Here is a 54,524-nt window from a genome sequence, read left to right on the forward strand (position 1 = left end):
AATCCCCGTCGCCGTGATGACCACGATGAGCACCGCCGGAGAGAGAAGGATCGACATCGCGACCACCGGCCTTCCCATCCCCGACATCCATCGCACGCACACCGCGACCATCGAATCCACAGCACTCGAGTAGCGCGCGAACGCGCGACTCCCACTCCCGTACGTCTTGACAACCTCGATGCCGTCACCCAGTTCGACTGTTGCAGAGGTCAATGTCGCCATGGCGCGGTTCCACGAGTCGACGTTCGTTCGATACGCATTGCGCATCGATGGTGCGGCAAGGGCGAGACACACTCCGATGTAGCCGACCAGGACAAGACTGAACTTCCAGTCGATCACCACCAGATAGACCAGAGCCACTACCGGCGACAGGATGGCAGGCACCACGTCGGCAGGAAGATGAGCGACGAGGAGATGCATCCGTTTGACGTCGTCGGTCATCGCTTGTTTCACTTCACCGGTTCCGCCGTTTGCGAACCACCCCAGAGGAACTCGGGACAGGTGCCGCGCGATACGCGAGCGGATCGAGTACTTGAAGTGTGCGTCGGCGGTGTGACACACCGTCAGAGCCGCGTTGTAGACCACGAAACCGAGAACTGTGCCCGCTGCGCCGATCGCGGCCCACCACCAGACCACGTTCAACGACGTGCCGGTCAAGAGCACTCGTGCGATCTCGACCACCGCAATGTAGGGCAGAAAGCGCAGCGGCACCGACAGCGCAGACAGACCCGCCCCCAGGAGGAGTCGATCTCTCACCGGCGCGATCATCCTGCCCAAAGCGTCGCGGTCGACGAGTCCGCGCGAATCATCCGAGGCTGCAGCCTCGTTCACTTTCATGTCGTCACTCACTCTTCGACGATGATCGTGCCGGTCATGTTCGGATGTGGTGTGCACGTGTACGTGAAGGTTCCGGCTTTGTCGAAGGTCTGGCTGTAGGTTCCACTTCCTTGCAGGTCACTCTTGGTCCCGAGTTCCGCGAACACGACATCGTGTGGCATACCTTGATCCTCGAAAATCCACGTGACGGTCTGTCCCGTGTGCACGGTGACGGAGTTCGGCGTGTACGCAAGGTTCTTCACCGAGATCTCGACCGGCGTCTGCTCGGTGGATCCCGTCGAATCGCTACCGCACGACGTCAGGGTAAACACGGCTGCAACAGCGATCAAAGTGGTCAACCCGGTGCGAACTGACATTCTGCTCTCCTCATCGAACGTAGTGGAGGTCGGCAGTCATCCCGGCCTCGAAGTGGTACGCGTTGTGACAATGGAACATCCACCGTCCTGGATTGTCGGCGTCGAAGTCGATCGCCAATTGTGTACGCGGAAGCGAAATCACGGTGTCTCGACGAAGCCCGCCGTACGAGGGAACCGAGAAGGTGTGCCCGTGGGTGTGCATCGGGTGCCACATGTCGGTGTTGTTGTTCATGACGATTCGTATTCGCTCGCCCTGCTTCATGATCAACCGACCTGCGTCGGCGCCCGCCATTCCCCAGACGTATCGATCGCCGGCTTGAATGAGATCCACCGAATACTCACGATCCGGCACCTGATGCTCCAGCGCGCCGAACGGGCGAAGCACCGATTCCAGAAGGAGTCGGCCGCCGGAACCTGACAGCACTGCAGGAGAAGTCAGGTCGACGCTCGCGACCGAATCCGGTGTCCGAAGCAGGCACGCAGCGCCACCTGTCTTGCCTTCCACCTTCGCGGCTATGGGCCACGAACCAGACTGCACCGTCACCAGCACGTCGTATCGCTGCGCGGGCGCGATCAGAATCTCGTCTCCGACCGCGTAGGAGACGTCCTGCCCGTCAGCACTGACAACGGTCAACTCGTGCCCGGCTACGGAGAATCGGTACGGAGTCTCGGCCCCGGCATTGATCACCCGCAGACGGAGTCGCGTCCCGGCCGGCACACTGACGACGAACGGATCTTCTGCCGGTCGTCCGTTGATCAGGTGCAATGGATAGGTGATGTGCGTTGCCATGCCGCCGAGCGCTGTCGAACTCCCGTGGCCGTCCTCGAGAAGTTGTGCAGCAGAATCGATCTCTGCTTCGTCGATTTCCGGCGGCGGCCCTCCGTGTCCGTGGTGTCCTCCCGGAACTTCCGGAGACAGTGCACGTAGAACTGCATCCGGGGTTGTTCCCAGCCCGTCCAGCCAGTCGTCGATCACGATGACGACATCTTCGTCGGCTCCGGTCCGGTCGTTCGGGTCCTCGACCACGAGTGCACCGAAGAGCCCTCGATCAGCCTGCAACCCCGAATGGGAGTGATACCAGTAGGTTCCGTGGTCGGGAGCCACGAAGTCGTAGGTGAACTCGGCACCTGGTTGGATTCGTTCCTGGGTGATCGGCGGGACACCGTCCATGTCGTTGCGGATCGCAATGCCGTGCCAGTGCACTGACGTCTCCGACGAAAGGTCGTTCTGCAACCGCAGGTTCAGCCGGTCTCCCTTGGAGATTCGGATCTCCGGGCCAACTGCTTCTGCTCCGTACGACCACGTGTCGACGTGCCTGCCGCCCAGATTCACCCGAGCCGGTGCGGCTGTCAGATTCCGCTCAACTGTACGTCCGCTACGAAACCGCGATTGCTCGGCAGCACGAACTTCATCGTCGAACGGCGAAATTTCGGAACTGACTTCATTCGCCGCACCACGGCTGCACGCACTCAGCGCCACAGAGCCCAGTGCCGCAGACCCGAACGTCACAGCTCCCCATCTCAGCGCCAGGCGCCGACTCAACGCACTCGAACTCATGCCGTCAGCGCCGTGAATTCCTGATAGCGTTTCGCAGCAACAGATTCGGTACCGGTGCCGGCCAGATTGCCGCCAGCCATGGCGTCCATGTCCTCGATCATCCAGAAGGTGGCAAAGGGGTGAGTAGCGAGCCACATGTCCCCGTTGACCTTGGCCACCCGGTTCTCCTGCGCCGCCGAAAGACTCGAGAACCCGGGGACGCTGGCAACCTTGCCGAATTCGTACACACCCTCGTCGAAGACGGCAACGATCCGAGCGTCCTGCGCCGGAATCGCCTCATCGGACAGGGGTGCATACGGTAGGCCTCCCGCGGCATTCGCTCGCTGCGATTCGGGACGCCCGAATCCGCTCTCCGCCAACAGCAACGAGGGCGGTGCTTGCTCGGTGGTGGTGGCAAGAATGCCAGAGCTGCTCATCAGCACCGACACGGTGTTCGCTTCGCCACGGGAGCGAGCAGAGACGTCAGAGATCTTGCCCTCCAAAGCGCCTGTCAACTTGTCGGCAACCGACTGACGATCGAAGGCCCGACCGAAGAAGGCAAGATTCTCACGCCACGGAGTGGTCACGGCAGGGACCGGGACTGTGGGAACCGTCGACGCGATGGAGTCGTAGTAGCTCCGATCGCCCATCGACGTGAAGATGACCAGTCCCGGATCCTGGGCGAGGACCTGCTCGATCGGCGGCGCACCGAGCGGCGGCACCGTGACCACCTCGGTACCTGCCGAGGCCAGGATGTCCTGGCCGATCTCCGATCCCCAGGACGTGAAGACCACGTCGGGCGTGATGCCGACGGCAAGGAGACCGAGTGCGGCGTATTCGTCCAAGGAAACGATTCGCCCGAGGTCGTCCGGAACCGACGTCTCACCGAATTCGTGGGTCACGGCATGCGTTCCCTCGGCAAGTTCCGTCGTCTGTCCCGCCTCACTCGAGCTACAGGCGGCCGCAGTCAGGGCAACGACACTGACCAGCAGCGAAGCACCCAGCTTCGATAGATAACCGGGTCGCGTTTTCAACTTCATGGTGTCCTTCAGCTTCGAAAAATCGGGGGTTCGCTACAAATCGGAGCACTGCTCGGATTTGGCAAGTAAACCTCACCTAAGTTCATCCGTCAATCGGTTGCGCCCAGTGCATGCCCCGATCCGACGCCGCTAAGCTCGGTCGGACCATGACTGCGCCATCACCTGACAAGAAGCCCACCGCGACATCACAGCGCCGCCGGAGCTACAACACCGGGATCACTGCGGACGCCGTGCTGACCGTGGCACTCGGGCTCAGTCGCGAGCACGGAGTCGAGGGGTGGTCGCTGCGGCAGTTGCTCGGCGAACTCGATACGTCGTTCTCCGTCGTCTATCGACTCGTCGGAGATCGCGATGCGCTCTCGGCGGCGGTGGTCGACAGTGCGATTTCGGCCGTGAGCGTGCCGTCCGCAGAGAGAGATTGGCGCCAATGGCTGACACATCTGCTCGTGCAAATGCGAGAAGCGCTGGTCGAGTGTCCGGGTGCAGCGCAGTGGCTGTTGATGAACGGCGTTGCCACCGAGCGCAGCCGGGAACTCATGGAGGCCGGATTGGCATCGCTGACCGACGCCGGGTTCGGAGCGGAAGCCGCCCAGGCTTACACCGTCGCCTTCACCTCTACAACCACACTGATAGCCATGCACGACGCCCGGCGCATTCCCAGCGGGGAGCCTTCACCCGATCACGGCGCAATGCTGGATCAGCTGAGCAAGGACGGGCCCACCGATCCGCGTTCATCGATGGAGGCACTCATCGGGAAATTCGCCGGCCCACCGGATACTGCGGAAGCGACACGGGCAGAACACTATCGCTACACACTCGACCGTGTCCTCGACGGCCTCGAGGCGCGGCTGGACGCAATCAAAGAGTCGCGGAAATGACCCGCGGGGCCGCTGTCGCACGTGTGCGACAGCGGCCCCTCGAATGATCTGGATTCTGGGTACGACTAACGGAACAGGTTCGCGACGAATGGAATCGTGTCAGCCTGCGATTCGACCAAGGCGCCGCTGTGATCGGTGTTGTAGGTCTTGAACGTGACCGGCTCACCATTGGCGACCAAGGCTGCAACCAGCGAAAGCGCCGACGGCGCAGGGACATCCACGTCGAGCAGTCCCTGCCCGATGAAGATAGGGCGATCGTATCCGCTCGTCGGCACACCCATGTAATCGTTCAACAGACCCTGGAAGTTCGGAATCTGACTGAGCGGGCGGGAGAAGATGTCACCGAGGACCAGATCCTTGGATGCCTCGTCCAGGTCTGCGGCGCAGAGCTTTTCGGCCGAGTCGACCTTTTCCCGTCCCAGTTCGTTGAGATACGAGTTCAGGTCGATCTCGGGGTGCGCTTCCCGCAGGCCCGCGAGGATGTAGAGCGCGTACGAGGTCAATCCGCCACCGAGTGCGATGGGCGGGAAGCCCGGACCTGCAGGCAGGAGGGTCAACTCGATGTTGGCCGGCACTCCGGTGCCCACGCCGCCGCGGTAGTCGAGCGAATCCCCTCCGTACTCGGTGGCGTAGCGGGCCGTCGTGATGGCCGCACCGCCGCCCTGCGACTGCCCGACCACCGCCCAACGATTCGAGATGGAGGAGTCGACAACCCGGGCTGCCTTGACCGAGTCGACTACGCTGTGCGCCTCCACCTTTCCGTCGAGGTACGGCATCAGCCCTGGTGTTCCCAGTCCGACGTAGTCGGTGGCGACGACGGCATAGCCCTCCGAGAGCCAGCGTCCCAGGTACGGGTAGTCACGTTCGGGCAGGCCGGGACCCACCAGCGAAGGGGCACAGGAATCGTCGAGTCCGGTGGTGCCGTGCGCCCACGCGATGACGGGCCAACCGCCTTCCGGAGCGGGACCGGCCGGGACGTAGTACACGCCACTGCTGAGCGCGGGTCCGCCATTGGAACCGATGGTCCAGTACGTGAACCGCTTGGCGTCGGCGGTACCCGGAATCCACAGATCTTTCGGCAGCGGCTCACTGGACACCACCGTGCCCGTGGCCTGCGACGCACTCGGCGCCTGCGCGGACGCGACGGGCGCGGCCACTGCGGAGCCGATGGTTGCAGCGCAGAGCGCAGCGATGGATATGCGGGCAAACGATTTCGACTGGAATTTCACGTCTGACGACTCCGGTTCTTGCGGTGGGCGACCTCGTTGGACGTTATCGTAGATTTTGTTTAACCGATCGGTCAAGCAAAATCTTGCGGCTCGACAACACGAACATGTCGAGATCCCGGCCCCGACTCCGACCTAGCATCGAACCGGCACGAAACAACCGCAGGAGGATGGATCCATGGCACACGTACAGCGTTTCGACCACATCGGCATCACCGTCGCGAACCTCGAATCGGCAACGGCGTTCTTCGTCGGACTGGGGCTCGAACTGGAGGGCACCGGATCCGTGGAGGGTGAGTTCGTGGAAACCGTCTGCGGTATCCCTGGAGCCAAGTGTGAAATCGCGATGCTGCGCCCTCCTGGCGAAGGGTCACGGCTGGAGCTCTCGTCCTTCGTCACGCCCGACCACGTGCCCGGATCACCTGCTCCGATGGCCAACGAGATCGGGCTGCGCAATGTTTCCTTCGAGGTAGGCGACCTGCAGGCGGCGGTCGACGCGGTGGCTGCGGACGGTTACAGGCTCATCGGCGGGATCGGCGAGTACGAGAACAGTGTGCGCATGGCCTACGTCCGAGGACCGGAAGGGATCATCGTGTCTCTGTTCGAGCAGATCGGCTGAGGCGTCACGACTACCGGACCGTCAAATCGCCCTCCAGGAGCTGACCAGAGCGCCCATCGCAGCCGCGAATTCGGCAAATGCCGCGTCAATTCTGACGCGGTCACCGGTGGTCACGAGATCGAGCGTCAACCCCCGAATCTGCGCCAACACGATCGTCGCGTAACGATCAGCGCGATCGGGCGGACATCCATGTGCGAGCGCAGCTTCCGTCAAACCACCCAACCAGTCCCCCACCACATGATCGAGAAACTCGCGATACCGCTCCGGATGCAGCAACGCCTGTCCGTAGATCTCGAACATCAACCGAAAGTTCGGCAACGATTCCGCTGACGTACGCCGATTCCAGTAACTCGTCATCATCTCGACGATGTCGGTCCCGGGAGAAATGTCGAGAGAAGAGCTGTCTCGCAGGGTGGCGACTACTTCAGTGAGCAGTTGTTCCTTCGAACCGAAATGATGGATGAGTGTCGCATGGCTGATCCCCAGGTCCTTGGCCAACGGCCGCATGGACAGTTCACCGACGCCGTTCGCCGTGACGTACGCGGTTACCTGCTCGAGCAATTCGGCACGGCGATGCTGGTAACGCAGTTTCCGGCCGTCGATCGGCGTGCTGTCCTCCACCTGCAGGAGCCTACGGAGGATGGGAAACACAGCAGCACTGGGTCACACGGTGACGTGGTGGCGATCCGATCGACTGATCGTGACAGCGGCGACGACAACACCGATCACCACGCCGATCAACGTGTCCGCGACGCGAGCCACTGCCGCTTCGGTTCCGATCGGAGCGCTGAAACCGATGAGGAGGAGTGCCATCGGGGTGACGGCCAGCGACGTCAGCGCATAGTTCTTGATCACGAGCAGCTCCGCAGCAGTCTGCAGAATCACGACCACGGCAACGGCTTGCCAGTAACCGAGCGTCAACGCGATGAGCCCAGCGGCCACGACGGCGCCACCTACATTTCCCACCAACCGCTGAATCCCGCGCTGGACGGTCTGCTTGTAGTTCAGTCCCTGCATCGCGGCGATGGCACCCATCGACGCCCACAGCGGATGCTCCAGCCCGGCTCCCGCCGCGAGCCAACCAGCCAGGGCCGACGCTGCCACGATGCGGAGAGCATTCATCCGCACCGGGCGCGAATAGAGCCGATTCAGTCCCTCGAGGAAATAGCCTTCGGGCGCGGCCAGGGTCTGTGCCGGCGCAAGGTCGTGTTCGATCATGCTGGAGCGCTTGAGCTTCCGCAGCTCCTTCTCGTGCCGAGCGATGCTGCGAATCAGGGTGGCGTCGCCGTGCAACTGCCACTGCTGTACTGCCGCTTCTGCCTCGTCGAGCACCGCGACCAATTCGCGGCCGTGATCGACGGTCGACTTGATCCGGCCACTCGACGCTATGACCAAGCGGGCGTTGGCAATCGATCCGAGCGCCGGTTCCACTCCGCCTGTGCCGGACTGTTCGAGACGCCCCACCGCAGAGACTGCACGAGCCACGGCCAGGCGCGCAGGGCCCATCGGCAAGACGAGCGCTGGAAGCATCGCGGCCACCCAACCGACCAGAACTCCGAGCGCACCGGCAGTCACCAGTCTCGCCAGATCATCGACACTGGAGGCATATCCGGCTGCACCGGTCGCCGCGAAGACGAGGATGACCGGCCCTGGTCCGGTGATCCGGAAGCCCGACATGAAGCAGTACGACGCACCGGCCAGCAGCGAGAGGATGCCGATCTGCAACCAGGTCGGAACGCCCACAACACCCATGGCGCCGCCGAAAGCGATGGAAACCACCAATGCGGCACCGACCATCGCCAGCTTGCCGGCCAACCGGGGATACGGCTCGTACCTACCGAAGGCGGCACACAGCGCACCCAAGGCCGCGAAGCCGGCCAACTCCCGATGCCCGAGCAGTCCGCCGACCACGAGCACTACGGCGGTGGCGAGTCCGACCCTGATCGCGGGCGCGATGGTCGCGTCCGCGGACCCGATGCGAAAAGCCGCTCGCCACGTCGCCCCGGAGACGGTGTGTGCAATGGCCTCACTCGAATGAGTGAGACGGCTGGGCATCCTGGCTGCGGTTTCGGTTCGGGTCACCGAACCAGCATACATTTATTTCACTAGTAAATTACTTGTGAAGTAATGTGAATTCTGTCGCTAAGATGGGTCCATGGGCGTGGCAAACAGATCCGAAGACGACTTCATCGACAGAGTCCGTCGCGAATGGAAGCGCGCCTACCCCGACTTCGACACCGCCCCCGTCGAGGTGATGGGCCGGATCGCCCGCATCAACGCGCAATCTCTTCACCAACTCGACCGCGCACTGGCGTCCAGCGGGGTCTCTCGCACCGAATTCGACGTGATGAGCGCGCTCGCTCGCAGCGACCGTCCCCTGCGGGCGAGCGAAGTCACCGCCGTCACGATGGTCAGCGGCGCCGCCACCACAAAACATGCGGATCGCCTGGCCAAACTGGGCTACGTCGAGCGTCAGCGTTTCGAACACGACGGGCGAGTGGTTCTGCTTCAACTCACCGATGCCGGCCGAGCCTTGGTCGAGGCAGAGTTTCCCCGACGCGTCGAGCGAGACCGTCAAGTACTGACCGGACTCGACGAGGACGAACGTGCCCAGTTGACGGCACTGCTCAAAAGAATCTCGCTCAACATCGACTCGGGAATCTGGGACTGACCTACTTCGGCAGCGGTACGTTCTGCAAGCGCACCTGACCGCGCGCCACCTCTTTGCCCGATTCCGGATCGGTGATGACCACCGACCACAACTGCTGAACGCGGCCCTGCTGTATCGGCACAGCCACGACGTCCACGCGCCCACCCGTACGGGCCCGGAGGAAATCCGTTCCGTTGTGCACTCCGACGGCGAATTCGCCGCGATCTGCCACTGCAGTGCTGGCTCCGATGCTCGCGGCCGACTCGACAGCAGTCGTGTAGACGCCGCCGTGGACTACACCCCACGGCGTGTGATGCGCCTCGGACAGATCGATGTGCCCGACGACCTTCGTGCCGGAGACCTCGTCCAGTTGCAATCCGGCAGCGCTGACAAATCCGCTTGCTGCCTCGAGATTCAATTCCGTCATGACGACCCCTCATCTGCTCCGTTGGATTTCTCGACCCACCTTCCGCCCTCGAATACATGCCGTCAAGTGCTAAGTTGGAATTACCAACCAACATTTTCGACAAACAGGGGACCCAGAGACGATGGCGACAAGAGGACGCAACTGCTCCATCGCCAACGCCTTGGAGGTCGTCGGCGAGAAATGGTCACTTCTGGTGCTCAGAGAAATCGTCCTCGGGCGACGACGGTTCGACGAGATCGCCGCGGGCACGGGCGTCAGCCGTGACATCCTCGCTGCGCGTCTGCGGACCCTTGTCGACGCCGACGTCCTCACGAAGCGTCGCTACGAAGACCATCCACCGCGCTACGAATACGTCGCCACCGAATCAGGGAAGGCGCTTTACCCGATCCTGATGGCACTCATGGAATGGGGAGACACCTTTGCGACGACGGGTCCGCCGCCAACCGTCGTCGAACATCGTTGCGGTGAGATCCTGCACGCCCAAGTTGTGTGTGCACACTGCAAAGAACCGCTGGCCGCGAGAGACGCGCACATAGTCGAACTCTCGCCACCTGCTCGATAGCGTCAGCGTCCGGGCGGAAACCCGCCTGTTGCGATCGGACCCCACGAGTCGACGGTGACGCGGATCAGACTCTTGCCCTGCTTGCGCATGGCTTCGCGGTACTCGTCCCAGTCGGGATGATCACCGGCGATGGATCGGTAGTAGTCGACCAGCGGTTCCACCGAGTCCGGAAGATCGATCAACTCCGCAGTTCCGTTCACCTGGACGTACGGCCCGTTCCACTCGTCGGAGTGGATACACAGAGACACCGCCGGCGTGCGGCGGACATTCGCCGCCTTGGCCCGTTCCGGGTACGTGGAGATGACGATCCGCCCCTCGTCGTCGACTCCACACGTCACCGAAGAGATCTGCAGCTCGCCCGATTTCTTCACCGTCACGAATGTGGCCCGATGGCGCGGCCTGACGAATTCGAGGAGTTCTGCAAACGACACACGATCTGCGCTGGCGATCTTGGACATGACCTCAGCCTAATTCGATTTACGAGCTGACGCTCAGGGCATCTCGATGGTCTGAGCACGCGCGATTTCGTCGATTGCACGAATGATGTACGCGCTCTGAGCCTTCTTCACTCCGGTCGACAAGCTCCCGATTACCAGAACCGCCGAACGCAGGTACGCGCCGTGCCCGATGCGGAACGAATCGTCCTCCAGATCCGAAATCCCGAGCGCCCCGGTATAGACCGCAGCGAGCGCCTGCACGTCCAGATCCGGCAGCCACACGATCGTGGACTTGGCGCAGGCAGTCAGCGCATCCTGCACGTCCTCACTGGACAAGCCGTCGGGATGCGTGTCCTCGAGCAATTCGCGCACGATCGCCGCGTGAACCGAACTGACCTGCTCGAAAGAGAGCCCGCGCAGTTCTTCGACGGCACCGCGCAGTCCGTCACGATTTGCCGCCCGCACCGCGGCGAGTGCGTCGGCTGTGGCGTCGGCGATGTCACGGGCCACCTTCGGCCAATGCGTCGGCCAGCTCTGTTCGGGCGTCCGCTGTTCTGGCGTCCGCTCTTCTGGCGTCCGCTGTTCTGGCGTCCGCTGTTCTGACGTCATCGTGATGTCTCCTCGGTCTTCGCGTTCACGCGGAAGCCTGCCACAGCCCACCGACAGGCGAGACGATCCTTCAGCGCAACCGATCCAACAGAGACATTGCGTTATGCGGCGCAAAGCCTTTCATGTCGTTGTCGAAGTAGACGTACACGTCGAGGCCCTCGTCCGCCCAGGCCTGAAAGCGCTTGGACCACTTGCTCAGAGCTTTGTCGGTGTACCCACTCGCATACAACTCTTTGTCCCCGTGCATCCGCACGTAGACGAAGTCGGTAGTCGGAGTGGTGATGCGGGGGTACCTGCCGGCGGTGTCAGCGACGACGAAACCGATGGAGTGCTCGCGCATCAGGTCGACGGCTTCGTCGGTTTCGAAACTGGCGTGCCGCGCCTCCACGGCGTAACGAATCGGCGCGTCCCTCTCCGTCTGGGCGAACACTCTGTCGTCGGTGAGCTTGTCGTCGTGCTGAGCTGCCAGATCGGCTGCAGCCTGCGTGGTGCGGGGAAGACCGTCGAAGAAGTCGACCAACCGCTGCGGTTCGAACTGCAGCGTCGGAGGTAGTTGCCACAGAATCGGCCCGAGCTTGGGTCCGAGGGCGAGTGTCCCGGCGGCGAAGAAATTGGCGAGTCCGTCACGGGCGTCGAGCAGCCGTTTCATGTGCGTGATGTACCGGCCGCCCTTGATCGCGAACACGAAATTTTCGGGAGTTTCACTGCGCCATTTGGTGTAGCTTTCCGGCTTCTGCAGCGCATAGAACGAGCCGTTGATCTCGATCGAAGTCAATCTCTCTGCGGCATAAGACAATTCTTTGCGGTGAGCAAGACCTTTCGGATAGAAATCTCCGCGCCACGCGGGATACGTCCACCCGGAGATACCTACCCGAATATCTGCCATCGCCTCAGACTAAGCGGCAGTCGAGAGTTTTTACACTCCCGCGCTGAGCGCCACGGATACCGGTACGACGGTCAGGCACACCACCGCGGCGACGAACAACGCGATCACGAGGCGACGGTCCCACTTTCCGCGTGCACCACTGGCAGCCAGCATGAAGATCACAAAACCTACACACACGGACACGATAGTCACGATCACCGGAGTTCCAACCATGCCGTGATTGTCCCCTACCCATTGCCACCGAGCGCCCTACGGGTACACGATCGAAGTACCCATCCCGAGCTAGGAGTGGAAATGCCGAAATACCTCTGGCAAGTGACGTACTCACCCTCCGGCGCCGCCGGCCTACAGCAGGAGGGAGGCACTGCACGGCGCGACGCGATAACCCGAATGGTCGAAAGCATTGGCGGCACAGTCGAATCCTGCCACTTCGCACTGGGCGGTCACGACATGTTCGTGATCGGCAACCTGCCGGACGATGTCGCAGCCGCCGCATTGAGCATCCGCACGGCTGCAGCAGGTGCAGCACGCTCGGAGTCGATCACACTACTCACGCCGGAGCAGATCGACGAGGCAGTCAAGCGACCGACCGACTACCGAGCGCCGGGCAAATGACGGCGGAAGGAATAGATCCCGGCAGCGGCCGAGTTGCACCCGCTGTGACGGAGACTACGCAAACACCTGACCTGGGCACCTACGGAATCTGGCGCGGAGCGGCTGGTTTGCCGCCCGAGCTGGGAACAGCGATCGAGAAACTCGGTTTCGGCACCATCTGGATCGGCGGCTCACCGCGGGCCGATCTACGAATCGCCGAGAAACTTCTCGACGCGACCGAGCACATCACCGTGGCGACAGGAATCGTCAACATCTGGTCCTCGCCTGCGGCTGAGGTGGCGGAGTCCTATCACCGACTCGAAGCCGCACATCCGGGGCGATTCCTCCTCGGTGTTGGTGTCGGACATCCGGAGGCGACCGGCGACTACACCAAGCCGTACGCCTCGCTGGTGTCGTACCTCGACGAACTCGACGCGGCCCAGGTCCCGGAATCGCGGCGCGTTCTCGCCGCACTGGGACCGAAGGTGTTGAGACTGTCCGCAGATCGCGCCGCCGGCGCGCATCCGTACCTGACCACCCCCGAACACACGGCCGAAGCTCGCGAAATCCTCGGACCCTCGAAGATCCTGGCCCCGGAGCACAAGGTTGTTCTGGAAACCGATCCGGAGAAGGCCAGAGCAATCGGTCGCCCCGCCGTTGCCAATCCGTATCTGTACCTACGCAACTACACGAGCAATCTCGAGCGCCTCGGTTTTGCACCCGAAGAGTTGGCGAACGAGGGAAACGATCGCGTCATCGACGCTCTGGTTGCGCGCGGTACCGCGAAGTCCATCGCGGATCGGCTACGCGAGCATGTCGCGGCGGGCGCCGATCACGTTGCGATCCAAGCACTTCCCGCCGAGGGTGATCCACTCGCGACCTACGAAGCACTGGCCGCCGAACTTTTCGGCTGACGGGAAACCCTTGACTTGGATAAGTCATGTCCGAGTATACTTGGACACGACTTATCCAAGTAAAGGAGAAAATCATGAAAATCGTCATTTTCGGAAGCGGACTCATCGGAAGCCAGGTCGCCGCCAAGCTCGCTGATGCCAGGCACGACGTGAAGGCACTCGGTCGCGGCGACGGGATCGACATCACCACCGGCGCAGGTATCGCCGAGGCAGTCGAGGGGGCCGACGTCGTCGTGGATCTGACCAATTCCCCTTCGTGGTCGGACGAGGACGTCTTGGCCTTCTTCCGTGACGGAACCAGCCATATCCTCGCTGCGGAAGAGAAGGCGGGAGTCGGTCACCACGTCATCCTGTCCATCGTCGGCGCCGATCGACTGCCCGATTCCGGGTACATGCGAGCCAAGGTCGCCCAGGAAGACCTGGTCAAGGCCGGCCCGACTCCCTACACGATCGTCCGCTCCACCCAATTCTTCGAGTTCGTCGCCGGAATCGCCGACGCCGGAACCACTGACGGCACGGTCCATGCGACGCCGGCACATCTGCAACCCATTGCATCGCGGGACGTCGTTTCTCACGTCGCCGAGGTAGTGACCGGTGCGCCGCGTAACGGCACGGTCGAGATCGCCGGGCCCGAACCGCTGGGTATCGACGAACTGGTCCGGCGCCTGTTCCTCGTCACCGGCGACAAGCGTTCGGTGATCTCCGATCCCGAGGCCGGCTACTTCGGCGCGAAACTCGACAACTCGGCACTCACCCCGACACCCGGCGCCGATGCATGGATTGCGCCGACAACGTACGACGCGTGGCTTGCCGAGAAGGCCTGACATCGACTGCTGAACCGATGTCCGACCCGCACCACTTTCCGCGGCGTCGATAGAGTCCAATCATGAAGCTTTCCGGAGGCGTGGAGTGGTCACTCCACTGCTGTGTGGTTCTCAGCCAGGCCGAGGCGCCGGTACCCGCAGCCAGACTCGCCGAACTTCACGGGGTGTCGAAGACATACCTGGCGAAGCATCTGCGAGCGCTCGCGCACGCCGGTCTGGTCAATCCGACCGAGGGCCGTGACGGCGGGTACGTCCTCACCCGAGCTCCCGAGAAGATCACCGTTCTCGACGTCGTGCAGGCCGTCGACGGCACCGAACCTGCTTTCCGGTGCACGGAGATTCGACAGCAAGGAATCCTCGCCGCCCCACCGGAACAGTGCCGTTCCGCCTGCGGAATTGCCAAAGTGATGGCCGACGCCGAAAAAGCTTGGCGCGCATCGCTGTCAGGGGTCACTATTGCAGATCTTGCTGCAACCCTGGATCTTCCGGCCCTCAGAAAGATCCTGACCGCGCCGATCACGCCCTAGAGCAGTCCTCACCTCACGAGGCATCAATCCATCGTTCAACTATCGGGTACCTTGTTCGGGGATCAAATCTTGACGAAGAATCTTCCGGGAATTTTCGCAAGATCTCGGAGGGGGTTTCATGGGAGTCAGTGGCACTGCGGGGTTGGGGCAGAACATTCGTCAAACAACTGGACTGTTGAGTCGCTGGTGGTCTCTTGCCTACGACGGCGAATGGTTCCCGAGGTTCCTGGCTGCTCGATCGATGTTGGGGACAGCCAGGGTGGTCGTCACCTTTTGGTGTGCTGTGTTCGTGGCACTCGCCGTACTGGCTCAATTCGTGAAGGGCGGCGCAACCGAACTCCCTGAACGGCTCGCGGCGGGCACAGCATGCATGATCGCGCTCTACTGCATGGTTCGTTGGTCACTCGGACGATCCTGGCCGAGCCACCGCCAATCCGTTCGATTCATTGCGCTCACCAACATCTGTTTGTCCTTGATACTGCTCGCCGGAATCCATGCGAGTTTCCTGGCATTGACCGGCGCCGTTCTGTTCGTGGTCGTCGCGAACTATTCGTCGGTATTCCACAGCCCCCGGATAGTCACTGCACAGATCATCGGCGCGCTGTTCGTCGTTGCCCTACTGACAATTCGAGCTGTAACCGATCCGGATACCGACTCTTCGCTGTCGGTGTCCACCGGATTCGTCATCGGGTGTGTCATCGCCTCAGCCGCGATGACCGTGCATTTCCTCGTCTTGTACTTGACCGACGATGCACGACACTCTTGGCGCGATCCACTTACCGCTGCTCTGAACCGACGTGGGCTGCACAACGTCAGGCAACAGCTGTTCGGTGTCGGCGAACTCCAGGGACACGTCGTTCTCGCGGTGGTGATCGACGTCGATTCGTTCAAGAGCGTCAACGACAAACTCGGTCACGCAGAAGGTGATCGAATGCTGGTGACAGTGGGCCGACGACTGAACTCGGCCGTCGGAGAGACCGGACTGGTCGCGCGGACCGGCGGCGACGAGTTCGTGATTCTCATGCCTGTCGAGCCACGTCGCATCGAACAAACCGTGGTCGACATCCACAACTCGATCTCGAAGCCTGCCGGCAGACAGACGATCTCGGTGAGTGTCGGAGCCAGCGTGTGGCTGTCCTCGACAATCCCGGACGCATCAGGAACCATCGATCGAATACTTGCCGACGCCGACAACGCTATGTATCGAGCCAAGCGACGAGGTGGAGACCAAGTAGCCTGGGCGGTAACGCATCTGAGCTGAATCGGCACGTTTGACTGCCGATCGAAATCAGAGCGCCGCTTCGCTGTCGTTCGCCGGATCCAATTGATCCTGGGTTGCCGCCCAACTCGCCAGGAGTTTGAGTGCATCAGCCGTGGGCGTCCCGGGCGCGGCGGTGTAGACCAGCAGTGTCAGACCGGGATTGGACGGCAGTTCCATCGCCTCGAAGTTCAGCTCCAGGTCGCCGACGACGGGGTGACGAACCTTCTTGACACCCGTCCGATGAAAGCGCACATTGTGTTTCGCCCACCGGGTGCGGAATACCTCACTGCGAGTGGCAAGTTCACCGATGAGCTCGGTCAGCGCCTTGTCGTGGGGGTTGCGTCCCGCTTCCGAGCGGAGCATCGCGGCGATGTCGTCTGCCGCGCGCTCCCAATCTACGAAGAAGTCCTGCGACGCCGGGTCCAGGTACACGAAGCGGGCGTTGTTCGCCGGCCTACGCGGATCAGCCAAGACTGGCGAATACAACGCGCGCGCCATGCGATTGGCCGCCAGCATGTCGTGCCTGGCATTGCGTACCCACGCCGGCGCGTCCGTGATGGCGTCGAGTATCTGCTGAATCGCCGGGCTCACGCCCTTGGGGGCGGGCCGCTTTCTACTCGGCGCGCCTGCACTGGCGGCTTTCGCGAGGTCGTACAAATGGGCAGTTTCGGCTTCGTCGAGTTGCAATGCTCGGGAAAGGCTTTCGAGCACCGAGTCCGATGCTCCCGCCAGATTTCCGCGTTCCATGCGCACGTAGTAGTCGATGCTCACACCGGCGAGCAGAGCGACTTCCTCACGGCGCAACCCCTTGACGCGGCGGTTTCCGCCGTAGGCCGGCAGCCCTGCCTGCTCGGGTGTGATGCGAGCACGACGGGAGCTGAGGAATTCGCGAATCTCGGCTCGGTTGTCCATGCAGTTCACGTTACTCGAGCGGCGATGGCCGAGGGAGGTACTGCCGTTACCTGGAACAACAGACACTCCCGCGCCCGCGAGGCGCGGCGTTGACTGATTGCAGTCGACCGGTTCACGCAGAAACGTCGACTTCTATGCACGCGACACCAGAAGCAAAAGGGGACACCATGCGAGCAACCATCATGTACGGCGCCGGAGACGTTCGAGTCGAGACCGTGCCCGATCCGGTACTGCAGCAGCCGACGGACGCGATCGTGCGGGTCGTCAGGGCCTGCGTTTGCGGCTCTGACCTGCACCCTTACCACAACATGCCGGCGACGCCCGGTGGTTCCCCGATGGGCCACGAATTCGTCGGAGTAGTGGAAGAGACCGGTCGCGAGGTGTCCACGTTGAAGAAGGGCGACTTCGTCATCGCCCCCTTCGCCTGGTCGGACGGAACATGCGACTTCTGCCGCGAAGGCTTGCAGACCTCCTGCCGACACGGCGGATTCTGGGCCGGAAACGGGATCGGAGGCGGTCAGGCGGAGGCCATCCGAGTGCCGTTGGCAGACGGCACCCTGGTCAAGGCGCCGGTCGGTGAGGATTCCGAACTCCTGCCGTCACTGCTGACGCTCTCCGACGTCTTCGGCACCGGCTATCACGCGGCGGTCAAGGGTGGCGTCAACGAACGCACGACGGTCACAGTTATCGGCGATGGAGCAGTGGGGTTGATGGCAGTGCTCTCCGCCAAACGCCTCGGTGCCGAGCGCATCATCCTGATGGGGCGCCACAAGGCCCGTACGGACCTCGGTGTCGATTTCGGAGCCACCGATGTAGTTGCTGAACGTGGTGACGAGGGCGTCGAGAAGGTCCGCGAACTGACCGGCGGCGACGGCACTCACGTCGTCCTCGAAGCGGTAGGCCACATGCCTGCCTACGAGCAGTCGCTCGGAGTTGTCCGACCGGGCGGCGTCATCAGCCGAGTCGGAGTACCCCAATACGAAGAAGCTCCAATCGGTTTCGGGTCGCTCTTCGGACCGAACATCACGCTCACCGGTGGACCGGCCCCGGTGCGCGCGTACATCGAAGAGCTGATGCCGGATGTACTCGACGGAAAGATCGAGCCGGGCAAGGTCTTCGACCGCACCGTCGGGCTCGACGACGTTGCGGAAGGCTACCGCGCCATGGATTCCCGTGAATCGTTGAAGGTCCTCGTCCGCCCGTAATCCACCATTTGCGAAGGTCCACCACTTGCGAAGAAGAAGCGCGTGACCCACACTGCCACCCGTCCCGTTGCCGGTCGCATCAATTCCACCGCGATCTTGGCGATCATTCTGATTAGCTATTTCATGATCCTGCTCGACAATTCGATCATCTTCACCGGGCTGCCCAGCATCCAAAGCAGCATGGGTTACTCGGCAACCGGGCTGTCCTGGGTCCAGGACGCCTACACCCTGGTGTTCGGCGGGCTTCTCCTGCTGGGTGCTCGTCTCGGGGACATCTTCGGCCGTCGTCGCGTATTCGTGGCCGGTCTCGCGATTTTCGCCATTGCGTCGTTTCTCGTCGGGGTCGCGTCGAACGGTTGGTGGCTCATCGCAGCGCGTGCTCTCCAAGGCGTCGGAGCCGCAGTGGTGGCCCCGGCGTCGCTGTCACTGCTGACGGCCAGCTTTCCGCCCGGCCCGGGGCGAACGCGTGCTGTTGCCTGGTACGGCGCTGCGGCGGGAATAGGCGCCAGCCTCGGACTCGTGATCGGCGGCGCCCTTGCCGACTGGGTGTCCTGGCGCGCGGGCTTTTTCATCAACGTTCCGATCGGCATCGCGATGATCGTGCTCGCTCCCCGGTTCATTCCGGAAACCCAGCCGAGCACCGGACGTTTCGATGTGGCCGGTGCTGTTCTCGCGACACTCGGCATGACCGCGCTCGTCTTCGGCATCGTCAACTCGGCCGACGCGGGGTGGACCTCACCGATCACTGTTTCGACACTGGCGGCTGGGGCGATACTACTGATCCTGCTCTTCCTCAACGAAGCGAGAGCGGAGCAGCCGATCATGCCACTGCGGTTGTTCCGTAGCCGGGAGCGATCCGGCGCTTATGCCGCCCGAATGCTCTATCTGGGTGCCATGATCGGATTCTTCTACTTCACGACTCAGCTACTCCAAGGCGTCATGGGCTTCAGCGCGTTCCAAGCAGGCATCGCGTTCTTCCCGATGACGATCGTCAATTTTGCTGTGGCGATGCTTATTCCGCGGCTGACACCGCGATTCGGAAATTCCACAATTCTGTCGGTTGGCATTGCCGTCACCCTAACCGGGATGGCGTGGCTCAGTCTGGTCCATCCCGGCAGCACGTACCTCACGGCGATAGCACTTCCGATGATCTTGATCGGCGCCGGTCAGGGGTTGTCTTTCGCCCCTCTAACTTCTGCCGGGATCTCCGGGATAGAGGCCGAGGATGCCGGTGCCGCATCAGGATTGGTCAACACTGCACACCAACTGGGCAGCGCTCTCGGACTCGGCGTACTCGTCGCGGTCTCGTCAGGAGCCGGACCCTCTGCCGACAACGCTGCAACGGCACTCACCGATCACGTGTCAACGGCTCTCACTGCAGGAACCGCCCTGCTCGCCGCTTGTCTCGTCATCGCCCTCGCACTGATCGTCCCGTCCACGAGAACGCGAAGTACCACAAAGCAATTCGAACCGGAGAAGGGAATTCGAGATGGCGCACTCGTGAACCGAGGCTGAACTGATCACGATCGGCGGCGCCGAGGAATCGCAGATCTCCTCGCACCGCCGCGACGGCACCGCAAGGCCATACATCACGATTTGGGTTGTCCATGCCGAGAACCAACTGTACGTTCACTCGGACTACGGATTCCGCTGACGCAGAACTGAACCGCCCCTTTCGATTCCGAGGAGACCTCATGGAAATCTTGAAGCCCCAGCCCACCAGCAAGGCACCCGGCGACTGGTTCACCGGCGACGTCTGGTGGGACGTCATCTATGCCGGCCAGGAGCCGTCGAGGATGCGCGCCAACATGGTTCGCTTTGCACCGTGTGCGCGAACCGACTGGCATTCCCATGTCCTCGGGCAGACCCTCCACATCGTCTCCGGGACCGCGCTGGTTCAAGCTCGCGGCGGCGAGATCGTCGAAGTTCACCCGGGCGAGACCGTCTATACCCCGGCGGGAGAGGAACACTGGCACGGCGCGGCACCCGACCGTTTCATGAGCCACCTTGCACTGTGGGAAGGACCCGGCGACGGAAGCACCGAAACGACATGGGGCGACAAAGTCACCGATGAGGAATACAACGGTCCCCGCGCCAACCTCCGCTGAGACCGGATCCCCCTCAGATACGTCGCATCACGGAAACGACCTTGCCCAGGATGGCCGCGCGATCGCCGTCGATGACGCTGTATGCGGGATTGCGGGGTTCGAGGTACACGTGACCGTCGCGGCGCCGGAGCACCTTCACGGTGGCCTCGCCGTCGATCATCGCGGCGACGATCTCGCCGGAGTGTGCCTCGTCCTGGCGGCGCACCACGACGACGTCGCCGTCGCAGATGGCTGCGTCGACCATCGATTCACCACGCACCCGAAGCCCGAATACCGTGCCGGAACCGACGAGCTCGCGAGGAAGCGCCAGCACCTCGTCGGTGTGCTCCTCCGCGAGGATCGGCGCGCCGGCGGCAATGTCACCGACCACCGGAACCGTCACGGTGTTCGACGACGACTGTTCCTTCGCGCCTGCGAGGAACGGCCGCACGTCCAACTGCCGAGCCATGGCTGCTCCCCTACGGAGGAAGCCCTTCTCTTCGAGACTCTTGAGGTGCTTGGACACTGTCGACGTCGAGCGCAGACCAACCGCGTCTCCGATCTGCCGCGTGCTCGGCGTGCACCCGTTGGCAGCCACGAGGTCCCGGATGGTCATCAGGATCTGCTGCTGGCGGAGCGGCAGGGAGGAGGGGTCGAGGCCACCGAACATGTCGAGATCGTCGTAATCGGTCACGACGAGAATCGTAGTGATGGGTCCCGACATCCAGGCCTGGCGGCCGGAGTCTGCCAGAAACGGCACAAGCAGTTTGTTTATCGTGCAGCACATGGCACGCTGGGTTGATGGAGCCCCTCGAACCGATGCGCCCGGTGGGCGTCACCGAGGACACTCATACCTCGACGCCGATCTGGAAGTCGGCGCCGGTCACTCTGGGAACGGTGGGCGTATTTGCCTACGCCTTGATGTCCACGAGAACCGGCGTCGTCGAAGTTGCACTTGGCGCGGTGATCGCGATCGCCGGCGTCGCCCTCTACTTCATTTCAGTAATGCGCACGATCAGAGAAAACTCGGACAGCCGCGTACCCCTGCTCGGAACCCCACCCGTCTCGCCCCGTGACGTCGACCTGCTCGCCGGGGCCGGGATGCCCTTGATCATGGGCGGATCGTTGCTGGCCATACGAGCAGCGGGATGGACCTGGCCCTACCTCTACCTCGGACTGCTGGCCGTGATCATGGTCGCTGCCTATGTTCTTCCCGTCGTGCTGCACAACCGACGATTGCGGAAGCGAACTCACCGATCACGAACCCCGTGACGCGATCGGGTACGCCGACGCAACATCGCCAGCCCATTCGCCGACGTTCGAGTGGTGCGACCGGCTCGCCTCAGTGAAGTCGGCTAGGCACTGGCGACCTTGCTGACAGGTTCGACCGGAATGTCGACCTTGCTGAACTGCAGCACACCGTCTTCGATCTCGGCGTCGTGCATCAGCTTGCGGTCGCGGTAGTAATTGTTGACCACTTTCCACGCACCGCGGGCACCCTGACGCGGCATTTCTCCGTCGCCGCGCTGGATGTAGCCCGAGGTCAGAGCTCCGCCCATGAGAGATTCTTCGGCGAAGTCCTCAGGTTCGGCGTGAACCTCGAAAGTCGTGTAGTCGCGCTTACGCATGATCTCGAGTACGCGGCACAGATAGGACGCGGCCAGATCGGCCTTGAGCGTCCAGGATGCGTTGGTGTATCCGAGAATCATCAGGAAGTTCGGGATGTCGGAGTAGAGAACACTCTTGTAGGCGACTGTCTCGTTGAGCTTGACCGGCTCGCCGTCGATGCTCATGGTCGCCCCGCCCAGGATCTGTACGTTCAACCCCGTCGCCGAGACGATGATGTCGGCCTCGAGTTCGCGGCCCGACTCGGTCACGATGCCCTTCTCGGTGAAAGTCGCGATACGGTCCGTGACGATGTCGGCCTTGCCGCTCTTGAGCACCTTGAACAGGTCCCCGTTGGGAACCACGCACAGGCGCTGATCCCACGGGTTGTAGTTGGGGGTGAAGTGACGCAGGTCCACGTTCTTGCCGAGTTGCAAGCGGATCTGGGTGAGGAACAGCTTCTTGGCCAGCTTTGGATTGGTACGTGAGAGCTGAAAGCTGGCGCGTTGCAGTGCGATATTGCGGGCTCGACCGATCTTGTAAGCAATCTGGTCGGGAACGCGTGCGAGCTTGAGACCCTTGGCAACAGGGTCCTCGGACGGTAGCGCCTGGATCCACGTGGGCGAGCGCTGCAGCATGGTGACGTGGCCGGCCGTGGGAGCCATCGACGGGATCAGTGTGATCGCGGTGGCACCGGACCCGATCACCACTACCTTCTTGCCGCTGTAATCGAGATCTTCCGGCCAGTGCTGCGGGTGCACGATCTGACCGCGGAAATCGTCCTCACCGGGGAAGGTGGGGCGGTAACCCTTGTCGTAGTTGTAGTAACCACAGGCGCCGACGAGGACGTTCGCGGTCCACGTCTCGGTCGCACCCGTCGCCTCGATCAAGACGGTCACGGTCCACTGAGCCCTCGCGCGATCGAAGTCCATGGCCACGACCTTGCGGCCGAAGTTGATGTGGTCGGTGACGCCGTATTCCTTCGCGGTTTCCTCGACGTAGTCACGAATACTGGCGCCGTCCGCGAGCACCTTGGTGCCGATCCACGGACGGAAACCGAATCCGAAGGTGAGCATGTCGGAGTCCGAACGGATGCCGGGGTACTTGAACAGGTCCCAGGTGCCACCGATGTTCTCGCGGCGCTCGAGGATCGCGTAAGTGCTTCCGGTCTGCTCACGAATGAGGTGGCAAGCCGCGCCGATTCCGGACAAGCCAGCGCCGATGATCAGTACGTCGACATGCTGTGTCATGAGGAAACTCGTTTCGTAGGTCGTCGCGAAGCTACATCTGGCGTCGGCAGTGGCCGAGAATCATCAACCGGTCCAGGCCGGATTCCCTAAGGTCAGCGCCAATCAACAGGGTATGTGCAACCGACGGTAACAGTCAATATCTCGACCAGGCTCGAGACAGAACGTCACGAATGGCGGCGCGCCTGCCGCATGGCAATTCGATCGAGACGGCTGAACGCCTCACGCCACCGAGGTGTCGTTCACACCGCCGACGAAATGCCCGACGGCTCGCCTACTCGAGATAGCCATCCCCAAACATTCATCGCTCCAACATAATTCGATAACCAAACGTGCGAGCTTCTCCAGGCGGACGGGCAACTGAGATATCGCCGTTACCCTCGTGCGCATCAGATGGAGAGGTCACTGCGACCGCTGGCGCACTGACGAGACCACTCTGAAACCAACGGTGTTGGTTTCGCGGCAAAGAGAACAGACCGGATTGGGCCTCCACCGGCGGTGTAGTCCCTATGACACACTCCAGCACAGTCACCGTGTACACCACTCGTCGCGATCGAGGATTCGCCCATGCAATCGCTGCCGGAATCAGCGACAGGGCTGATTCCGGGCCACACACCGCAGACATGAGTCTGTTGGAGAACCACACCAGCGAGCACGGTAGAGCGCTTGTTCTTCTACCACTCGGGGGCGTCGATTGGCAGGTGAAGGAGCTCTCCGCGCTCGAAGGATCGGTCCTGATCGGCGATCTCAGTGGCGGCCACTCCCTCATTCGAGGGCTCGCGGCGGGCGCCCACACCGCGCTCAACTCGCAACTACCGTTCGCATCGCTACTCGATGAGCTGCAGGCCGCGCTCAACCCCAACTCCGCTCAGCCTGCGCACGACACTTCCTCTCTCGTACAACGCATCCGGTTGCGCGCCGAAGAATTCGCACGAATCAGCAGTCTCACCGATCGCGAATTCGAAATCATGGGACTTCTCTACGGCGGTTCCAATGTCGACTCGATTGCTCGAACCGCCCACATTGCACCAACCACGGTTCGCGCCCACATCCGAAGCATCTTGCAGAAGCTGGGGGTGCACTCCCAGCTGGAGGCCTGCGGGATGCTCCGCCGCTCTGGTCACGACACACGCAGATACCCGTTGGAGCTTCGGATCGGACGCTTCTAGCAGGAAGCACCCACAGACACACTCATTGAGATGGGTGCTCACTCTGATCGAACTCGACCTTCGCAAAGATCGTCAATTTTGACGATTCGACGACGTGCCCGGACGTCGAATATTAGGTCCTACACGACGCCGAAGACACGAGTGAACATCGAAAGGTGCATTCAATCAATGGAATACACACGCACAGTGCCGCGACATCTCGTCCACAGACATGCGGTTGCCGAGGTTTTCCTGACGGACTACCGGATCGAATCGAACTCGGCGTACCAGGTTGCTGTGCAACTGCCGCTCTCGCACCGAATATTCGACGCATCGAGCGAGCAACACGATCCGCTCGGGGTGGCAGAAGCATTCCGGCAGGCAGTGGTGCTTCTGTGCCACACCCGATACGACATTCCACTGCACTACAAGTTCCTCATGGAAACATTCAGCTTCGAGATGTTGGATGCACTCGACGTGCAACCAGTCGCGGAGCCGTTGAGTTTCTCGATGACAGTGGACAACCTCACCCATCGCGACGGAGCGGTCTCGGGCGTCGAAATGACGGGGGTCCTCCGAGAGGGCGCCCGGCACGTCGCCGGATGCAAAGCTGTTGCGCGAGGAGTCAGCCCCGAGGGATACCGTCGCATTCGGCAAGGACGAGAAGACTACCGCCCGAGTCGGCGCATCCTTCCCACCGGAACCGCGGTGGTCGGTTCGGAGCGGGTCGGACGTTTAACCGATGGAGATGTGCTCATCAGCACTGATGCTGCTGGGCACACGATGTTCTGCACTCCCGATCCGCGCAACCACTCCCTTTTCGACCACCCCGTCGACCACATCCCGGGAATGATTCTTTTCGAGGCCGCTCGACAGGCGGTGCGGTACCGCACCGGCGCCCCAGCAACACGTATCGCCTCACTCTCGGCGACCTTTCCGAGGTTCACCGAATGGGAAACGCCGTGCGAGGTGTCAACGACTCCACTCGACGCGTCGGGCCGTGTGCACCGAGTTCGGTTCACTCAAGAACTGGAAACCACCGCGGAACTTGAACTTACAGTTGCGGACCAACTATGACAGGACACGGACACGCCCTTCTCGTAGCGTCGTTTACGTCAAACGCTCGGAGGTTCCCACTCTCTCGGTGCAAGCGCGGCCAGTTGCATGACATGCGCCAACTTGTCCTCGCGGACAATCGTGGGCAACACCAAGTTCCACATCTGACTCAACCGCTCGTACAGATCGGTTCTGCCCGTCAGCATTTCCGAGAGAATCTGCACTCCGGTGAACGACCCCACGACGAATCGAGCCAACGCGTCGATGTCGGTGCCCGGGACGATATCGCCGGCTTCCGCCGCTTGGGTTGCCACCTGCTTGATGGCCTCGATCCAATCGAGGTACGGCTGTTCGATGGGACCTTGAATACTGCCGATCTCCATCGTCAACCGCATGCCACCTCGCGCGATGGGCTCCGTCACAAGCTGCCGAGCCATCTCCTGCGAAACGAGCACAAGGGTTTCGACCGCAATGTCGGAATGCGCAGCAACCCGTCGGGTCCCCTCCATCGCCATACCGTGCTGGGCAGCGATGACCGCGTGCGCAAGCTCCTCCTTCGACGCGAAATGAAAATACATCGCGCCCTTGGACACACCCCCGTGTTGCAAGATCGTGCCCAGACTGGCGGAGTACCCGAACTTCTCAAAACTCTTCGCAGCACCCAAAATGACAGCCTGGCGCGTGAGGACCGCACGCTCCTGCATGATCTACCCAGCTCTCGTTGCCGACGGAATGAATCTCAACGATACGTCGAAAGACCCGGCAGCAACGCTCCCGACACGGACACACCATGACGACTCTGGTCCTCGGGGCCACTGGTTTCATCGGCTCGGCGGTGATGAACCAGCTGGTTTCCCGGGACGGAAACGCTGCGATCGGTTTCGTTCGCACGGACGGCGCGGCCAAACAACTCAGCCGCAACGGAATTGCCGCCACTATCGGCGACATCAACGAAAGCGTCTCTCTACGAGTTGCAATGAGCCAGGCGTCGACCGTCATCTGCTGCGTGTCGTACGTGGGCGACGACGAACAACAGTGTGTTCACGTCAACGAACACGGCATACGTAACGTTGCGTCGATCGCCACCGCCGTCGGCGTCGAACGGCTGCTCTACGTCAGCACCGCCGCGGTGTACGGGCCAGGCCCGTTTCGAGACCTGCCGGTCAACGGCGCACCTCTCAAACCCCTCTCACCTGCCAGTCGCACACGCGCTCTCGCCGAGAAGTTCGTGCGCGACGCCGGCGGCCTCGTCGTCCGGCCCCATCTCGTGTACGGACCCGGCGACAGATGGTTTCTGCCGACACTGACGCGAATTGTCTCTCGACTCGACTCGATCATCGACGACGGCAACGCGGTACTGTCAGTAGTCGACGTAGACCTACTCGCCCGATCTATCCACGAGCTGTCGATAGAACACCAATTTCGCTACGGCTCAACACTTCACGTCAACGAGCCTGCCCCACGGACAGTTATCGACCTTCTCGAGCATCATGCGCGGGAGACCAATTGGACTGTGCCCCAGAGCTCTATCCCCCGCGCCGACGCAGTGAAAGCTGCTGCCCAGCTGGGTCTCGACATGCACAAGATAGACATGATCAGCCTCGATCACTGGTTCCGGTCGAGACTGTACTGATGACACAAAGGTTGCTCTCGCCAAAACAACTGCCTCCCAGACTTTTCAGTTCTCATTCGGGATCATCCTGCGCAATGAGCAGGACCTATTGCGCTGTCACTACAGACGAACAGTGCGAGCTCTGATGGATGAAAACAATGACTGCACAATGACGGCAGTGGTCGCGCCCGACACCGATTCTCTCGGGCAGATGGCGATCCACAGTTCCACTAACGGTGTCAGCTCCCGAAGTTCATGTCAGGGGTTGATGTGGGCGCACCAGCGCTGGGCAGTGAGACCACCCAGGATGCTTGTTGCACCGCGTACGTGGTGTACGGGAACATCGCCAGGTAGGGCTCGAGTCCTGGGTAGTCCGATACCCACATGCTCGTCGGTTCATCGACGCTGCCGCAAGACGCCAGGACGACGTAGGAGCCTTCCGGGATATCGTTGATCGTCTGAACTGTTGTGCCGGTGGGAATCACGCCGCTCTCGTAGATCGTCTGTCCTGGACCGATCGTCACTTCGATCGGTGGCAGCACTCCGCCGGGCGCGTTCCCGAGCGAGGTGCTGCATTGCAGAGCTCCACCCGAATTATTGGTGATGGTGTTGCTCACGGTCGAGCCGGAAGCACTGTAAGCGAAGGTGACGTCGGCAGCTGTGGAAGCTGAGGCCAGTGAGGGAGCAGCCATTGCCAACGGAAGAGCTGCAGCACCGACGAGGGCCGCTCGCGTGATCGAATGCATCGAATCTCCTTCTCGTTCAGCATGAAAGGTCGTCAGTTGATCTTGACATGAAACGAGACCAATTGGACGGATTCAACGAAGATTGATGTCTAACCTAACGACCACAGTTGATGGCAATCTCAGAATGACCTGGAATGTCGACAAATTGAATACCCGTTTCTTCTTCGAGAACTGCCCACCGATCCTCCCATTCGCGAGGCCGAAATCAACCTGAAACTCAGGACATTCCGGTATCCCGCAGGGTGATGTTCAGCCGCCCGGACGGCAAACCGATGTCGGGGCTTGCACTTCCGGCGATAACTTTCGGCACTCCGTGATACGCGAACCGAGACTCTCCACCGAACACGAACAGATCACCCGAATGGAGTTCGACGTCGGTGTACGGCTTGTTTCGATTCTCGGAATTACCGAACCGAAAGATACAACTCTGGCCGACGCTCAGTGAGACGACGGGAGCGTCGCAACGCTCGTCCTTGTCCTGGTGCATGCCCATCCGAGCGCCCTCCTCGTAGAAATTGATCAGGGCAGTGTCCGGCGTGTATCTCTCCCCCGCAGTCGGGTCACCGTAGGTAGAGGCGACTGCGGTGCGGCCGAGGTCGACGAGCCAGTCAGGTACCGCTGCAACGGGCGCGCCGTTCACGTCGTCGGCGGTGCGGGTGTATTTGTACGGCTGCCAATGCCAACCGAGACAGACCGTCTGCACCGACATCTTGTGCCCACCAGGGACAACAGCCGAACGCATCGGAACAGGGGCGGTCGCCCACCGTCGGCACTCAGCCACCAGTCTGCGCTGTTGTTCGATGCTGAGCCAATCCGGAACGAGAATCGCCCCCGGTGCCACCTCCATACGTGGCCGAGGAATCAGAGCGTTCATGGATTCCACGCTAATCGGTTTCGAAGCATTGACACCCTTCGCATGGGCTCGTATCGTAATCAACAGATTGGTTGATAAAGGAGATGGTTGACAAGTGATCGTGGATCCAGGGGCAGACGAGCGTCTCGACAAGGCGTTCATGGCACTCGCCGACCCGGTACGACGGCGGATCATCGCCCGTCTGAGCACCGGCCCCCACACGGTCAACGAGTTGGCCGAGCCATTCGAGATCACGAAACAGGCAGTCTCCAAACATATTCAGGTACTCGAAGCCGCGGGTCTGGTCACTCGCAGCCGCGAAGCCCAGCGGCGGCCGGTACATCTCAACGCCGCAACTCTTGAGGCTTTGACCGCCTGGATCGACCGCTATCGACTGATCCACGAACAACAGTTCCGCAAGCTCGATCACCTACTCAGCACCACACAGAAGGAGACTTAGCCATGGCTACCACCATTCCCGTCACCATCACGGCTCCTGAGGGCGTGCCGTACATCGACATCACCCGTGAGTTCGACGCACCCGTCAGTGCCGTCTTCGCAGCTCATTCGAATCCCGAACTGGTCAAGCAGTGGCTAGGCCCCAACGGATACGAGATGGAGATCGACGAATACGAGTTCGTCAGCGGTGGTCGATACAAGTACGTCCATCGCAACCCCGAGGGCGAAGAGTTCCGGTTCAACGGTGTGTTTCACGTTGTTCGCGAAAACGACTTTGCCATCCAGACCTTCGAATACGAGGGATTCCCCGACATCGTCAGCATCGAATCGATCACGTTCGAGGATCTGGGCAACGGACGCACCCGCCTCTCCGGTCATTCCGTATATCCGAGCCTCGAAGCGCGAGACGGAATGATCGAGAGCAATATGGAGCTCGGTGTCACCGAAGGTTACGAACGCCTGGACAAGATCGTCGCGCAACTCTGACCACCTGTTTGCCCGAACCTCCCCAGCGAAAGGCAGTTTCATGGACTGGACCCTCGAAGTAGTCATCGTCCCCGTCAGTGACCTCGACCGCTCCATCGAGTTCTACCGTGACAAGGTCGGTTTCGATCTCGACCACCACACCGTCAACGAACACATGACGGTCGCCCAGCTCACTCCGCGTGGTTCGGGCTGCTCGATCGTCATCGGCAACCTGCCGTCGCAAACCGAGATGGCCCCTGGTTCGTTGAAGGGATTGCAGTTGGTCGTGGCCGACGCTGCGGCGGCTCGCCAAGAGCTCATCGACCGCGGCGTCGATGCCAGTGAGGTCACCGTCTTCGACGAGCGTGACGGGGGCACCTTCTTCGGATTCGCCGACCCGGACGGCAATACCTGGGCTGTCCAGCAACTGAAGGTCCGCGGCGACAAGCCGCTCATTCCGAAGGAGTACCGCGACCGCTTCGGTGCGTAGTGGCTGCCTTCCATGCTGCGTAACCTTCGGGCATGCAGACGGCGCAGGGGCGATAGCCGGCCGCAATCGCGGTCGGCTCGTCCGCGAAGAACACCCGACTGGCGACGTACCCACCGCGTGCGATTGCCTGCGCAGCCCCTCGACAGTCGAGCCGCCCGTAGATCTTCGTTTTCCGATGCCCACCAAGCGCACCGGGCGTCGAACTCTCGTAGGGTTTGTTGCGAGCGTCGCGGAGGATGTACGTCTTACTCGGCATCATGAAGCACCAATCCCAATGTTCGACGCGTGCCGGAGTGCACCACGCTGACACCATGCCGCACAGGTGCTCTCGACCACCCACGCGAACTCTGAACCGGCCGATCCCCCGTGGTGAAGATCAACGCGTGCCCCTGTTCGAGCACCGTCACCGTCGCTTTCGACTGGGCGCGCGGCCGCTGTTCCACGAGCAAGAACTCGCCGCCGGAGTGGTCGATGCGAGGTCTGTCGAGTCCGATCACGATTTGCAAGGGAAATACCAACTCTCCGTACAGGTCCCGATGCAGAGCATTCCAGTCGCCGGGTCCGTAGGACAGAAGAATCGGGGTCGGCCGATTCTGGCCGGCGTCGTGGCACTGATCGATCCATTCTTCGAAACTGTCCGGCCACGGCGCACTGTCCCCCAGTTCGAACGCCCACTCCCGCGCCACGGGCAGCAGGTGCCGGTAGAAGGCCGCTCGCATAGCCGTGATCGGCTCCGGTACGGGATCACCGAAGTACCGGTACTCCCCCTGGCCGAAGCGGTATCGAGCCATGTCGACGGTGCTCCGAAAGCGGTCGACCTCCGAGTACCAGGAAGCGATTTCGCGACACTCCGACTCGTCGAGTATCGGCGCCGCCTGTGCACACCCACTGGCGTTGATTCCCTCGATCAGCGCAGGCCAATCGAGGGAATCAACTCGAGCAGGCAGATCGGTGAAGAGGTCCATACGTCGTAGACGACGCAGCGGTCAGGAATGTGAGAATGCCAGCAGTTGGTCAGCCAGAGAGTTGTACGTACGGGCGATCCCGGCATAACTGAGCACGGGTTCCGGATTCCAGGTGCCGACCTTCCCTGCCTTCACCGCGGGCAAGTTGGACCACGCAGGATTGGTGCCGAGCGAATCCAGTTGCAAACTGGACGGGCGGTCGTCGAGGAAGATCATGTCGGCCGGATAGTGGTCCGCCATCTCCCAGGCCAGTTTCTCGACGTAGACCGACGAGCCCTCGGCCGGATCGACGACGGCAAGGCCCAGACCCTTCAGATCAGCGAGGATCGGGAATCCCGAACGACTGACACGAATCGTGTCCGGATCTGCGGACACGAACAAAACCGGTGATTTCTTCAGGGAGGAAGCAACTTCGGAGATTCGCTCACGCGCAGCGCGGTAGTCCTCTCTCTGCCCTCCCAGATCCTGGTCCGCTCCGAGTTCCACGGCCAGTTGCACAATGTCCTGCACGATGGAATCGATGTTTCCTGTTGCTGTTTCCACGAAAAGTACTGACGACAAGCCTTTCACTGCATCCAAGTTCGCCTCGTCGAGTAATGCCGACCCGCGCAACTGAGGGACGATGACGACGTCCGGCTCGAGCGCAGCGATCTTCTCGAGTTCCACTTGTCCCCAGAGTTGCCCGACCATGTCGGTCTTCGAGAAATCCAAGTTGCCGGAGATGCTGGTGTCCGTCGATCCCGGAGATCGTGTCAGTGCCCCGAAAACACCGACCGGCACCAGTCCGTAATCCCACAGAGCACCGGCGATACCGGTGTAGGCGACAAATGTCCTTGGCGGTGAATCCAATTCGATCAGGTTTCCGCGATCATCGGTGAAGGACCAGCCTGCATCGCCTACACCCCCGTCGTCTGCACCCGAGCGCGAGCAACCGGCCACTGCCAGTGAGGCAGCCAATCCCGCTGCGGCGCCGAGGAACCTGCGGCGATTCCAGTCCATCACGAGACACCTGTGCGGTCGTGGAGTGAGCAGCGTGGTCATGTGTGTGCCCTTTCGGCGATGGGTTGAACTGTTGCAGGAGTTGACGAACGAGAAAAGAGAAGGATCGATGTAAAACCTGTGAGCATTCCGACGCCCGCGCAGAAGACCAACGGCCACAGCAGGGCGAACTCGTCCGAACCAGCGAAGAGTGAGCCGCACAACGCAATTCCGACGGCAAGCCCGAATTGACGCGACGAGTTGGCTGTTGCCGAAGCGGTCCCGGCGCGCTCTGTCGGGGCATCCGACATCGCCGCGCCCGGCAGCACCGGCGATACCATCGCCGAACCGACACCGGTCAGAATCAGCCCGGCGATCAGCGCGGGCCAGAGCGGCTCGACGAGAACGTACAGCATGGCCACGCAACCGATTCCGCACAGGACCGTCCCGAATCCGAGCGACAGTCGAAGGTCGACTCGCTGAAGCCGTGATCCACACAGCGCCGACACTGTGACAAAAGCGAGCGGTTGAATCGAGAGCACAAGTGCGGCCGTCGATGCCGACAGTCCCAGCCCGTTCTGCAGCCACAGTGAAAGAACCACGAGCGGGCCGTAGGCTGCGAGGTAGTACCCGAACGCCGCGACGAGAACGCCGTCGAATTTCAGGGATCGGAACAATGCCGGATCGAGCATCGGGCTGCCGCTTCGACGCTGCCAGGACACAAAGGCCGTCAGCGCACCGATTGCGATCAAGAATGCCAGAACTGTCGACGACGAAGTCCACCCGACGTCGCCGCCCCACGTCACGCCGAGAACCGCGGCAACGGCAGCGACGGTGAACAGAAGCATTCCGGCCCAGTCGATGTTGTCGCCGCCGCGCTCACTGTCTTCGAAGCAGAACACAGCCATCACGAGCGCCACTGCGGCCACGGGGATTCCGAAATAGAAGACCGCACGCCAGTCGAAGAACTGCGTCAGCAGCCCTCCTGCAACATTTCCGATTCCCGCTGCCAATCCGGCGACGGCTCCCCACGCGGCAAAAGCCACGTGCCGATCACGATCCGAATATGCGTCGCCGAGCAGCGGCAGGAGCGTCGCGAACATCGCCGCACCGGCAATTCCTTGAGCGCCACGGGCTACGACCAGAACCGTGACGTCGGGAGCAATCGCGCACACAGCCGTTGCCACCAGGAACACGACCAGTCCGCAGATGTAGAGGCGTTTGCGTCCCCACGCATCGCCGAGTGCGCCCATGCCCACCAGAAGAGCAGCCAACGCCAGCGTGTAGGCGTCGACGACCCAGGACATCGCGCCTGTACTGCCGTCCAAACCGACCGCGATGGCCGGCACCGCGATCGTCGTGATCGTGGCGTACGTCAGTAACAGAAAAGTTCCGATGCATGCGGCGATGAGCGGCAGCCATCGTCGTGCCGACATGGTCAACCTCCGGATAGGGCGGTAAGTGCGCCCTAACTATGGAGGTTCAAGTCAACTTGAAGTCAAGCGCTGCTTCGACGCGTTTGTCGAGCTGCTCGAGCAACCACGCGCACTGCATCGGACGCTCTTGCCGACACGTCAGGTGATGCTCGAGAATAAGTTTCGCTCGCGTAGCGGCGGCGATCTGCGCCTCGAGGGTCGACACTTGATCTGCGAGAACCGTGGAGAACTGCTCGGACGTAGTGTCGGTTTCGATGAAGGACCGCACCTGTTCCAAGGACATTCCCGTCTCGGTGTACATCCGGATCAAGGCCAGGCGGCGCAGCTCACGCTGGCCGTACCAGCGTTTGCCGCCAGTTCGCGACCGCGCGGACAGCAGTCCTTCGTCCTCGTAATAGCGCAAGGTCGACGCCGCGATTCCGAACGATTGTGCAACCTCGCCGATCGGGATCAAGTGCTCACGCATTCACCGATCGTAGGCTGAATCCGTAGGCGGTTCCGGCAGTTATGTGTGACTTGGCATACTGACTAACGGAAGGGGTCGCGTAAGTGATCTCACGGCAAAATGCTGGATGCGCTCGTTGAACGAGGGAGAGCTGTGCTGGATCCAACGCGACCTGTCGGACCGTACTCGTCAGGAGTGCCCGCCTCTGCCCTCGAGGTCCGCATGCCGGACCTCGAACGCTTCGGCCTCGCCCAGCTGTGGCGTTCCGCGATCATCGCCGTCGTATTGTCCACGTCGATTATGTTGGCGCTGATCGTGTGGCCTTTCCGCAAGCGCGGACGCACGTGGGCAGACGCTGCCTCCGACGGGATGGTCGACGGATTCATCGCATTGGGTCCCACCTTCGTCAAGCTCGGCCAACTGGTCGCGTCGTCGTCCGGCCTGTTCCCGGCCCCGGTCGCCAATGCGTGCCTACGTTGTCTCGACGACGTTCCGTCCTTTCCTGCCGAGCAGGCTCGGAGCGTCGTGCTGACGGACCTCGGATACTCCGTGGACGACCTGTTCGCGAAGTTCGACGATGTACCTCTCGCGGCCGCGTCGGTTGCACAGGTGCACGCGTGCGTTCTGCACGACGGCCGAGAGGCCGTCATCAAGATCCAGCGTCCGGACATCTATGCGCGGATGCTGATCGACCTGCGGGCGGCGTACTGGGGCGCGAACATCCTCGAGAAGTTTGTCGAGTTCCTTCGAATTGCCAATGCCACCGCCATCATTCGCGATCTGCACAACGCCACGATGACGGAATTGAACAGCGCAGTCGAGGCCGACCGGCAGACCACCTTCCGGAACAACATCAGTGCGTTCGGCGACAACAAAGGAGTCACGACGCCGGAGGTCTACTGGGACTACTGCGGTCCCCGAGTCATCTGTATGGAACGCATGCGGGGCGTTCCGCTCGATCGGTTCGTCGCCGGTCCGGACGGAATCGACGAAGCCCGAATGCTGATCCGGCGCGGTGTGAAGGTCTGGCTCGAATCTGTCATCGTTCACGGTCCGTTCCACGGAGACGTACATGCCGGGAATCTGTGGGTCCTCGACGACGGCCGGATAGCGATGCTCGACTTCGGCATTGTCGGAGTTCTTCCGGAAACGTGGCGCTCGATCCTGTCCGATATGTTCCGCGCGACTCTCATCGACGGGGATTTCGCCCGCGTCGCTCGCGGAATTCGATCCTTGGGTTATGCAACCGACTACGAAGTCGACGACGCTCAACTCGGAATGCAGGTGGCGACAGCCCTCGCCCCGATTCTCGGCCGTGACCTGGGTGAACTCAAGCTCAGTGAATTGATCATGGCACTGATTCAATTGGGCAAACAGTGGGGTGTCGCGAGTCCCGAGGAATTGGTTCTTTTCGGTAAGCAACTCGGATACTTCGAGCGATATGCGACGGCGTTGGCACCCGGTTGGGTGATCGGCCAAGACCTTTATCTGTTCAAGAACGTATTTCCCGAGGCAGTCGCCGAAAAAGCACAAGAACTCGGCATCACGATGCCTGACGAATAAATTTGTCCCCTATTTCCTTATTCTGCATTTCGCCTGTCGGGGTTAGCCTGTAATGACCAACCGGCCGAGGAGCAAATGTGCAGCCACTTTCTGTAGCCCTCCCGCACGCGTCGACAAGTCCGAGGAGTAACGGGCCGCGTGTCGGCACCACCCTCGGCGCCCTCATGCATTCCACGGACAAGTCCGTGATCGAGCTTCTGGAAAGCCCGGACGGGCTTGACATCGACATCCGTTCGATCGCCCTCGTCGAGTCCTCCGACATCGACGGCACCGACAGCCGAGGTGCGATCTCCGACATCTACCTTCCCGTCGGAGTTCCGGAGTCGACGCTGACGCAGTGGCTACGAAGGTTCGAAGGCAGGCCGTCACGGCGTCGGCCGAAGCTCTTGCTCGTCAAGAATGCGCGCGAGGCGACGACGGTACTCAACGCCGCACGAGGCATCGGAATCGCCGTGGCCGCGGTCCATCCGCAGGCCAGCTCCGGGCACGTTTACTCGCTGGTACAACGACTTCTGACGCAGAGTTCGTATCGTTCACGGGCCGCGGCGGGTGCAGTACCGGGAGGCGACTCCGATCTGTTCGCACTCTCCGAAACGATCGCTGAACTGACCGGCGGCCTCGTGACGATCGACGACACTGCACTCCACGTCATCGCGTATTCGGCTGCTCACGAGGGTGAAGACGAGCTCCGTCAACTCTCCATACTCGGCCGGGAGTGGCCGATCGAATACACCGAATGGATAGAGAGCAGAGGCGTGTTCGAGCATCTCAGGCGCTCGGACGAGGTCATCAGTCTGCCCTCCGAGCCGGGCATCGGAGCCGCGCACCGGCTGGCAGTGAGTATCACTCGCCCGGACCTGTCCGCGCCGACGGGTTCCGTTGCACACCAACACAATCTCGGCAGCATCTGGGTGCAGCAGGCGTCAGGACCACTGTCGGACGACGCGGGCGCGGTATTGCGTGGTGCAGCGGCCGTCGCCGCACGCATTCTCATGCGGACGCTGGACGCGTCCAGCCGCGAAAATGATCAAGTGCAAAGGTTGTTCGGTGTTCGCTCCGGCGGAATCGACGTGCACTCCCTCGCCGGCTCCTTCGGCATCAGCACCGACGGCCCCGCTGCGGTCGTCGGATTCGCGACCTCCCTCGAGCCCGGATCGGATCTCGATCGAATCACCAACGCCTTGCGCTTGCGCGCCAGCGCATTCCGCAGCGACGCGGTCACGACGATCATCGACCACCGGATCTACGTGCTGTTTCCTCGGGCCGAAAACGAGGTCGCGATCAGCGACTGGGCTTACGACACCGTGCGAGTACTCGAGAATCGTGCGGGCATCAGCGTCCGTGCCGCCGTGGCGGTACCGATCGCGCGGTTGCACGGTGTGCCCGAGGCGCGTCGAGAGGTAGACCGCGTGCTCGATACCACTGATGATCACGACACCGCGAAGGTCACCACACTCGCGGCGTCACGCACCGCGGTGTTGCTGGGCGAAATCCTCGATCTCGTCGCCGATCACGAGCGACTACGTGACCCTCGTATCGACAGACTCATCTCCTACGACGACAAGAACACTTCTGACATGCAGTTCACGCTCACGGCCTATCTGACGGCTTTCGGGGACGTGAAGAAGGCCGCTTCCTCACTGAAAGTTCATCCGAACACGCTGCGCTATCGCATTCGGCGTGCTGAACAGATCATGGGCATTTCGTTGGACGAGCCGGATACGCGCCTGCTCACCGAACTACAACTCGCCATCCTGGGACGTGCCCCGGACGAGTCTGAAAGATACGAAACGTCCGATCAGTGAGATGGGCCTCGAGCCCACCCTGAACTCTCGAGTAGACAACTGAGGAATCCGAAGAACAACTCTCACCTCAGGAGATACCTTGCGCACTCGTGGAGCCGTCATTCGCCAAGCACCAGGCACATACGAGGTGGTCGATCTCGAACTCGATTCACCCCGCAGCGGCGAACTCACCGTCAAGATGGTCGCCTCCGGCTTGTGCCACTCGGACGATCACATCGCCAGCGGCGACCACGGAGTCGGCCGCTATCCCATCTGCGGCGGACACGAAGGCGCCGGAATCGTCGTCGAGGTCGGGCCGAATACCGAAGGGTGGTCCGAGGGTGATCATGTCGTGTTCTCGTTCCTCGCCGCCTGCGGCCGTTGCCGGTGGTGCGCAAGCGGAATCCAGAACCTGTGCGACAACGGCGCCGCCATCATGACCGGCAGCAGGCCCGGCGAAACCTCGAGTTACAGAATGTCTCTCGACGGTCAGCCCGTGGCCCAGACCTGCGGCCTGTCCACCTTCAGTGAATACACCACGGTCAGCACTCTCTCGGCCGTGAAAGTCGACAAGCACCTGCCTCTCGACGCTCTGTGCCTGCTCGGCTGCGGCGTCGGAACCGGGTGGGGCGCCGCGGTCAACTCCGCTCAGGTCTATCCCGGGCAGACCGTCATCGTCATGGGAGTCGGCGGAATCGGAATCAATGCGGTACAGGGCGCCTCGCATGCCGGTGCCGCCCACGTGATCGCGGTGGACCCGGTCGCCTTCAAGCGTGACAGTGCATTGAAGTTGGGCGCGACCCATGCCGTGGCCACCATGGAGGAAGCCACCGACATCGCGCGCTCGTTCACCAACGGCCAGGGCGCGGATTCCGCCATCGTCACCGTCGGCGTCACCACCGGCGAACATGTCGCGCAGGCGTTCTCGTCGATCCGCAAGGCAGGAACGTGCGTCGTCACCGGTCTCGGGAAGATGACGGACGTCGGCATTCCCGTGAGCCTGATGGAGCTCACCTTGTACCAGAAGAGAATTCAAGGTTCCTTGTTCGGGGCGTCCAATCCCACCGCCGACATTCCCTGGATGATCGATCTCTACACCAGCGGCAAACTCGAACTCGACGGCCTCATCACCAACCGGTACAGCCTCGACCAGATCAACAACGGATTCGCCGACATGCATGCCGGTCGCAATATGCGCGGAATCATCACCTTCTGAGCGATGTCTCTCCGGGCTTGACTCGTCAGCAAGTCCGGAGAGATCCTTCACATCAGCGTCACCAGGCATTCATGGTGTCGAGGATTTGTCCTCTGACCATCCACAATTCAGCGGACCAGTACGGCCACGAGTGAATACCGGCGGGCGGAAAGCTGTACGTCGCTGGGATTCCCAAGGACTTCAGGCGAATTTCGAATGCCCGCGCGTGTACCCACGAGAGCGCCTCCAGTCCCATACCCGTCGCGGTGTGGAAATAGTCGATCGGCGCAGACGGATGATCGTACGGTCCCGGGATGCCGTTGGACGACGAAATGTACATCGACAGTCCGCGAAGCGATTCCGCGTTGACGAACGGGTCGTTCCGAAGCCACCCGGATGACCACGGCGGGCCCCACATCGAATCGACGTTGTACCGGCCGGCGTCGAACATGGCTACGCGGATCGCTTCGCGCATACCCGGGCCCGAGATATTGATGTAGCCGGACAGCGAGCCGGCGAACTTGAACTGATCCCGATGATGCCCCGCCAGGTTCAATGCGGCACTACCGCCCATCGACAACCCGATGATCGCATTATTTGTTGGTGAAACACCGTACCCTGCAAGGAAGTCCGGAAGCTCACGGGTGAGAAATGTTTCCCACCGGTACGTTATCGGCTGAGCGTTGAAATTGGACGGCGCGTACCAATCCGTGTAGAAACTCGACTCACCGCCGACCGGCATCACCAACGTGATGTTGTCGTTGCGGTACTGATCGAGTGCGTTCGTTTCGAAACTCCAAGCATTCCTGTCGTTTTGCGCTCGAAGACCGTCGAGCAAGTACAGCGCGGCGTTGCCACCGCGCGCGGCCCACTGCACCTGAACCTTGATGTTTCCCATCGAAGACGGGACCCACAACTCGTCGTAACCACCCCATGGCGCCGAGTGCGCCGGAGTCACGCCATGGGCCGGAGTGGCACTCGCGGCGGTCGGACCGAACATACCGCCGAGAAGAAGCATCGACAACAACGCCGCTACGAGCACCCGTACCCGCCGTGTATTGCGCTCGGGCAACGTGAATCTGATTCTCTGCAAGGTTGTGTCTTTCCCCGAAACTGCGCATCAAGAAACTCGCTTCGGTAAGTGCATCGTCGGTTCCACTGTCGACGTGTTTGTCCCTTTCCGGGGGCTCCGGTGTTACAAAGTCGAGGTCATCGCGGCAAACGGACAACTGTCGTGCCGAACGAATCCAGGTGGCGAAAAGCACAATTCACGATGCGCGCTGTCCGCGCTCACTCAGCCGAGGGACGAAGCGATCGCGTCTCGCCCCGCAGCAGCGCAAGCTTGGTCCTGCATTCCGTCTGGAGCACCACCGACACCGATACCGGCGATCGAGGCGGATCCGGACTTCAATGTGACTCCACCTGCAAGGAAGAGGGTGCCGGGAAGGTCGGCGATGGTCGATCCCTCACCTTTGGTACGCTGCGAGAGGTCACTGGTGTCGGCTCCGAAAGCTGCAGAGGTGTATGCCTTCTCGCGTGAGGCCTCCACCGTGTGCTGCGCCGCGTTGTCGCCTCGCACCATGGCGATGACGTTTCCTGCCCGGTCGACGACGGAGACGGTGACAAATCCGAGCCCGTCGGCACGGCATTTGGCCATGGCCGCACCGGCGGCCTTCACTGCTGCGTCGGCGCTGAGTCGATTCTGACTGACCACCGCCGAATCGCCAGTCGCAGCAGGCTGCTGCGTGGCAGAAATCGACGTCGTGCTCGATGCGTTCGCCACCGGCGTGTCGGTGGTCGAGCAGGCGGCGCTTGCAAGGATCGCGACAACCGGAACGGCGACAGCGAGCGTACGGGGAAGTCGGGTGTAGATGCGGTGGTTCATGGCGGGCACACTTTCAGTCGAATGGTTCGAAACCGTCCACTACAGCGTCGCGTCCCGGCGCGGGTGCGCACATCGGGCGCTCGGGTGACGAACCGTGCCCCATCTGGTTGTCCAGATATCATCCGAATGGTTGATACGACGGCCTGGCGCCCTCCGTAATATTCGAGGGATGAGTAACGGAGCGATGAACGCCGACGCCGAACTCGGCCTACGCGGCCCGTTGGCGTATGCGATCCACGCGTCGTTCTTCGTACTGTTGTCGACATCGGGAGTTCGGTACGTCACAGTCCACGGGACAAGCGGTCGGTTCGGGGTGGTGCTCGTTCTGGCCGGGGTTCTCGCCGTGCTCTACGCCGTCATGGCTACGGTGTCTTCGCGAGATGTGGTTCGCCAACGGCTGTGGATGTGGCCGGTACTGAGCACCTGGGCAGCACTGGTCTGGCTTGCACCGAGTTTCGCGTGGTGCGCGTTCCCCGTTCTCTTCCTCTGTATTCGCCTGTACCCGAGCAAAATCGCCTACCCACTCGTCGGGATCCTGGGCGTCCTCGCCGGTATCGCGTTCTACCGGGTCACCGGTCGTGCCGAATTGGTGACACTGCTCGGACCTCTGTGCACCGCGGCACTGGTCGCGGCAGCCTACGGGCAGATGGAACGAGATGCCCGAGAACGCCTTCGGCTTCTACGCCAGGTAGCAGAAGCGCAATCTGCATTGGCAGATACCGAACGTGCCGCCGGCGTTGCCGCTGAGCGAGAGCGCCTCGCGCGCGAAATCCACGACACCGTTACACAGGGACTGGCGAGCGCCCTTCTACGACTCGAGGCAGCCGAACAAACTTGGAACACAACGGGTTCGCCGTCTCGCGCCGATGTCGATGCCGCGGCAGAGAACATCCGCACGAGCCTGATGCAGAGTCGAGATCTCGTCCACGATCTGGCGCCGACCAAGGGCGGTACGGGCAACTTCGACGCCTTGGTCGTGTCTGCGGCCCGGCAGTTCGTCCCGGCCGTTCGGATCCGCACCGTCGGTGAAGCCGTCATCCTGCCCTCGGACGTAGCTCATGCCATCGTGCGAGTGGTCTCGAGCGCGTCGTCCAACATCGCCCACCACGCCCGCGCCGACGCAGCGGGCGTGACGATCACGTATCTCGACGACTCCATCTCGGTAGACATCTTCGACGACGGCGTCGGCTTCGATCCGGGAAAACTCGCCGACCATTCTCGGTACGGTGGATACGGCCTACGTGCGATGCGGAGTCGCGTCGCGCAGCTCGGCGGATCGTTCACCGTGGAAAGCGCACCGGGAGACGGCACCGTCGTCGCGGCCCAGTTCCCGCTCGAACGGAGGATCCGGTGACCACCATTCGCGTCTTCCTCGTCGATGATCACCTGGTGGTGCGCGCTGGGCTGAGAGCGCTGCTGGACACTCAGCCGGACGTCGAAGTAGTCGGCGAAGCATCGTCCGGCGAGGAAGCGGCCACGGCGATACAGTCGGCCTCGCCGGATCTGGTGATGATGGATCTGGACATGGGCACCGGCATGCATGGTGCAGAGGCGATCAAACGGCTTCGAAACGACGGTCTCGATGTTCCCGTCCTGGTTTTCACGACGTATGACACCGACGCCGACGTCGTACGGGCGGTCGACGCCGGCGCCATCGGTTACCTACTCAAGGACTCGACGCCTGACGAGATCTTCGGCGCGGTGCGCGGGGCGGTTGCCGGGCGCAGCGTCCTCTCCCCTACCGTCGCCTCCCGTCTCGTTCAGCAGATGCAGCGCCCACAGGAAGCGCTCACCGCCCGTGAGTCCGAACTACTGAGCCTGCTCGCCGAGGGGATGACCAACCGCGAGCTGGGTAAAGCACTCTTCATCAGCGAGGCGACGGTGAAAACCCACCTCGGGCACATCTACGCCAAGCTCGGTGTCGATACCCGCTCTGCCGCAGTCTCCGTCGCACTACGTCGCGACGGAATACGCTGACCTCAGCAGCGGCCGAACAGCTCAGCCGCCCATTGCCTTACGCACTCCGTCGATCAGTTCGAGGAATTCGGTCTTGGGAGCGAAGTCGACGTACTCCGAGTCGTCGATCGCTCCCGGAACGTGACCGGGCGCCTAATAGAACACGTCGCCTGCATTGTAGGTCTGCCGCCCCGCTTCGGAATCTGTGTAGATCCTGCCCTTCAAGACGTATCCGTAGTGAGGACATTGACAGCGTCCCCCGTCCAGATGCGAGAACGGTTCGGCGAAGTTGGCACCGGCAGGCATTTTGACGTAGTTGACGATCATGTCGCCTTCTTCTCGCATCCGTAGTTCGAATTCGCCGTCCTGCAACACGATGGGAAGCTCGTGAGCCGAGATGGTGTGCATCGGAGTTCCTTTCGACTTCAGAACGGGAAGGACTGAGCGGCAGGCCGGCTGGTTCGCCACTGCCAGGTGGTGAATTCGTCCCAACTGCTTTGAGTTCCGAATCTCGCGCCGTTTCCCGAGGCACCCGCGCCGCCGAACGGTGCATAGGCATCGTTGTTCAAAGTCTGATCGTTGATGTGCACGATGCCGGTCCGAAGGCGGTCAGCGATCCGCTCGCCGCGTTCCACCGATCCTGTTTGTATGGCCGCCACCAGACCGTATTCGCTGTCATTGGCCAGCCTGACGGCCTCGTCTTCGTCCTTGACGACCACGACGGGCGCCACCGGCCCGAAAATCTCTTCGCGGAACGCGGGCATGTCCGAAGTGACGCCGGCCAGCACGGTCGGCTGATAGAACAGCCCTTCGTAGGTTCCGCCTGCGCGAATTTCGGCACCGGCTTCCTTGGTGTCCTGGACGATTCGATCGACGTTCGCGATCTGCCTCGCGTTGATGAGCGGCCCGAGAGCGACGTTGCCCGTATTGGGATCTCCGACCGGCAGGACCGAGGCACGCTTGGCCAGCAAGTCCAGGTACCGATCGGCAACCGACTCCAGCACGATGTGTCGGCCCGCGGTCATGCAGACCTGCCCCTGATGCAGGAACGATCCCCACGCACCGGCCGAACTCGCGGCATCCAAGTCTGCGTCGTCGAGAACGATCAGGGCGTTGTTCCCACCCAATTCCAGCGAGACACGCTTGAGCGTGCGGCCGGCCGTCTCTCCCACCTGCCGGCCGACTGCGGTCGAACCGGTGAAGGACACCATCGCGATCAGCGGGCTCTCGCACAACGCCTGACCTGGCTCCGCATCACCGGCGAGCACATGGAGTAGACCTTCAGGAAGGCCTGCAGCCGTGAACAACTCCGCGATGACAGCACCGCCGCTGATCGCGGTTTGAACATCCGGCTTCAGAACGACGGCGTTTCCGAGAGCCAAGGCCGGTGCGACAGCACGCATGGCAAGGAGCAGCGGGAAGTTCCACGGGCTGATCACGCCGATCACGCCGAGGGGTACCCGCCGGCCGATGCTCGATCGCCCGCGCTGGCTGGCGGGCAGGAGGTGACCGCACGGCTGCGTCGGCAGCGCCGACGCCTCCCACAGTTCGGAGATGACGAGATCAACTTCGAACGCGGCTTTCCCTGGTACCGAACCACCTTCGCGGATCAACCAGCGTTCCACTTCGGCTCGCTCCGCTTCCAAAATCTGCGCGGCCTTACGGATCACCGAAGCGCGGTCCTGTCCGATCGTGGCCGCCCACTCCGGCTGCGCCACCGACGCGATGTGTGCCGCTCGATCTATATCAGCAGCAGTGGCCGTCCCGATCACACCGAGCACCTCACCGGTTGCCGGTTCGACCGACTCGACGGTGTCACCGCTCCCGTCGATCCATTGGCCGCCGAAAATCTTTCCGTACCATTGCCGATTCGCGAGCAGATTCGTCATGAGTTCCTCGATTCGTAGCTTTCGCTGCAGTCCTCGCCGGTCGCGGGCCTGAGCTCTTCACGAGCTTGAAAAGCGATCTGGAACACACTCTGCCCCGGTATTCGGGCTCCGAGTTGTCGTGATCGGACACGTTTGTTGTTCGGATGCGACAGTTCAGTGAAGTTCGCGCACGTTCGGATCAGTCGAGCCACGTACTTCCGACGGTGCCGTACCGAATTCCGTCTTGAACGCCCGCGAAAAGGCCGGAGCGTCATGGAAACACCATCGTGCGGCCAGTACGGAGATCGAGTGATCTCGCAGCGAGGCGTCGGTGAGATCTCGGCGTACGCGAATCAACCGTTCTCGGCGAATCAGCGCATTGAGGGTAAGACCTCCGTCCCCGAAGTGACGCTGAACGGTTCGCGGCGACATGTGCAGCGCACCGGCGATCGATGTGACCGAGAGATCCGGAGAGTCGAGATTCCGAAGCGCATATCGCAAGATCTCCTCTCGCGCCGACCGTCCGGGTGCCGCGGGCGCAGTGTCTTGGACCAGAACTGCTGAAGCGAGATTGACGCCCGCATCTCCGAGAAGTCCTGCCGCGCTGCCGTCGACCTGGGATGCCACGGCGCCCGAGATGAAGTTCTGCAGCAATGCCCCGGATCCGCGTCGACCGTCGTGGATGCGTTCGAGCGCGCAGTTCAACTCTCGCTCGGTCAGACTCATTGCCGTGCGCGGCACGGTCATGACGGTGCACGACCAGTGGCCGTCGAAACGCAACGCGTACGAACGCTCCACGTCGTAGAGAATCATCGTGCCGGGCCGAGCCGTCAACTCGCGGTCGGATTGGCGCAGTATCGCACTCCCGGTTCGGACCGCGCAGATCTTGAGCAGATCACTACCGTGTCGCTTTGCTGCCCGTGTGCTCCGTCGCAGTATCTGAGGCGAACCGGAAATGTCGAAAGCGCCCACGTCCCCGAGACTTACGCCACTGACCGTGCCCACGGGCACGGTATCGACAGAGCTCTCGGGGCACAGGCCACCGAAGGTCTCCGACATCTCGCAGTGCCACTGCTGCACAGATTCCAGCAGGCTCGCAGGCGTGGCAGACACGGCAGACACGGCCGGCTACTTGATCGAAGATCCGTGCTGCGTCAACGGCATGACCTCGATGGTCATGTACGGGAACAAGGGGAGATTCCAGAGAATCTCGTGCAGTTCGTCAGGCGAGTCGACGTCGAAGATGCTGATGTTGCTGAACTGTCCCACTATTCGCCACAGATGCACCCACCTGCCCTGGCGCTGAAGGTCTTGTGAGTACTCCTTTTCCGTTGCGACGGTCTCGGCGCGAACTGCCGGATCCAGATCGCGTGGAATATCGACGTCCATCCGTACGTGAAACAGTGCCATGTTCTTCTTGTCCTCTAGTTCCTGGTCCAGGTCTTGACGGCGTCGATGTTCAGTTCGACTCCCAGCCCAGGCCCGGAGGGGAGGTGCAACTGCCCCTCGGAATACTTCAACGGCTCCTGAAGCAGTTCTTCACTGAAGAGCAGCGGACCGAAAAGCTCTGTTCCGAAGTTGATTCCGGGCTCGGCGCAGGCGAAGTGCAACGAAGCCGCTGTGCCGATCGGTCCTTCGATGGACGTCGCGCCGTGGCACGCGATACCCGCCGCCTTGGCGATCGCAACGATGTCGCGGCTGCGCTGGAGGCCACCGCACTTGGTGGTCTTGAGGGCGATGACATCGGCAGCACTCCGGCGAGCGATTTCCAGAGCGTCGTGCGGGGTCTGCACGCTCTCGTCCGCCATGATCGGAATCGGCAGTAGCCTACTGAGTTCGGCGAGGACCTCGATTTGGTCTGCCGGCGTGGGCTGTTCGATCAGTTCCACTCCGCCGTCGGCGAGTTGTGGCAGGTACCGAAGCGCGGTGAAGCGATCCCACCGCGCGTTGACGTCGACGCGGACGCCGGCGTGGCCGTCGAGCGCCTGCGCGATGCTGACGATGCGCGCGACGTCGACCGCTGGATCGAGTGCACCCATCTTGAGTTTGAAGCTGAAATTGAGCCTGGATTCCAGCTTTTCGTGAGCTTCTTCGATGATCTCGTCCGCCGGCGCTGCACCCAGCGCCCACGTGACGTCGACGCTCTCGCGGAAAGCCCCGCCGAGCAGCGTATGCACGGGAACTCCCAGGCTACGAGCCCAGGCGTCGTGCAACGCCACGTCGACGGCTGCCTTCGCGAATCGTGCATTGGCAACAATCTTTTCGATGTCTGCCATGATCGCGGTGATCTGATCCACACGTCTGCCGACCACCACCGGCGCGATGTACTTCTCGATGATGACCTGCATCGTCTCCACCGATTCGCCGCCCCACCACGGCCCGCCCGGAACGACACCTTCGCCGTATCCGACCACACCGTCGGATGTGCGAATCGCAACGAGCAACAACGGTTGCGCCGTCATCGACGTGGTGGCGAATTTGTGGGGGCGAACCAGAGGAACGTCGAGGATGGTCGTCTCGATGGAGACGATCGAGAGGTCTGTCATCACATCACTTTCTTTCGAGCAGTTGTGGATCAGGCCGGGTCGAGCACGAAGTCGTACGTGACCCGGTTGATTCCGTCGACACCCGGCTTCGGATCGAGAATGAGTTCAGGCTTCGTGGCCGTTGCCACGTCGTTCTCGATCCACTCACCGTCCTTGAAATAGAGCTGGGTGGTGATCGTGCGCTTGCCGGGAGCCTTCACCATGAGATGCAGGTGAGCTGGACGCCACGGGTGCCAGCCGGCCTTCTCGATGAACCAGCCGGTGGGGCCGTCGGTCGGGATCTGGTACGGCGCAGGCTGAATCGTGGTGATCTCGAAACGTCCCTCGCCATCGGCAACGATCGTTCCGCGGAGGTTGCCGTCGGGGATGTGCGGCGCGAAGTGTGAGTAGTAACCTTCGTCGTCCGCGTGCCAGAGTTCGACGGTTGCGCCGCCGAGCCCCTTGCCGTCGAGATCGCGAACCTGACCCTCGAAGACCAGCTTCGATCCAACCTCGTTGTCACGCATCGGAAGTTCACACTTGGATGGCAGCGTCTTGGCATCGGCGACGTAGTACGGGCCCTCGATGCTTCCCTTGGTTCCGTGCTGGCCGCGGTACGCAACCTCTTCGACGTTGTGCTCGAGGAAGACGTCCAGCCACAGGGGCCACTCGCCGAACTGGCCGATGTCGATGAGCCACTGCTTGAGGACGCGGTACTCGGAGTAGGTGACGCCGTGCTTGTCGATGACGCCGGCGAGTGCCTCGAGTACGTCCTTGGCAATGGCCGAGACGCGCTCGGGCGGGGTGTCCGCGCTGACTCGTTCCTGGAGGAACTTGTCAGTGGCGGCAGTGCCCGAACCTACTGCGGTGGGGCTCTCGGAAGTGGTCATGTGGTCCTCCTCGGGGCCGTGTGTGGCTGTTACCGGGTGGGTGCCGTACTGCTGGGCTGAGTCGGCTTCCCAAGTCTGGTTGTACTCAAAGGTTGTACGCTCTGCGTACATCTGTTACGCTCTGCGTACGCTTGTACTGTGCGCCCAGTCACAAGGTTTGTCAACCTTCGAGGGCACCGATCAGGCATACCCGCAGATGAAAGGCCCTTCCGTGAGCGAGAACGATCGCGATTACATCCAGAGCATCGAGCGTGGATTCGCTGTGCTGATGGCCTTCGACGAGAAGAACCCCAATCCGTCGCTCGCCGATCTTGCCGCCGAAACGGGACTCTCTCGCCCTGCTGTCCGACGCATCCTCCTCACCCTGCAGAAGCTGGGGTACGTCACCGGCAACAACAGTCGGTGGTCGCTGACCCCGCGCGTTCTGAGCATCGGGCAACACTTCTCCGCATCACACGCTCTGACCGAGGCGGCTCTCCCGCGTCTGCTGGAGATCGCAGAGCACACCCACGAGTCCGCGTCACTCGGAGTCCTCGACGGCGTCGACGTGGTCTACGCCGCGCGTGTACCCGTTCGTCGGATCATGAGCATCAACGTCAGCGTCGGTACCAGAGTGCCTGCATACGCCACCTCCATGGGACGGGCCCTGCTCGCTTGGGCGCCAACCGAAATCGTCGACAACGTCATCGCGAACTCCACGTTCGACGCCCTCACACCCACCACGATCACCGATGAAGGCGCATTCCATACCGCTCTTCGTGTGGTGCGCGAGCAGGGATACGCGCTCACGTCCGAGGAACTCGAAGACGGCCTGATTTCCCTCGCCGCCCCCGTCCGCGACGCCGGCGGAAGCGTCGTCGGCGTGGCCGCGTGTTCGACGTCGGCCGGACGCACTACCCCGGAAGCCTTCCGCACCGACGTCGCACCTTTCCTCGTCGAGAAGGCGAATCAACTCAGCGCGGACATGGGGTACCGGAGCTAACGCCTCAACACTTCCGAGGGCAACAAGCCGTACTTGCGCCGAAAAGACGATGCGAACCGTCCGGTGTGCGTAAAACCCCATCTCACAGCGACATCGGTGACCGTCGTGGAGTCGTCAGCGTCCACCAGATCTGCGTGGACCCGCTCGAGACGGATGTCGAGCAGGCATTCCGACGGACTCCGGCCCACGTACTGCCGAAATCCTTCCTGCAATCTCCGTACGCTGACGCCCGCAACCTCCGCCATCTCGGCTGCGGTCCACACGCGGGCCGGGTCGTCGTGCATCTCGTCGAGCACCCGCTTGACGATGCGTGGCCTGGCGTGTCGCACCGCGTCCTCACTGTCGGGCATTGCAGCAAGGACGAATGCCGTGACCACGGCGCCGGAGAGCTGGCCTGCCACCAGTTCGTTGTGCAGAACTCCGACCGGGCCGAGAATCTGATCCGACAGTGAGCGAACAAATCTCAGCCATCTGGCTCCGTCGTCTCCTCGAAGGTCCACCTGATCGGGTAAGTGCATTCCGGGTCGGCCGAGCACTTTCTCCATCTCGCGGTCGAGGTACTGACGGTCCATCCGGACGCCGACGATCTCGCAGTCCGCACTCCACCGGGTGATCCTCGTGGTGATGTCGGGCGGACACACCGTCGCGACGCCCCGCGTCGAGAGCACGTGCGAGCCTGCGAACACCGACTCGAGCTCGCCCGAGAGCGGAATGTTCACCCCATACGCACCGGGATGATCGGATTCGACTGCGACGTCTGCGCCCCACCGGATATGCGCGATCCGCAGCGGCCCCAACTCGGTGGTGCACACTCCGACTCCACTGGCCGCGTGCCGTGACAACGGCGTCAGCGTGTGCGGAAAATAGGCGTCCGAAACCGCATGACATGCCTCGTCCCAGTCGCGCGGAACTGTACCGATCATGGAGTCGACCATCGTCCTTCTTCACCTTCCAAACCCGTGACCTGCCACATTGCCGACCATGGGCGCTGAACCTCATTGAACACTGTGTCCCCGGTCACTTCCAAGGGGAAACGGATACAGGCTTCGATCGGGTGCGCAATCCGGATAGAGGCCGCGCTGTACGGATCGACCGAAGCCTGCGCTCGCCGTACGTTCGTCTTCACTCCCGGCGCGAGTCGTCCACCACCTCCGCCTCCCGCACTTCGCGGCTCCCCACTCACCCGCCATCCGACAAGGAGGTCCGGTCATGGAACAAAATCAACTTCGAGGAATCTTCGGTCAATTCGCGAGCGGCGTCACCGTCATCACCTGCACCAATGCGGACGGCCAACCGCACGGAGCCACCGTCACCGCATTCACGGCCATTTCCCTGGAACCACGGCTGTGCCAGATCACGATGACTCGCAAGTCCAAAGCGTGCGGCTACCTCGGCAACGCACCGTTTGCCGTCAACATCCTTGCCTCCGACCAAGTGGACACGGCCATGCATTTCGCCGGCCGCCCGCAGCGCACCGAACCGAGGTGGATCGACGGACCGACCGCTCCCCTGCTCGACGGCGCCGCCGCAACCATCTCGTGCGTCCCGTGGAAGGAGTACGACGGTGGTGACCACATCATCTTCATCGGCGAGATCGTCGACGCGCAGTCGAGCGGCAAGGATCCGCTTCTGTTCTACCGAAGCACTTTTCACGATCTGGGCGCTACCTCGTCGACCACAGTCTGGAACGGCAGTCAGGACGACCCCCACAGTGGGTGGTTCGACGCCACCACTTCGTTCACCCCGATTCATCTTCAGCCCGCACCTCAAACGATCTGAAAGGCTTTGCCATGACGACCACCGAAATCCCTCCCATCGGCGTCGACCCCGCAGATTCCGGAGCGCCACAGGTCAATCCGGCCGCCGACTGCGAAGCCAACCGTACGAAGAACTTCGCTACCCGGCCGATGACCGGTGATGAGTACATCTCGAGCCTGCAGGACGGTCGCGAAATCTGGCTCCATGGTGATCGCGTCAAGGACGTCACGACGCACCCCGCGTTCCGGAATCCGATCCGCATGACCGCAAGGCTGTACGACGCTCTGCATACCGGCGAGCACGTGGACGCCCTGACTGTTCCGACGGACACGGGCAACGGCGGTGTCACCATGCCGTTCTTCCGCACACCGACGTCGTCGGCCGATCTGCTCAAGGAACGCGACGCCATCGCGACGTGGGCACGTATGACCTACGGCTGGATGGGCCGCTCCCCCGACTACAAGGCAAGTTTCCTGGGAACCCTCCACGCCAACAAGGAGTTGTACGCACCGTTCCAGGACAACGCCGAGCGCTGGTACCGCGAGTCGCAGGAGAAAGTTCTGTACTGGAACCACGCGATCATCAATCCCCCGGTGGATCGCCAACTTCCGCCGGACGAGGTAGGCGACGTCTTCATGAAGGTGGAGAAGGAAACCGACGCCGGATTGATCGTCAGCGGTGCCAAGGTGGTCGCCACCGGATCGGCGATCACCAACTACAACTTCATCGCTCACTACGGTCTGCCGATCAAGAAGAAACAGTTCGCCCTGATCTGCACGGTGCCGATGGACGCGCCGGGCGTGAAACTGATCTGCCGCACCTCGTACACCGAACATGCTGCGGTGATGGGCAGTCCGTTCGACTATCCGCTGTCGAGCCGCATGGACGAGAACGACACCATCTTCGTCTTCGACAAGGTGCTGGTGCCGTGGGAGAACGTCTTCATGTACGGCGACGTCGACCGGATCAACGCCTTCTTCCCTCAATCGGGATTCCTGCCGCGCTTCACCTTTCAGGGCTGCACACGCCTGGCGGTCAAGCTCGACTTCATCGCCGGACTGTTGATGAAGGCACTCGAAGCCACCGGCGCCGGCGGATTCCGCGGAGTCCAGACCCGTGTCGGTGAAGTGATCGGCTGGCGAAACCTCTTCTGGTCGTTGACCGAATCGATGGCACGCGACCCCGAACAGTGGGTCGGCGATTCGGTCATCCCGAAGCTCGAGTACGGCCTCACCTATCGGATGTTCATGATTCAGGGATACCCTCGGATCAAGGAGATCATCGAGCAGGACGTGGCATCAGGCCTGATCTATCTGCCTTCGAGTTCACTCGACTTCAAGAGCCCGGACGTGCGGCCCTACCTCGACAAGTACGTTCGCGGTTCCGACGGCATCACCGCCGTCGACCGGGTGAAAGTCATGAAAGCACTGTGGGATTCGATCGGTACCGAGTTCGGCGGGCGACACGAACTCTACGAGCGCAACTACTCCGGCAATCACGAGAACGTCAAGGCGGAACTGCTGTTCGCAGCCCAGAATCGTGGACACGCCAGTTCCATGAAGGGCCTGGCCGAACAGTGCCTGAGTGAATACGACCTCGACGGCTGGACCGTTCCGGACCTCATCGGCAACGACGACGTCTCGTTCTTCAAGAACCGGTAACCCACTCGTCGGGTAGGGCGGACTCGCGCTGTCGAGTCCGCCCTGGTCGTCGTCCCCAGCAGCCATGGCCCATCCGAAGAATTCGACGAACACTGCACCCTTGGTCAGGACTAGGCAAATGCCTGGTGTGACCCGAGCCACACGATGTCAAGGTGAATTCAGTACCGGACGCAGCCCCGTCCGGAAAGCGGGTCCCACCGACTTGTCCGACAGCCCTCGGATTTCTTCGGCAGGCGCCCACTCTCATCTGGAGGACACCCATGACGGATATGTTGGACGCTGCCCGCGCCGCCGATCAGTTCGCGAACATCCGCGCTGCCCTCGACGACGCACTCGTCGAGGACCCCGAGACCGGCCGCTACCAGGTGCGGCGCAGCGTATTCACGGACGAGCAACTGTTCGACCTCGAGATGACCCACATCTTCGAGGGCAATTGGATCTACCTCGCGCACGAGAGTCAGATCCCGAACGTCGGCGACTACTTCACCACCTACATGGGCCGCCAGCCCATCGTCATCACCCGCAACAAGGACGGCGAGTTGGGCGCGCTGATCAACGCGTGCAGCCACCGCGGCGCGATGCTCTGCCGCCGCAAGACCGACAACCGAACCACCTTCACGTGCCCGTTCCACGGCTGGACATTCAACAACAGCGGAAAGCTCCTCAAGGCCAAGGACGCTCGCACCGGCGGCTACCCGGAGCAGTTCAACAAGGACGGCTCACACGACCTGACCAAGGTGGCGCGGTTCGAGAACTATCGCGGCTTCCTCTTCGGCAGCCTCAACCCCGACGTGCTGCCGCTCGAAGAGCACCTCGGTGACACCACCAAGGTCATCGACATGATCGTCGATCAGTCACCTGACGGTCTCGAAGTTCTGCGCGGCGCTTCCACCTACACCTACGACGGCAACTGGAAGCTGCAGACCGAGAACGGTGCCGACGGCTATCACGTGTCGTCGACGCACTGGAACTACGCCGCGACAACCGCTCGCCGAACCGCCGGTGAGTCGTCCAACGAGACCAAAGCCATGGATGCCGGGACCTGGGGCAAGCAGGGCGGCGGTTACTTCTCCTACGACTACGGCCATCTCCTGCTCTGGATGTGGTGGGGCAATCCCGAGGACCGTCCCCTTTTCGAGCGCAAAGCAGAGCTGGAAGCCCAGTTCGGTTCCAAGAAAGCCGAATTCATGGTCGGTGCGTCGAGGAACCTCTGCCTGTACCCGAACGTCTACCTCATGGATCAGTTCAGCAGCCAGATCCGGCACTTCCGTCCGATCTCCGTCGACCAGACGGAGGTCACTATTTACTGCATCGCCCCTAAGGGAGAGAGCGCCGACGCTCGCAGCAACCGCATCCGCCAGTACGAGGACTTCTTCAATGCCAGCGGTATGGCCACCCCGGACGATCTCGAAGAGTTCCGTTCCTGCCAGAAGACGTACCAGGCGGCCGGCGCGCCGTGGAACGATCTCAGCCGTGGTGTCACACACCAGATTCCCGGTCCGAACGAGGTCGCGAAGGATCTCGGCATGAATCGCGTGCTCTCGAGCGGAGCCAAGACCGAGGACGAGGGCTTGTATCCCATTCAGCACGGATACTGGCGCGACGCAATGCTCGCAGCAGTCGACGCCGAGCAAGCAGCTTCCACCCGGACGATCTGAGGACGACCACCATGACTGTCACCATCACCAATGCCGTTGCCCTCGAAACAGTGCAGCAGTTTCTCTACCGTGAGGCTCGCTATCTGGACGATCGTGAGTTCGAGAAGTGGATCGAGTGCTACCACCCCGATTCCGAGTACTGGATGCCCGCGTGGGCTGACGACGGCGAACTGACCACGGACCCGCACGCGGAGATCTCCCTCATCTACTACCCTAATCGTGGCGGTATCGAAGACCGCGTGTTCCGCATCAGAACGGACCGTTCCAGCGCGACAAGTCTTCCCGAGCCCCGCACCGGCCACAACATCACCAACGTGGAAGTGGTCGAAGAGCGCGGCTCCGTGGTCGACGTCCGCTTCAACTGGTTCACGCTGTACTTCCGTTACAACACCGTCGACACCTACTTCGGCACCTCGCATTACACGATCGATTTCTCGGGCGAGCAGCCGTTGATCATGAAGAAGAAGGTAGTCCTCAAGAACGACTACATCCATCACGTGGTCGACATCTACCACTTCTGACACGACTTCCCTTCGAATCGAGCTGTTTCCCATGACTATTCAAGCTGCGCCGACATTTCAGGTAGCCCTGAGTTTCGAAGACGGCATCACCCGCTTCGTCGAATGCAACACCGACGAGACCGTCGCGGACGCGTCGTACCGTGCACGAATCAACATTCCGCTCGACTGCCGCGACGGAGCCTGCGGTACCTGCAAATCGCTGTGCGAGTCAGGAACTTTCGACGCCGGCGACTACATCGACGAAGCACTCACCGAGGACGAGGCCGAGCAGGGATTCTGTCTGCCGTGCCAGATGGTGCCGGAATCGGATCTCGTGCTGCAGATTCCCACCACGTCTGCGGTTGCCAAGACCGCTGCCGGTTCGTACACGTCCACGATCACCGAG

Annotated in this window: 63 protein-coding genes (2 of these 63 cut by a window edge); 31 read left to right on the top strand and 32 right to left on the bottom strand. The window is 61.9% G+C overall.

Going from position 1 to position 54,524, the window contains the following annotated elements; genetic code table 11:
* The 4 genes in view from I7X09_RS12320 to I7X09_RS12335 are tightly spaced (at most 10 nt apart) and all read right to left on the bottom strand, a layout consistent with a single transcriptional unit that may run on beyond the window.
* On the bottom strand, positions 1-837 hold the 5' portion of the coding sequence (locus I7X09_RS12320) for an ABC transporter ATP-binding protein (protein WP_200317802.1). Its footprint begins 966 nt before the window's first position; only the first 837 of its 1,803 coding nucleotides appear in the window; its start codon is at positions 835-837; its stop codon lies beyond the left edge, outside the window.
* Between the two features lie 8 nt (positions 838-845).
* A complete protein-coding gene (locus tag I7X09_RS12325) occupies positions 846-1,193 on the bottom strand; it encodes a cupredoxin domain-containing protein (RefSeq protein WP_095972024.1) in 348 nt (115 codons plus the stop codon).
* A gap of 10 nt (positions 1,194-1,203) precedes the next feature.
* Positions 1,204-2,751 carry a multicopper oxidase family protein gene (locus tag I7X09_RS12330; protein WP_200317021.1) on the bottom strand — a complete coding sequence of 516 codons (1,548 nt, stop codon included), beginning with the start codon at positions 2,749-2,751 and terminating at the stop codon, positions 1,204-1,206.
* A complete protein-coding gene (locus tag I7X09_RS12335; RefSeq protein ID WP_200317023.1) occupies positions 2,748-3,770 on the bottom strand; it encodes an ABC transporter substrate-binding protein in 1,023 nt (340 codons plus the stop codon). The genes I7X09_RS12330 and I7X09_RS12335 overlap by 4 nt, the downstream gene beginning before the upstream one ends.
* 146 nt (positions 3,771-3,916) lie before the next feature.
* Here I7X09_RS12335 and I7X09_RS12340 point away from each other — a divergent pair, with 146 nt between their 5' ends.
* Positions 3,917-4,648, top strand: coding sequence for a TetR/AcrR family transcriptional regulator (locus I7X09_RS12340; protein ID WP_124569082.1), 732 nt, complete (start codon positions 3,917-3,919; stop codon positions 4,646-4,648).
* Between the two features lie 65 nt (positions 4,649-4,713).
* Here the strand turns inward: I7X09_RS12340 and I7X09_RS12345 are convergent, their stop codons facing one another.
* Positions 4,714-5,877 (bottom strand): alpha/beta hydrolase family protein, encoded by a 1,164-nt coding sequence (locus I7X09_RS12345; protein ID WP_200317025.1) that lies wholly within the window; start codon positions 5,875-5,877, stop codon positions 4,714-4,716.
* Positions 5,878-6,052: 175 nt separating this feature from the next.
* Here I7X09_RS12345 and I7X09_RS12350 point away from each other — a divergent pair, with 175 nt between their 5' ends.
* Positions 6,053-6,493, top strand: coding sequence for a VOC family protein (locus I7X09_RS12350; RefSeq protein WP_124569080.1), 441 nt, complete (start codon positions 6,053-6,055; stop codon positions 6,491-6,493).
* 21 nt (positions 6,494-6,514) lie between these two features.
* Here the strand turns inward: I7X09_RS12350 and I7X09_RS12355 are convergent, their stop codons facing one another.
* Positions 6,515-7,114, bottom strand: coding sequence for a TetR/AcrR family transcriptional regulator (locus tag I7X09_RS12355; RefSeq protein ID WP_200317027.1), 600 nt, complete (start codon positions 7,112-7,114; stop codon positions 6,515-6,517).
* 42 nt (positions 7,115-7,156) lie between these two features.
* Entirely contained in the window at positions 7,157-8,590 is a 1,434-nt protein-coding gene (locus tag I7X09_RS12360; protein WP_200317029.1) for an FUSC family protein, read from the bottom strand.
* A gap of 58 nt (positions 8,591-8,648) precedes the next feature.
* On the opposite strand from I7X09_RS12360, the gene I7X09_RS12365 reads away from it, so the two are divergent.
* Positions 8,649-9,164 (top strand): MarR family winged helix-turn-helix transcriptional regulator, encoded by a 516-nt coding sequence (locus I7X09_RS12365; protein ID WP_200317031.1) that lies wholly within the window; start codon positions 8,649-8,651, stop codon positions 9,162-9,164.
* A 1-nt stretch (position 9,165) separates the two neighbouring features.
* On the opposite strand, the gene I7X09_RS12370 is transcribed toward I7X09_RS12365, so the two are convergent.
* A complete protein-coding gene (locus I7X09_RS12370; RefSeq protein ID WP_019745591.1) occupies positions 9,166-9,570 on the bottom strand; it encodes a PaaI family thioesterase in 405 nt (134 codons plus the stop codon).
* 121 nt (positions 9,571-9,691) lie between these two features.
* On the opposite strand from I7X09_RS12370, the gene I7X09_RS12375 reads away from it, so the two are divergent.
* The gene (locus I7X09_RS12375; RefSeq protein ID WP_200317033.1) at positions 9,692-10,132 is read left to right on the top strand and encodes a winged helix-turn-helix transcriptional regulator; all 441 of its coding nucleotides are present in this window, start codon (positions 9,692-9,694) and stop codon (positions 10,130-10,132) included.
* Between the two features lie 2 nt (positions 10,133-10,134).
* Here I7X09_RS12375 and I7X09_RS12380 read toward each other — a convergent pair whose 3' ends face one another.
* The 4 genes from I7X09_RS12380 to I7X09_RS12395 form a co-directional block, all read right to left on the bottom strand.
* Positions 10,135-10,590, bottom strand: coding sequence for a PPOX class F420-dependent oxidoreductase (locus tag I7X09_RS12380; protein WP_200317035.1), 456 nt, complete (start codon positions 10,588-10,590; stop codon positions 10,135-10,137).
* Between the two features lie 33 nt (positions 10,591-10,623).
* Positions 10,624-11,178 carry a hypothetical protein gene (locus tag I7X09_RS12385; protein ID WP_200317037.1) on the bottom strand — a complete coding sequence of 185 codons (555 nt, stop codon included), beginning with the start codon at positions 11,176-11,178 and terminating at the stop codon, positions 10,624-10,626.
* Between the two features lie 70 nt (positions 11,179-11,248).
* Entirely contained in the window at positions 11,249-12,064 is an 816-nt protein-coding gene (locus I7X09_RS12390; protein WP_200317039.1) for a DUF72 domain-containing protein, read from the bottom strand.
* Positions 12,065-12,094: 30 nt separating this feature from the next.
* Positions 12,095-12,277 (bottom strand): hypothetical protein, encoded by a 183-nt coding sequence (locus tag I7X09_RS12395; protein WP_095972013.1) that lies wholly within the window; start codon positions 12,275-12,277, stop codon positions 12,095-12,097.
* An 81-nt stretch (positions 12,278-12,358) separates the two neighbouring features.
* Between I7X09_RS12395 and I7X09_RS12400 the strand changes: the two genes are divergently transcribed.
* The 5 genes from I7X09_RS12400 to I7X09_RS12420 all read left to right on the top strand — a co-directional run bounded on the left by I7X09_RS12400 (position 12,359) and on the right by I7X09_RS12420 (position 16,184).
* On the top strand, positions 12,359-12,679 hold the full coding sequence (locus I7X09_RS12400; protein ID WP_007729728.1) for a GYD domain-containing protein: 321 nt from the start codon (positions 12,359-12,361) through the stop codon (positions 12,677-12,679).
* 44 nt (positions 12,680-12,723) lie between these two features.
* Positions 12,724-13,572: an LLM class F420-dependent oxidoreductase gene (locus I7X09_RS12405; protein WP_200317041.1), complete on the top strand. Its 849-nt coding sequence runs from the start codon at positions 12,724-12,726 to the stop codon at positions 13,570-13,572.
* Between the two features lie 74 nt (positions 13,573-13,646).
* Positions 13,647-14,396: an SDR family oxidoreductase gene (locus I7X09_RS12410; RefSeq protein ID WP_200317043.1), complete on the top strand. Its 750-nt coding sequence runs from the start codon at positions 13,647-13,649 to the stop codon at positions 14,394-14,396.
* A gap of 62 nt (positions 14,397-14,458) precedes the next feature.
* Complete coding sequence (locus I7X09_RS12415) at positions 14,459-14,923, top strand: RrF2 family transcriptional regulator (RefSeq protein ID WP_200317045.1); 465 nt, start codon at positions 14,459-14,461, stop codon at positions 14,921-14,923.
* Positions 14,924-15,041: 118 nt separating this feature from the next.
* Positions 15,042-16,184 carry a GGDEF domain-containing protein gene (locus I7X09_RS12420; protein WP_200317048.1) on the top strand — a complete coding sequence of 381 codons (1,143 nt, stop codon included), beginning with the start codon at positions 15,042-15,044 and terminating at the stop codon, positions 16,182-16,184.
* 27 nt (positions 16,185-16,211) lie between these two features.
* Here I7X09_RS12420 and I7X09_RS12425 read toward each other — a convergent pair whose 3' ends face one another.
* Positions 16,212-17,096: a helix-turn-helix transcriptional regulator gene (locus tag I7X09_RS12425; RefSeq protein ID WP_200317050.1), complete on the bottom strand. Its 885-nt coding sequence runs from the start codon at positions 17,094-17,096 to the stop codon at positions 16,212-16,214.
* A 167-nt stretch (positions 17,097-17,263) separates the two neighbouring features.
* Between I7X09_RS12425 and I7X09_RS12430 the strand changes: the two genes are divergently transcribed.
* The 4 genes from I7X09_RS12430 to I7X09_RS12445 are packed head-to-tail and all read left to right on the top strand — an operon-like array spanning position 17,264 to position 20,409.
* Positions 17,264-18,301 carry a zinc-dependent alcohol dehydrogenase family protein gene (locus I7X09_RS12430; protein ID WP_095972006.1) on the top strand — a complete coding sequence of 346 codons (1,038 nt, stop codon included), beginning with the start codon at positions 17,264-17,266 and terminating at the stop codon, positions 18,299-18,301.
* Between the two features lie 42 nt (positions 18,302-18,343).
* Positions 18,344-19,816 (top strand): MFS transporter, encoded by a 1,473-nt coding sequence (locus I7X09_RS12435; protein ID WP_234036897.1) that lies wholly within the window; start codon positions 18,344-18,346, stop codon positions 19,814-19,816.
* A gap of 34 nt (positions 19,817-19,850) precedes the next feature.
* Positions 19,851-19,955 (top strand): DUF2255 family protein, encoded by a 105-nt coding sequence (locus tag I7X09_RS12440; RefSeq protein WP_234036947.1) that lies wholly within the window; start codon positions 19,851-19,853, stop codon positions 19,953-19,955.
* Positions 19,956-19,995: 40 nt separating this feature from the next.
* A complete protein-coding gene (locus I7X09_RS12445) occupies positions 19,996-20,409 on the top strand; it encodes a (R)-mandelonitrile lyase (protein WP_200317052.1) in 414 nt (137 codons plus the stop codon).
* A gap of 13 nt (positions 20,410-20,422) precedes the next feature.
* Here the strand turns inward: I7X09_RS12445 and lexA are convergent, their stop codons facing one another.
* The gene (gene lexA, locus I7X09_RS12450) at positions 20,423-21,112 is read right to left on the bottom strand and encodes a transcriptional repressor LexA (RefSeq protein WP_200317808.1); all 690 of its coding nucleotides are present in this window, start codon (positions 21,110-21,112) and stop codon (positions 20,423-20,425) included.
* A 77-nt stretch (positions 21,113-21,189) separates the two neighbouring features.
* Between lexA and I7X09_RS12455 the strand changes: the two genes are divergently transcribed.
* The gene (locus I7X09_RS12455) at positions 21,190-21,660 is read left to right on the top strand and encodes a hypothetical protein (RefSeq protein ID WP_095972003.1); all 471 of its coding nucleotides are present in this window, start codon (positions 21,190-21,192) and stop codon (positions 21,658-21,660) included.
* A gap of 83 nt (positions 21,661-21,743) precedes the next feature.
* Here the strand turns inward: I7X09_RS12455 and I7X09_RS12460 are convergent, their stop codons facing one another.
* Complete coding sequence (locus I7X09_RS12460) at positions 21,744-23,243, bottom strand: flavin-containing monooxygenase (protein ID WP_200317054.1); 1,500 nt, start codon at positions 23,241-23,243, stop codon at positions 21,744-21,746.
* A 506-nt stretch (positions 23,244-23,749) separates the two neighbouring features.
* Here I7X09_RS12460 and I7X09_RS12465 point away from each other — a divergent pair.
* Positions 23,750-24,409 carry a LuxR C-terminal-related transcriptional regulator gene (locus I7X09_RS12465; protein WP_200317056.1) on the top strand — a complete coding sequence of 220 codons (660 nt, stop codon included), beginning with the start codon at positions 23,750-23,752 and terminating at the stop codon, positions 24,407-24,409.
* A 168-nt stretch (positions 24,410-24,577) separates the two neighbouring features.
* Entirely contained in the window at positions 24,578-25,465 is an 888-nt protein-coding gene (locus tag I7X09_RS12470) for a ScbA/BarX family gamma-butyrolactone biosynthesis protein (protein WP_200317058.1), read from the top strand.
* Positions 25,466-25,503: 38 nt separating this feature from the next.
* Here I7X09_RS12470 and I7X09_RS12475 read toward each other — a convergent pair whose 3' ends face one another.
* Entirely contained in the window at positions 25,504-26,148 is a 645-nt protein-coding gene (locus tag I7X09_RS12475; protein WP_019745609.1) for a ScbR family autoregulator-binding transcription factor, read from the bottom strand.
* 86 nt (positions 26,149-26,234) lie between these two features.
* On the opposite strand from I7X09_RS12475, the gene I7X09_RS12480 reads away from it, so the two are divergent.
* Positions 26,235-27,077 carry an NAD-dependent epimerase/dehydratase family protein gene (locus tag I7X09_RS12480; RefSeq protein WP_200317060.1) on the top strand — a complete coding sequence of 281 codons (843 nt, stop codon included), beginning with the start codon at positions 26,235-26,237 and terminating at the stop codon, positions 27,075-27,077.
* A 218-nt stretch (positions 27,078-27,295) separates the two neighbouring features.
* Here I7X09_RS12480 and I7X09_RS12485 read toward each other — a convergent pair whose 3' ends face one another.
* Both I7X09_RS12485 and I7X09_RS12490 read right to left on the bottom strand, forming a co-directional pair.
* A complete protein-coding gene (locus tag I7X09_RS12485) occupies positions 27,296-27,802 on the bottom strand; it encodes a hypothetical protein (protein WP_200317062.1) in 507 nt (168 codons plus the stop codon).
* Positions 27,803-28,019: 217 nt separating this feature from the next.
* Positions 28,020-28,676, bottom strand: a complete 657-nt coding sequence (locus tag I7X09_RS12490; RefSeq protein ID WP_200317064.1) for an alpha-ketoglutarate-dependent dioxygenase AlkB family protein — start codon at positions 28,674-28,676, stop codon at positions 28,020-28,022.
* Positions 28,677-28,770: 94 nt separating this feature from the next.
* On the opposite strand from I7X09_RS12490, the gene I7X09_RS12495 reads away from it, so the two are divergent.
* The 3 genes from I7X09_RS12495 to I7X09_RS12505 are packed head-to-tail and all read left to right on the top strand — an operon-like array spanning position 28,771 to position 30,069.
* Positions 28,771-29,115, top strand: a complete 345-nt coding sequence (locus I7X09_RS12495; protein ID WP_029256427.1) for an ArsR/SmtB family transcription factor — start codon at positions 28,771-28,773, stop codon at positions 29,113-29,115.
* A gap of 2 nt (positions 29,116-29,117) precedes the next feature.
* A complete protein-coding gene (locus I7X09_RS12500) occupies positions 29,118-29,600 on the top strand; it encodes an SRPBCC family protein (RefSeq protein WP_200317066.1) in 483 nt (160 codons plus the stop codon).
* Positions 29,601-29,640: 40 nt separating this feature from the next.
* Positions 29,641-30,069, top strand: coding sequence for a VOC family protein (locus I7X09_RS12505; RefSeq protein ID WP_003940449.1), 429 nt, complete (start codon positions 29,641-29,643; stop codon positions 30,067-30,069).
* On the opposite strand, the gene I7X09_RS12510 is transcribed toward I7X09_RS12505, so the two are convergent.
* The 5 genes from I7X09_RS12510 to I7X09_RS12530 are packed head-to-tail and all read right to left on the bottom strand — an operon-like array spanning position 30,032 to position 33,914.
* Positions 30,032-30,325, bottom strand: a complete 294-nt coding sequence (locus tag I7X09_RS12510) for an Ada metal-binding domain-containing protein (protein WP_124569576.1) — start codon at positions 30,323-30,325, stop codon at positions 30,032-30,034. The two genes, I7X09_RS12505 and I7X09_RS12510, sit on opposite strands and share 38 nt — an antisense overlap.
* The gene (locus I7X09_RS12515; protein ID WP_200317068.1) at positions 30,315-31,034 is read right to left on the bottom strand and encodes a 2OG-Fe(II) oxygenase; all 720 of its coding nucleotides are present in this window, start codon (positions 31,032-31,034) and stop codon (positions 30,315-30,317) included. Before I7X09_RS12515 ends, I7X09_RS12510 begins: the two co-directional genes overlap by 11 nt.
* Positions 31,035-31,055: 21 nt before the next feature.
* Positions 31,056-32,033, bottom strand: a complete 978-nt coding sequence (locus I7X09_RS12520) for an ABC transporter substrate-binding protein (protein WP_234036898.1) — start codon at positions 32,031-32,033, stop codon at positions 31,056-31,058.
* 38 nt (positions 32,034-32,071) lie between these two features.
* Positions 32,072-33,448 carry an MFS transporter gene (locus I7X09_RS12525; protein ID WP_200317072.1) on the bottom strand — a complete coding sequence of 459 codons (1,377 nt, stop codon included), beginning with the start codon at positions 33,446-33,448 and terminating at the stop codon, positions 32,072-32,074.
* 46 nt (positions 33,449-33,494) lie between these two features.
* Complete coding sequence (locus I7X09_RS12530; RefSeq protein ID WP_095971989.1) at positions 33,495-33,914, bottom strand: MerR family transcriptional regulator; 420 nt, start codon at positions 33,912-33,914, stop codon at positions 33,495-33,497.
* Positions 33,915-34,046: 132 nt separating this feature from the next.
* Here I7X09_RS12530 and I7X09_RS12535 point away from each other — a divergent pair, with 132 nt between their 5' ends.
* The 3 genes from I7X09_RS12535 (at position 34,047) to I7X09_RS12545 (ending at position 38,456) form a co-directional block, all read left to right on the top strand.
* Complete coding sequence (locus tag I7X09_RS12535; RefSeq protein ID WP_095971988.1) at positions 34,047-35,456, top strand: ABC1 kinase family protein; 1,410 nt, start codon at positions 34,047-34,049, stop codon at positions 35,454-35,456.
* Between the two features lie 77 nt (positions 35,457-35,533).
* Positions 35,534-37,261, top strand: coding sequence for a PucR family transcriptional regulator (locus I7X09_RS12540; RefSeq protein ID WP_234036899.1), 1,728 nt, complete (start codon positions 35,534-35,536; stop codon positions 37,259-37,261).
* A 79-nt stretch (positions 37,262-37,340) separates the two neighbouring features.
* A complete protein-coding gene (locus tag I7X09_RS12545) occupies positions 37,341-38,456 on the top strand; it encodes an NDMA-dependent alcohol dehydrogenase (protein ID WP_200317084.1) in 1,116 nt (371 codons plus the stop codon).
* Between the two features lie 58 nt (positions 38,457-38,514).
* Here the strand turns inward: I7X09_RS12545 and I7X09_RS12550 are convergent, their stop codons facing one another.
* Positions 38,515-39,519 (bottom strand): alpha/beta hydrolase, encoded by a 1,005-nt coding sequence (locus I7X09_RS12550; RefSeq protein WP_442800598.1) that lies wholly within the window; start codon positions 39,517-39,519, stop codon positions 38,515-38,517.
* A 210-nt stretch (positions 39,520-39,729) separates the two neighbouring features.
* Positions 39,730-40,320 carry a GlcG/HbpS family heme-binding protein gene (locus I7X09_RS12555; protein ID WP_200317086.1) on the bottom strand — a complete coding sequence of 197 codons (591 nt, stop codon included), beginning with the start codon at positions 40,318-40,320 and terminating at the stop codon, positions 39,730-39,732.
* A 184-nt stretch (positions 40,321-40,504) separates the two neighbouring features.
* Between I7X09_RS12555 and I7X09_RS12560 the strand changes: the two genes are divergently transcribed.
* The gene (locus I7X09_RS12560) at positions 40,505-41,674 is read left to right on the top strand and encodes a sensor histidine kinase (RefSeq protein ID WP_095971983.1); all 1,170 of its coding nucleotides are present in this window, start codon (positions 40,505-40,507) and stop codon (positions 41,672-41,674) included.
* Positions 41,671-42,297, top strand: coding sequence for a response regulator (locus I7X09_RS12565; RefSeq protein ID WP_124569571.1), 627 nt, complete (start codon positions 41,671-41,673; stop codon positions 42,295-42,297). Before I7X09_RS12560 ends, I7X09_RS12565 begins: the two co-directional genes overlap by 4 nt.
* Before the next feature lie 132 nt (positions 42,298-42,429).
* On the opposite strand, the gene I7X09_RS12570 is transcribed toward I7X09_RS12565, so the two are convergent.
* The 6 genes from I7X09_RS12570 to catA all read right to left on the bottom strand — a co-directional run bounded on the left by I7X09_RS12570 (position 42,430) and on the right by catA (position 47,559).
* Positions 42,430-42,684: a hypothetical protein gene (locus I7X09_RS12570; protein ID WP_234036900.1), complete on the bottom strand. Its 255-nt coding sequence runs from the start codon at positions 42,682-42,684 to the stop codon at positions 42,430-42,432.
* 17 nt (positions 42,685-42,701) lie between these two features.
* Positions 42,702-44,165, bottom strand: coding sequence for a benzaldehyde dehydrogenase (locus tag I7X09_RS12575; RefSeq protein ID WP_200317089.1), 1,464 nt, complete (start codon positions 44,163-44,165; stop codon positions 42,702-42,704).
* A 153-nt stretch (positions 44,166-44,318) separates the two neighbouring features.
* On the bottom strand, positions 44,319-45,266 hold the full coding sequence (locus I7X09_RS12580) for a helix-turn-helix domain-containing protein (RefSeq protein WP_234036901.1): 948 nt from the start codon (positions 45,264-45,266) through the stop codon (positions 44,319-44,321).
* A 6-nt stretch (positions 45,267-45,272) separates the two neighbouring features.
* Positions 45,273-45,554 carry a muconolactone Delta-isomerase gene (catC, locus tag I7X09_RS12585; RefSeq protein ID WP_200317091.1) on the bottom strand — a complete coding sequence of 94 codons (282 nt, stop codon included), beginning with the start codon at positions 45,552-45,554 and terminating at the stop codon, positions 45,273-45,275.
* A gap of 14 nt (positions 45,555-45,568) precedes the next feature.
* Positions 45,569-46,690, bottom strand: a complete 1,122-nt coding sequence (locus I7X09_RS12590) for a muconate/chloromuconate family cycloisomerase (protein ID WP_200317092.1) — start codon at positions 46,688-46,690, stop codon at positions 45,569-45,571.
* Between the two features lie 29 nt (positions 46,691-46,719).
* The gene (gene catA / locus I7X09_RS12595) at positions 46,720-47,559 is read right to left on the bottom strand and encodes a catechol 1,2-dioxygenase (RefSeq protein WP_095972111.1); all 840 of its coding nucleotides are present in this window, start codon (positions 47,557-47,559) and stop codon (positions 46,720-46,722) included.
* A 211-nt stretch (positions 47,560-47,770) separates the two neighbouring features.
* On the opposite strand from catA, the gene I7X09_RS12600 reads away from it, so the two are divergent.
* Positions 47,771-48,541 carry an IclR family transcriptional regulator gene (locus I7X09_RS12600; RefSeq protein ID WP_037120593.1) on the top strand — a complete coding sequence of 257 codons (771 nt, stop codon included), beginning with the start codon at positions 47,771-47,773 and terminating at the stop codon, positions 48,539-48,541.
* Here I7X09_RS12600 and I7X09_RS12605 read toward each other — a convergent pair.
* Positions 48,538-49,476: an AraC family transcriptional regulator gene (locus I7X09_RS12605; protein ID WP_095971977.1), complete on the bottom strand. Its 939-nt coding sequence runs from the start codon at positions 49,474-49,476 to the stop codon at positions 48,538-48,540. The two genes, I7X09_RS12600 and I7X09_RS12605, sit on opposite strands and share 4 nt — an antisense overlap.
* A gap of 274 nt (positions 49,477-49,750) precedes the next feature.
* Between I7X09_RS12605 and I7X09_RS12610 the strand changes: the two genes are divergently transcribed.
* The 5 genes from I7X09_RS12610 to benC form a co-directional block, all read left to right on the top strand.
* Positions 49,751-50,320 (top strand): flavin reductase family protein, encoded by a 570-nt coding sequence (locus tag I7X09_RS12610; RefSeq protein WP_095971976.1) that lies wholly within the window; start codon positions 49,751-49,753, stop codon positions 50,318-50,320.
* 11 nt (positions 50,321-50,331) lie between these two features.
* Complete coding sequence (locus tag I7X09_RS12615; RefSeq protein ID WP_200317093.1) at positions 50,332-51,960, top strand: 4-hydroxyphenylacetate 3-hydroxylase family protein; 1,629 nt, start codon at positions 50,332-50,334, stop codon at positions 51,958-51,960.
* Between the two features lie 260 nt (positions 51,961-52,220).
* Positions 52,221-53,618, top strand: a complete 1,398-nt coding sequence (gene benA, locus I7X09_RS12620; RefSeq protein WP_200317094.1) for a benzoate 1,2-dioxygenase large subunit — start codon at positions 52,221-52,223, stop codon at positions 53,616-53,618.
* An 11-nt stretch (positions 53,619-53,629) separates the two neighbouring features.
* Complete coding sequence (gene benB / locus I7X09_RS12625; protein ID WP_095971974.1) at positions 53,630-54,139, top strand: benzoate 1,2-dioxygenase small subunit; 510 nt, start codon at positions 53,630-53,632, stop codon at positions 54,137-54,139.
* Between the two features lie 31 nt (positions 54,140-54,170).
* On the top strand, positions 54,171-54,524 hold the beginning of the coding sequence (benC, locus tag I7X09_RS12630; protein WP_200317095.1) for a benzoate 1,2-dioxygenase electron transfer component BenC. It continues 1,200 nt past the right edge of the window; the window shows 354 of its 1,554 coding nt (coding positions 1-354); it begins with the start codon at positions 54,171-54,173; the stop codon falls past the right edge of the window.

Origin of the sequence: Rhodococcus sp. P-2 (assembly GCF_016598535.1) — a bacterium.
GTDB lineage: Bacteria > Actinomycetota > Actinomycetes > Mycobacteriales > Mycobacteriaceae > Rhodococcus_F > Rhodococcus_F baikonurensis.

What these genes read in the sequence shown, in the direction of transcription:
- I7X09_RS12480 (WP_200317060.1), top strand. Translation starts at nt 26,235, where the DNA reads ATGACGACTCTGGTCCTCGGGGCCACTGGTTTCATCGGCTCGGCGGTG.
- I7X09_RS12500 (WP_200317066.1), top strand. Translation starts at nt 29,118, where the DNA reads ATGGCTACCACCATTCCCGTCACCATCACGGCTCCTGAGGGCGTGCCG.
- catC (WP_200317091.1), bottom strand. Translation starts at nt 45,554, where the DNA reads ATGGCACTGTTTCACGTACGGATGGACGTCGATATTCCACGCGATCTG.
- benA (WP_200317094.1), top strand. Translation starts at nt 52,221, where the DNA reads ATGACGGATATGTTGGACGCTGCCCGCGCCGCCGATCAGTTCGCGAAC.
- I7X09_RS12400 (WP_007729728.1), top strand. Translation starts at nt 12,359, where the DNA reads ATGCCGAAATACCTCTGGCAAGTGACGTACTCACCCTCCGGCGCCGCC.
- I7X09_RS12515 (WP_200317068.1), bottom strand. Translation starts at nt 31,034, where the DNA reads ATGGACCTCTTCACCGATCTGCCTGCTCGAGTTGATTCCCTCGATTGG.
- I7X09_RS12395 (WP_095972013.1), bottom strand. Translation starts at nt 12,277, where the DNA reads ATGGTTGGAACTCCGGTGATCGTGACTATCGTGTCCGTGTGTGTAGGT.
- lexA (WP_200317808.1), bottom strand. Translation starts at nt 21,112, where the DNA reads ATGTCGGGACCCATCACTACGATTCTCGTCGTGACCGATTACGACGAT.
- I7X09_RS12390 (WP_200317039.1), bottom strand. Translation starts at nt 12,064, where the DNA reads ATGGCAGATATTCGGGTAGGTATCTCCGGGTGGACGTATCCCGCGTGG.
- I7X09_RS12465 (WP_200317056.1), top strand. Translation starts at nt 23,750, where the DNA reads ATGACACACTCCAGCACAGTCACCGTGTACACCACTCGTCGCGATCGA.
- I7X09_RS12590 (WP_200317092.1), bottom strand. Translation starts at nt 46,690, where the DNA reads ATGACAGACCTCTCGATCGTCTCCATCGAGACGACCATCCTCGACGTT.
- I7X09_RS12575 (WP_200317089.1), bottom strand. Translation starts at nt 44,165, where the DNA reads ATGACGAATCTGCTCGCGAATCGGCAATGGTACGGAAAGATTTTCGGC.
- I7X09_RS12430 (WP_095972006.1), top strand. Translation starts at nt 17,264, where the DNA reads ATGCGAGCAACCATCATGTACGGCGCCGGAGACGTTCGAGTCGAGACC.
- I7X09_RS12425 (WP_200317050.1), bottom strand. Translation starts at nt 17,096, where the DNA reads ATGGACAACCGAGCCGAGATTCGCGAATTCCTCAGCTCCCGTCGTGCT.
- I7X09_RS12375 (WP_200317033.1), top strand. Translation starts at nt 9,692, where the DNA reads ATGGCGACAAGAGGACGCAACTGCTCCATCGCCAACGCCTTGGAGGTC.
- I7X09_RS12445 (WP_200317052.1), top strand. Translation starts at nt 19,996, where the DNA reads ATGGAAATCTTGAAGCCCCAGCCCACCAGCAAGGCACCCGGCGACTGG.
- I7X09_RS12505 (WP_003940449.1), top strand. Translation starts at nt 29,641, where the DNA reads ATGGACTGGACCCTCGAAGTAGTCATCGTCCCCGTCAGTGACCTCGAC.
- I7X09_RS12530 (WP_095971989.1), bottom strand. Translation starts at nt 33,914, where the DNA reads ATGCGTGAGCACTTGATCCCGATCGGCGAGGTTGCACAATCGTTCGGA.
- I7X09_RS12475 (WP_019745609.1), bottom strand. Translation starts at nt 26,148, where the DNA reads ATGCAGGAGCGTGCGGTCCTCACGCGCCAGGCTGTCATTTTGGGTGCT.
- I7X09_RS12610 (WP_095971976.1), top strand. Translation starts at nt 49,751, where the DNA reads ATGGAACAAAATCAACTTCGAGGAATCTTCGGTCAATTCGCGAGCGGC.
- I7X09_RS12605 (WP_095971977.1), bottom strand. Translation starts at nt 49,476, where the DNA reads ATGGTCGACTCCATGATCGGTACAGTTCCGCGCGACTGGGACGAGGCA.
- I7X09_RS12615 (WP_200317093.1), top strand. Translation starts at nt 50,332, where the DNA reads ATGACGACCACCGAAATCCCTCCCATCGGCGTCGACCCCGCAGATTCC.
- I7X09_RS12330 (WP_200317021.1), bottom strand. Translation starts at nt 2,751, where the DNA reads ATGAGTTCGAGTGCGTTGAGTCGGCGCCTGGCGCTGAGATGGGGAGCT.
- I7X09_RS12380 (WP_200317035.1), bottom strand. Translation starts at nt 10,590, where the DNA reads ATGTCCAAGATCGCCAGCGCAGATCGTGTGTCGTTTGCAGAACTCCTC.
- I7X09_RS12415 (WP_200317045.1), top strand. Translation starts at nt 14,459, where the DNA reads ATGAAGCTTTCCGGAGGCGTGGAGTGGTCACTCCACTGCTGTGTGGTT.
- I7X09_RS12485 (WP_200317062.1), bottom strand. Translation starts at nt 27,802, where the DNA reads ATGCATTCGATCACGCGAGCGGCCCTCGTCGGTGCTGCAGCTCTTCCG.
- I7X09_RS12350 (WP_124569080.1), top strand. Translation starts at nt 6,053, where the DNA reads ATGGCACACGTACAGCGTTTCGACCACATCGGCATCACCGTCGCGAAC.
- I7X09_RS12455 (WP_095972003.1), top strand. Translation starts at nt 21,190, where the DNA reads ATGGAGCCCCTCGAACCGATGCGCCCGGTGGGCGTCACCGAGGACACT.
- I7X09_RS12340 (WP_124569082.1), top strand. Translation starts at nt 3,917, where the DNA reads ATGACTGCGCCATCACCTGACAAGAAGCCCACCGCGACATCACAGCGC.
- I7X09_RS12460 (WP_200317054.1), bottom strand. Translation starts at nt 23,243, where the DNA reads ATGACACAGCATGTCGACGTACTGATCATCGGCGCTGGCTTGTCCGGA.
- I7X09_RS12370 (WP_019745591.1), bottom strand. Translation starts at nt 9,570, where the DNA reads ATGACGGAATTGAATCTCGAGGCAGCAAGCGGATTTGTCAGCGCTGCC.
- catA (WP_095972111.1), bottom strand. Translation starts at nt 47,559, where the DNA reads ATGACCACTTCCGAGAGCCCCACCGCAGTAGGTTCGGGCACTGCCGCC.
- I7X09_RS12555 (WP_200317086.1), bottom strand. Translation starts at nt 40,320, where the DNA reads ATGAACCACCGCATCTACACCCGACTTCCCCGTACGCTCGCTGTCGCC.
- I7X09_RS12470 (WP_200317058.1), top strand. Translation starts at nt 24,578, where the DNA reads ATGGAATACACACGCACAGTGCCGCGACATCTCGTCCACAGACATGCG.
- I7X09_RS12510 (WP_124569576.1), bottom strand. Translation starts at nt 30,325, where the DNA reads ATGCCGAGTAAGACGTACATCCTCCGCGACGCTCGCAACAAACCCTAC.
- I7X09_RS12560 (WP_095971983.1), top strand. Translation starts at nt 40,505, where the DNA reads ATGAACGCCGACGCCGAACTCGGCCTACGCGGCCCGTTGGCGTATGCG.
- I7X09_RS12410 (WP_200317043.1), top strand. Translation starts at nt 13,647, where the DNA reads ATGAAAATCGTCATTTTCGGAAGCGGACTCATCGGAAGCCAGGTCGCC.
- benB (WP_095971974.1), top strand. Translation starts at nt 53,630, where the DNA reads ATGACTGTCACCATCACCAATGCCGTTGCCCTCGAAACAGTGCAGCAG.
- I7X09_RS12325 (WP_095972024.1), bottom strand. Translation starts at nt 1,193, where the DNA reads ATGTCAGTTCGCACCGGGTTGACCACTTTGATCGCTGTTGCAGCCGTG.
- I7X09_RS12525 (WP_200317072.1), bottom strand. Translation starts at nt 33,448, where the DNA reads ATGTCGGCACGACGATGGCTGCCGCTCATCGCCGCATGCATCGGAACT.
- I7X09_RS12365 (WP_200317031.1), top strand. Translation starts at nt 8,649, where the DNA reads ATGGGCGTGGCAAACAGATCCGAAGACGACTTCATCGACAGAGTCCGT.
- I7X09_RS12335 (WP_200317023.1), bottom strand. Translation starts at nt 3,770, where the DNA reads ATGAAGTTGAAAACGCGACCCGGTTATCTATCGAAGCTGGGTGCTTCG.
- I7X09_RS12570 (WP_234036900.1), bottom strand. Translation starts at nt 42,684, where the DNA reads ATGCACACCATCTCGGCTCACGAGCTTCCCATCGTGTTGCAGGACGGC.
- I7X09_RS12385 (WP_200317037.1), bottom strand. Translation starts at nt 11,178, where the DNA reads ATGACGTCAGAACAGCGGACGCCAGAACAGCGGACGCCAGAAGAGCGG.
- I7X09_RS12360 (WP_200317029.1), bottom strand. Translation starts at nt 8,590, where the DNA reads ATGTATGCTGGTTCGGTGACCCGAACCGAAACCGCAGCCAGGATGCCC.
- I7X09_RS12420 (WP_200317048.1), top strand. Translation starts at nt 15,042, where the DNA reads ATGGGAGTCAGTGGCACTGCGGGGTTGGGGCAGAACATTCGTCAAACA.
- I7X09_RS12520 (WP_234036898.1), bottom strand. Translation starts at nt 32,033, where the DNA reads ATGGACTGGAATCGCCGCAGGTTCCTCGGCGCCGCAGCGGGATTGGCT.
- I7X09_RS12490 (WP_200317064.1), bottom strand. Translation starts at nt 28,676, where the DNA reads ATGAACGCTCTGATTCCTCGGCCACGTATGGAGGTGGCACCGGGGGCG.